Here is a 57,671-nt window from a genome sequence, read left to right as displayed (position 1 = left end):
CAGTGTGTCGGGTTTAGGAAATTTTTCCTGTATATATGGAATGGTATAATCGAGCGGGCCCTTGTATTGATGGCTCATTTCATAAATGTGTCCTTTAATATATTTCATATTTTTCGATAAAGAAAAAATATACATTCCTGCAAAAAGTATAATGAGTATCATCATTTTAGTATTAATAAGTTTTGTACTGTTTACCGAATATTCTTTTAAAATCATAAAAAAATCAAGAATAATTATAATAGCCAGGATTGGCTGCAGGTATATGATATAGCGGGTATAAATGAAATTAGGGATTCGTCCGATAGCAAATATAAAAACAATAAAAAACAATGTCAGAAAATTGGAAATATAAAATAGTGCCGATTTTTTATTTAATATTTTTTTAATATGGAACACTAAAAATATTTTCAATATTATTGCAAAAAACAGCAACTCGAATTTTTTAAAATAATCAAAAACAATTTTAAAATTATCCCAATACATAAGATTGTTATAACCACAAAATTCATTCATGGCCTTTGATATTTCAAATGTTTTAAAATAGGAAAGAAACGGATAAACACCAATCAATGCAATGGCTAAAGAACAAATTACTGGCAGCGCTTTTTTTGCCGAAGAAATAAATCCCGAAATAAAACTTTGATAAACAAAAATTATCAATTCTGAAATTGCAACAGTTAAAATAATAATAAAATAAACCGGCGAGAATGTAAAGAAAAGCATCCACAACGCAATTGATTCAATACAAATAAAAACTATTTTATTAAATGGTTTGTAAAAACGAAAACTTGAATACATGCCAATAATCAAGCACGAAAGAAACATTACCAGCGAATAATACCTTGCTTCCCTTAATAACATTGCTAATGAAACCGACATCAATTCAAGTAATAAGAAAAGCGTTATAAAAGCAAATCGTGAAAAATTATCAGGAAAAATTTTTGAAATAAAAAAACCAATTAACAATAATCCCAGTATTCCTATAATAGCAAAGGTTGTCCGGTAAAGTGCAGTTTTTAAATAAATGTCATCTGTTTCCTCGGCAAGTAAATACCCTATTGTTCCAAAATAATATTGCCCCCAGCCGGTGCCTCCTACATAAGCATCATCTTTTTCGCTGATGCCTAATTTGGGATTACTGTGTTTAAGATCGTAGAAAACATTTTTCCCGTCGTGAACTTTTGGGTATCCATATTCAAGAACTCTTTCAGAACCTATTGCAGTCATGCCTTCATCAGCCCAAAATAACGGATAAGAAATATTTTTGAAAACACTTAAAAGAAAAATACAAAATAATAAAATAGCTATAATCAAAAATTTATTGGCATTCGCTGCTTTATATTTATCGTAATTAAAATCTATTATTTTAGAAGATGAAGATTTTGTTTTAACTTGAGCTTTATTTTGATTTGATTTCTTTACCATAAAATATTTATATCATCAGGTAAATATTTTTTTAATTTTTACCGGGCAGTAAATATAAAATATAATCCAATATGCTGTAAAAGTTTTTGGTCAAAGAAGTAATTCTGAATTAAGAATGCAGCGTTCGTAATTTGAAATTATTTTACTGTTTACTTTCCTTAACAAATTTTATTTGCCCTACGGATTTGTTGTTGTTGAAAAGTTGCAGAAAATAAAAACCTTCGGAAAGCATTGAAATATCTATTTGTGTGGCTTGTTCATTTATTTTTCCGTTAAGGATTTCAGCGCCTGTAAAATCATATATTTTAAATTTTAATTCGTAAGAAAAGTTTTGCTCAATTATAATTTTAGTTGTTGCAGGATTAGGATAAATATTCCATTTAAATTTTCTTTCCCCTGATTTTGAATACCTGAGTTATTAACATTTATGGTTTGAGTAATGTTATCGCTATACTTACATTTAGTTGCGATAAGAGTTACAGAGTATAATCCTGCGGTTGCATATTGATGTGTTGGATTTGCTGCTGATGTGGTATCGCCATCGCCAAAGTTCCAGTTGTATGTAGTTGTATTTACAGAACTATTTGTAAACGTAATTTGATTTACACCTGAAATAAAGTAATTAAATGCGGCCAATGGGTCATACTCGCCAATGTACCATTTCGCAAAGCTGTCGTACACCATTAACCTGGCGGCATTTTTGATTTTTACCGCATCAGAATCGGGTAATGATGAATTATACGTAATAAGCGTCGGATCTTTTCTGAACAGTGTAACATAAAAACTACAGGCAGCAGCATAAGTGCCAGCAACCGATGGATGACTTTCATCTGTTTGATATAATTCCATTAATGGAAAATTCTGTCTCAGGTAATGCCACACTGCGCCTACAGGAGAAAGTATGGCATTATTGCTGTCGGCCATCATACGGTATCGCGAATTTAAAAGACTGTCCATTCCTGTATATGTGCATACGGGCAGCCACGAGGCATAATTGGAAGCATCGCCATTCTTTCTTCCCCATGTCATATAAAATACGGTTTCGCTACAGGGGTTGTAAATATTAATGATACTGTCTAATTTATGAGCAAAAGGAAAAACTTCTGTATCAACCTGCTCTATCGGAAATGAAGGTAGCTGGCTTTGTTCCTGTAATACTACATAATCCCAGCTGCCTGTTGCAATTTTACTTAATGAATTTGTATTTGTTGAATGGTCCTGTAATGTATAACCACCGGGGTATTGCTATCAAAATTAATGTATCGGAATTTGAAAGCGCTGCATCGGCAATCACCTGGGGAAGGTTATTTACGTAGGTATAACTGTTACCAAGAAATAAAACTCGTTTTGTTTGATGCTGCCCGAATGATATTGTGAAATTTAATACTAAAGTCAGAATGATAATAATGTTTTTCATACCTAATAAATTATTTCCATAAATAACCGATTACATAGACGAGAAATAAAATACAAGGTTGCTTATCCATTTATTTGAAAACAATACACCACTTGAAATGCAATAATACATATGTTGTTTTATATTATTCTTTATTTTAACAAAGAAATTTTAACGTTATTTTATTTTTGAAGTTTCTTTATTTGCTAGTCCTGAATATTTTATTAGCTCCAGCTTAACTTTTCCAACCAATATTTCCGACTCAGCCAACAAAGGAACATGATTTTCATCATCAGTAACCCACATGGTCATAGGATAAGGATCATCAAATACATTGCCTGTTGCAACACTGGGTTTAAATTTAATTGCTTTGTATTTTCCCAAACCAATGGTAATATTTTCCTTTCCCTGGTAAATAATTTTTGAAGTATATATGCTATCGTCAATAAAGAAAGGCAGAGGGAATTCCTGTCCTATTTTAGCGCTATTAAAATCGATTGTCCTTGCATAATAAAATAACGAAATAATATCATGAATATTTTCGGGAACTATTGAATTTGTTGTTGTATTGTTTTTATTATTTACCGTTGTTGCTGTTTTTTTGAATTGATTAAAAGTAACATCCTGGCTTATTTTATAACCTCCTTCATTCACCCTGCGAATAAATATCCAAGGTATTAATGCTTCTTCATCAAGATACGTTTCGTAACGGTCAACAACTTTGTAAAAGAAATTAAAAGTCCCTTTAGTTAAACCCAAACCAACAATATGATAAGTATTACGATTGGCAACAACTTTGTTTTCATTTTTCACTTCAAGGTCGGCTTCACCTGCTACAACTTTTCCTGTTAGTATTGCATCATAATATGCTTTATAGCGAAGAGCTTCACCTCTTTTAAAAGCTTTATTTGTAACCGTTCGCAATGTTTGCGAAGAAACATTAAGTGCCGAAAATCCAATAAGAACAACAAGAATGAAAGCAATCTTTTTCATAATTCAATTTATTTTGATATATCTGTATAAAAGACAAAAATTATTCCAAAAGCAAATTACTTATGAATTCGTTTTAATTTTTAATTGAATTTCAAGTTCATCTAACTGTTGCTGTGAGATTACCGAAGGAGAATCAATCATCACATCGCGCCCTGAATTATTTTTCGGGAATGCAATAAAATCGCGAATAGAATCAGAACCACCGAAAACAGCACACCAGCGGTCGAAACCAAAAGCAATACCACCATGAGGCGGCGCACCATATTCAAAAGCATTCATTAAAAATCCAAATTGGTTCTGCGCTTCTTCATCAGTAAATCCAAGTACCTTGAACATTCTTTTCTGTAAATCCTTATTATGAATTCTTATAGAACCTCCGCCAATTTCAACACCATTAATTACCATATCATATGCATTGGCGCGCACTTCCGCAGGGTTTGTGTCAAGCAGTAAAATATCTTCCGGTTTAGGCGAAGTAAAAGGATGATGCTTTGCATAAAAACGATTGGTTTCTTCATCCCATTCCAGTAAAGGAAAATCGGTAACCCATAGCGGAGCAAAAATTTCAGGATTACGCAAACCAAGTCTGTTGCCCATTTCAAGACGAAGCTCGCTAAGCGCTTTTTGTGTTTTTTCGGTTTTACCAGCAAGCACCAACAATAAATCGCCAGGCTTTGCATCAAATGCGGCCATCCATTTTTTTAATTCTTCTTCATTATAAAATTTATCAACGCTCGATTTTACAGTTCCGTCGTTATTGCATTTTACATATACCATTCCATTTGCGCCTACCTGCGGACGTTTTACAAATTCGGTAAGTTCGTCTAATTGCTTACGTGTATATTCCCCGCAACCATTTGCACAAATACCTACCACAAGTTCGGCATCATCAAAAACTTTAAATCCTTTTCCTTTAACAACATCATTCAGTTCAACAAATTTCATTTCGAAACGAATATCGGGTTTATCATTGCCATAATATTTCATGGCATCGGCATAGCTTATACGAGGAAATTTATTCACCTCAAGATTCTTTACCTTTTTGAAAAGATATTTTGCCAATCCTTCAAACGTGTTCAATATATCTTCCTGGGTTATAAAAGCCATCTCACAATCAATCTGCGTAAATTCCGGTTGACGGTCGGCACGCAAATCTTCATCACGAAAACATCGTACAATCTGGTAATAGCGGTCGTAACCCGCAACCATCAGTAATTGTTTAAACTGTTGCGGCGACTGCGGCAAAGCATAGAACTGTCCGGGATTCATACGCGAAGGCACTACAAAATCGCGGGCACCTTCGGGTGTGGATTTAATCATATAAGGTGTTTCTATTTCCATGAAGCCTTGCGAATTCAGGTAGTTCCTGGTTTCTATTGCCATTTTATGACGCAGTTCCATGTTTTTCTTTATCACATTTCTGCGTAAGTCAAGGTAACGGTATTTCATTCGCAACTCATCACCACCATCCGAATTATCTTCAATAGTAAAAGGAGGTGTTTTCGATTCATTCAAAACTTCCAGTTCATCAACAAGTATCTCTATTTCGCCAGTAGGAATTTTTAAATTTTTACTGCTTCTTTCTATTACAGTTCCATTTGCTTTAATCACAAATTCACGCCCCATAGCTCTAGCTTTTTCGCATAATGCAGCATGGGTATCCATATTAAAAGCAAGTTGTGTAATTCCGTAACGGTCGCGCAAATCAATAAAAGTCATACCTCCTAAATCTCTCGATTTTTGTATCCATCCGCAAAGCGTAACTTTTGTCCCGACATTTTTTATTGTCAATTCCCCGCAAGTGTGTGTACGTAACATAAAGTAAAATTTATTTTTTGCGAAGTTATAAAAAAGTAATGAGTTTTATTTATCCTGAACCAAATCCAATTTTTGAAAGAAAATATTTCTTATTAAAAATTACCAGTTACAAACCCAAACCTGTCAGCTATTGATAAAACAAACCAATTATAAATTCACTATTGTTCAATGAGAATATTATGAATTATTTTACCTGCATCTTAAATTTTTTTATGAAAAAAATATTTTTCTTTCTTCTGCTTGTTCCGTCATTTGGATTCAGTCAGTTTTCTGATGATTTTTCAGATGGTAATTTTTCTGCGAATCCTTTATGGGTTGGTGATATTGCAAAATTTGAAATCAACAGTTCCAAACAACTTCACTTGAATGCTACAGGAGCAGATACTTCAATATTATATACAAACAATCATTTGGTAAATAATAATGAATGGCAGTTTTGGGTAAAACTTTCGTTTGCCACATCATCCAATAATAATGCAAGAGTATACCTTATTTCTGACCAGCAAAATATTGCCGGTTCATTAAATGGATATTTTGTACAGATAGGGGAAGCGAACGACAGCATCGGGTTATACAAACAAAGCGGAACAACAATAAAAATTATCATTCACGGTAAATTTACTTATACCAACAATTCAACAAATACTTTTCGAATTAAAGTTACCCGTGATGATACGGGAACCTGGAAATTATATTCTGCTTCTGATGGTGGCACTGTATTTCAACTAGAAGGAAGTGGCTTTGATAATACATTTACAACAACATCATGGTTTGGAGTTTTTTGTAAATACACAACCAGTAATGCAACAAAATTTTATTTTGATGATTTTTATGTAGGACCTATAATAGTTGATACTTTCCCTCCTGAAATTAATTCAATAAATATCATTTCTCAAACACAATTAAATGTATATTTTTCTGAAAATATTGATACTTCTACAGCGTTAACAATTACAAATTATAACGTAGATAATGGAATAGGAAACCCTGTATCCGTTGAATTTGATGTAAATAACGGTGCTTTAATGCATTTGAATTTTTCAACAGTATTCACTGAAGGAATATTTTATAATTTAATGGTAAATAATATAAAGGATCTGAATGGTAATTTTATGTTGTCTTCGAGCACAGAATTTATTTTATATACCCCAAAAGAACATGATATTGTTATCAATGAAATAATGGCCGACCCCGACCCTATTGTTGGTTTAGCCAATTATGAATATGTTGAATTGTATAACCGAACTGAATATCCTATTAAAATGCAAAACTGGAAATTCGCGATGGGCAGCACCATTAAACAAATTCCGGATGCAACACTTGATCCTCATTCTTATATTTTATTTTCATCAGCAAGCGGACAGGAATCAATCTCAACATACGGAATGGCCCTGGCAATACCAAGTTTTTCAATTACAAATAACGGTGAAACTTTAACACTTTATGATTCGCTTTACCATGTTATTTCTACTGTTTCTTACACCGACGATTGGTATAAAGATGCTAATAAAAAAGATGGCGGCTGGTCACTTGAACAGATTGACCCGAACAACCCATGCGGAGGAAAAGATAACTGGAAAGCATCAACGGGAATATTAGGCGGAACGCCCGGTGCAGCGAATTCGGTAAATGAGCTTAATCCTGATAATACAATTCCAGAATTTTTACTAGTAACCATAATTGATAATTTTCATATTCAACTTTTCTTCTCAGAGCCGATGGATAGTGTGTTTCTTAAAAGTATATCAAAATATTTTATTGATAATGGAATTGGAAATCCAGCAAATGCAAATCCTGTTGCACCTCAATATTCTTCGGTAATTTTGGAGCTTTCATCTGAAATTCAAAATGGAATTATTTATACAATTACCATTAATGATACTTTACGTGATTGCACCGGAAATCCGCTACCGGTAAGTAGTTCAAAACGTTTTGCCATTCCGCAAACACCAACAAATAATGATATTGTAATTAATGAAATATTGTCAAATCCAAAAGATGATGGTGTTGATTATGTTGAATTATATAATCGTTCATCGAAAGTAATTGATCTGAAAAATTTTATTTTATCTTCTTACGACACTATTGCATCATCTCTCGAAAATATCGAAAACATTAGCGATGAAGGTTATTTACTTTTTCCTTCGGAATATGTTGTGTTAACAAGCAACCCGGCAAAAGTTAAAGAACAATATTACACTCCGAATCCAAATAATTTTATTTCCATGCTATCATTTCCTACATACAACAATGATGACGGGACGGTTGTGCTTGCTTTGAAAAATCAATCGGAAATTATTGATATGGTTAAGTATTCAACTGATATGATATACCCGCTTTTAAATTCATCAGAAGGTGTTTCGCTTGAAAGAATAAATTTTGAAAGACCAAGCAATGATAAAACAAATTGGCATTCAGCCTCAGAAACAGTAGGTTTTGGAACACCTGCATATAAAAATTCACAATCATCAGAGAATATTTTTTCAGATGAACAAATAACTATTTCTCCCGAAATTTTTTCACCGGACAATGATGGATATAATGACATTTTAAATATCAATTACAATTTTGATAAACCCGGATACATGGCAAACATCAGTATTTACGATACAAACGGAAGGTTGATTCGCAATCTAATAAATAATGTTTTGCTTGGAACTTCAGGAAGTTTTTCATGGGATGGCATTACCGATGAAAATGAAAAAGCAAGAATAGGAATGTATATAATTTACTTTGAAGTTTTCGATCTTAATGGAAATGTAAAACATTACAAGAGGTCAGCAGTACTGGCAAGTAAGCTTTGAAATTTTACTTCTTAATATATATCCACGATTTTTGCGTTTAATTATAAGTCTTAATAGCAAATAGATAATAGAAAATGGAAAATATTAAATTGAATTTATGTAGTATGTTTATAGTTTATTGCCGCTTGTTTGGTTGATAGCAGTAGGTTGATGGAGAAATATATTTTACTATTAACTATTGACCTTTAGCTTAACCAGCCGCTCAACCTAACAACCATTGACTATTTACCATTACTCCATTTTTCGATGAACTCAGAATGATCTGATAATCTCGGCAAATTTGCAGTACTGGCGGAAAAGTTGTAAAAAATAATTTATTAGTAATTCCTTTCCCACATTATTCCAAATTGATTCCCCAGCATATCATAATAACCTACACCTATAACAATTCTTTGATAACCAGAAATATCGACAGGTTGTAAAGGCGTATGATCATATATTCCCCTTTGTTCATAAAAATATCCGTTAGCAATGTTGTCTGTCCAGCCTTCGGGTTTGTATGCATACATAACAGGACCTGTATATATTTGTTTACCATTTCCCAAACTATCAAAACCTGTAATTTGAGCTTGAATCTGTGTTATAATGTTCTCCGGATCAATTATTGATTTATCGGGCAATCTGTAATCAAATGAAAAAGATGCTATTTTACCTTCACTATTCAAGTGAACCGTAGGGACTGCAAGAACCATCTTTTCTTTTTTCATAGTACAGGCTACGTTGAAAGTATAAAGCTTTCCATCTAAATCAAGAGTATAAATTCCTTGTTTAAAAGGATGACGGCTTGATCCATGAGGAATGGTATCAAAAAATTCTCTAATAAAAGTTAATCCAAATAATCTCGAATCTCCCCAATGATGGAGTATTGAAATGTCAGAATAGGTGCTATCCAAGGGTCCTGTTAAAACTGCATTTTGAGGATAAGGCAATCCACCCACTCCATGAAAATTCATAAAATAATTAATGTAATAATCCAGGCTATCCGTTATTTCAAATGAAGTATTATCAATTCCATATTTGCCGGCATAAGTATCATACGAAGAAAATACAAATAAATATTGGTCATCTGCAATATCAATGGCGCCATCATTATCAGCATCAAGGTTTTTGGCAAGTGCTTCAAAAAAACTGTCAAATTCTTTCAAGCTTTCAATCTGGTCTGGTGTAATAATAATTTCATTGCCAAAAGGGTCGTGTGCCGGAAGTATGCTGCCGCCAACCATTTGCAGATCTTTCAAATCAATAGTAGTGGTTTCGCCTTCTGTTAGTTTACCTAAAGGAAGCAGGTCTAACCCCTGATTACTTAAGTTCCCAATATATTTATTATTAGCATCCAGAAAAACCAATGCTGTTGCTGCACCAATATTTGATTCGGCAACAAAAGAGCTGTCAATAATATCAATCATCTCATAATTAAACCCTCCATGGCCATCTCCGCTAATCCCTGCAATGACAAGTATTTTCTTGGCATCGGCAAGTGATAATGAGCCTTTCGAATCCTGACCGAGTATATTATGTGAAATTCGTCCTTTGATAGTAACCTGTTGTACTTCTTCCTGTGGCTTGCAACCAAAGATGAAAAGTATCACAACAAAAAAAAGAAAATATTTTTTCATAGAACAGTCATTAAAATTTTTACTAATCATGTTTACCAAAATTATATGATAAGCCAATTAAAATATTTGTATTATTCGTTTTTATGGTCCCATCGTTATATACATGTACTTTACTAACGTTATATATTCCCAGATTATCATGCAATTCAACAGATAAAACCAATCTATTACTAATTGGTTTTGACAAACCCAGACCAAATGAAAAACCATAATCCATGCGCTTATCATTATCAGTATTATCAGCGGTGTTTACAGTCAAAACAGGATCATCAACCACAAATTTTTGTTGAAGCAAATATGCTGCAAAGCCACCTGCTTCAAAAAAGAAATTAACTTTCTTTTGAATATTGTATCTGAAAAGCAATGGTATTGTTATATAATCAAAGTTTGAGAATGTTTTTATTTCCGATATAATATTTCCACTGGTATCTGTTTGTTGTGATTTTCCTACTGCACCTTTACGTTCATATGCTATGGCTGTACATACAGTATATTTCTCAGAAATATTAAACTGAAACGAAAAACCACCACAATAACCAAATGCAGAAGTATTTTTTTCTTTAATAATTTCATTACCTCTTAAATTACGTAAACCAAAACCTCCATAAAAACCAATCCCGGTTTTAGATTGTTGTGCAAATCCCGAAAAAGAAAATATCGTAAAAACGAAAAACAGAATTCCATATTTTTTTTTCATAATTCTAAATAAAAGGCTTAATTTTTCTTATCTATCTATATATTTATTTAACAAAGATATGAAAAAAGAATTTTATATCCCACAAAAGATAGAACTACAAAAGCTTTTAGTAAATGATTGTAATAAGAAAGAAATTTTCTTACTTAATAATTGAATATGATTCTATAAAAAAATTATTCTTTAACAAATTTCTTTATAATAAAACTATTGCCATTACTGATTTTTAGAAAATAAATTCCTTTACTCAAATCTTCAATATTTATTTCCTGCTTATCGGAATTACCGTTAAGTGTTTTTATCAAACGCCCGGTAATATCAGTGATTACAAATGTTTTGTTCCTTTTCTCCGGAATGGAAAAATTAATATTCAATTTATCAGTACAGGGATTGGGTGATATTTCAAAATCAATGTTATTCTCAAATTCATTAATATTTGTAATCGTACCAACTTTATTTAAAACCCAATTATTCGGGTCAACCACAATACCGGTAATAGTTTTATGAATTGGGATTTTATAATTGTTCACATTATCGGTTTGGTAAACCCTGATAAGCGTATCGCCGGAAGCCGATTTCAATTTATATTCCATCAACATTTTGAAAAGAGGCGTTACTGTTGACGAAGTCGTTTGTGTTGAAGTAAAATAAAGTGTATCATTTGCCTGAGTCCATGTTACTTTGTATGTGGGATAACCTTCGCCATAATACCATTGATTGAAGAAATCGGTGAAATCCTTGCCTGATAAGGTTTCTGCCACTGATTTAAAATCATCTCCTGTTGAAACACTTTTATTATACTGTGTTTGAAAAGTTTTTAAAATATTGAAAAATAAAGTGTCGTCCTGCAATTCAAAACGAAGCATGTGAATAATTGCCGATCCTTTATCGTATGACAAACGCGAATCGAAAATCCTGTTTTCATCAGTAATATCAGCAAGCGGAACATAAACACTACCGCCGGTTTGCGACATTACATTGTTATAAACGCTAAGCATATTTGAATTAGCAGCAGCCAATGAATGCAAATATTCCAGGCTCAGGTATTCTCCGTATGAAGCGAAACCTTCATTAATCCATATATCGCTCCATGTTTTGCAAGTCACATTATCGCCAAACCACATATGTGCCAGCTCATGACAGGTAAGCATAAAATCAAAATATCCAAGCGTAGTCATAGTTTGATGCTCCATTCCACCACTAAGCGGAGCCATGCTGTGTCCGTATTTTTCATTGCTGAAAGGATATGGACCAAAAAGATGGGAATATAATTCTATCATCTGCGCTGTACTGTCAATAATATTTTTAAAATTATTAAGAGTAGCCGGATTATCGTAAACATAATTCTGAACCATTAGTGAATCAACGCCAACAGGATGACAGTAAAAAGTATAATCAACATATTTTGCAACTGCTACAGAAATCAGGTAGCAATCAATTGGGTTACGTGACTTCCACTCATAGCGCGCTTTTCCATTTCCCAAATTAACAACATTTGTAAGTATTCCATTCGAGCCTACTTTGTTGGTACTATCTGTTGTAACGAATACCCAGCTTGAATCGGCTTTATCTGATAATTCTTGTTTACAGGGCCACCACTGATTTCCATTGAATGGTTCCGATAAAGTCCACACCACTTCATTGCCCCACTACTGGCTGGTTCCATGCGATATTCCCGAAAAGAATCCACCTGAAGGAGGTGCACCATGATAAAATATTTGTGCTGAAATATCAGAATTGGCAGGCAATGCAGAAGAAGGAATAATGTCAACAAAATCAGTAGTATGATTTACCGTACACAAACTTCCGTTTATTTTTGCAGAATCAACTGTTAATTCCGAAACCAGTTCCAATTCAAATGTATCCAGTACAGTGTTCTGAATTTTTGCATTTATTGTTACTTTTCCCGAAATGTAAGTTGATGTTCGCTCAAGATTAATATCAAGCCAATAGAATTTCACATCATATTTATTCATCAAAGCCACTGATTTGGCCGGACGGTTTTTCAATACCATTCCTTTTTTATAAGAATCGTATGTATTCTGAAAAGCAGAGTTTACAGGCATTTGTGAGTATGTAACAAATGTAAACTCAAGTAAAACAATTAATGTTAAAATTTTTTTCATTTTGTGTGGGGTGTTTGTGTTTAAAAAGTTTATTGTTTCATATGATTGTTTTTTAAAAACTTCCATTTAAAGATACTTAAATTATATGTTTGGTTGGTATTTATTTTATTTAATATCTTTGAAAAAAAATTATCATGAACCGATTTCTTCATTTAGCTATATTCTTATTGTTGGTTGTTATAGTAACACCTTCATGTAAGACACAGAAAAATGCAAATACCAGCGAAGATCCCAAATTAGTTACTTCACAGGATTATTTAAAAAAGGGAAATATTCAGTTAGATCTTAAAAAATATAAAGAAGCGCTAAAACTTTTAGATAAAGCCGTTGAACTGGATGTTGATAATGGCGAAGCTTATGCTTACAGGGGAATGGCAAAATATAATCTTAAAGATTTAAAAGGTGCTTTGGTTGATTATAATAAAGCTCTTGAAATTATTCCTGATTATGGAGAAGTTTATGATTTAAGAGGAATAGTTAAAGCGGAGCTTGGCGATAAAACAGGTGCCTGCGAAGATTGGAACCAGGCATTTAATTTTGGTTTTAATAAAGCTGCTGAACTTATTGAGAGATATTGTTCAGAAGAAAATAATTAAATCAATATTAATTTTCTTTTCCGATTATTGTTATCCATCCTTTGATTTCTTTTCTATCTGAACTTTCGGACAACTTTAAAATATAGTAATATACTCCATCGGGGCAGGAATTTCCATTCCAATCATTTTGATAATCTGAATTTTCATAAATTATTCTTCCCCATCTGTTAAAAATTACCAACTGCGAATTCGGAAATTTATCCAAGCCTTTAAAAACAAAGTTATCATTAATATTATCGTTATTGGGTGTAATTACATTCGTTTCTTCAACTTCACATTGCTCCAATGTAATTAATATTGAATCGGAAACTGAAATACAATTTGGAACAGTAACCAAAACCGACACCCAGAAAGGATTTAAACCACTGGTATTATTATCGGCAACTATTGTATTTTGTGGAAGTGTACTACCATCGCTCCACAGGTAAATAAAGTTATTTCCGTTATCTGCATTCAACTTTAATGACTGATGATAACAAATATTTGTATCATTACCGATATTAACAACAGGTAATTGTTTTAATAAAATCTGTAATGTATCTTTAAGAATACATGAATCGGAATTCAAAATTGTAAGATAATAATTACCTTCATTTATTTGTTGAAAAGCAGTAATTACGGGCGAAGAAAAACTTGAAGAAAAACTATCAGGACCAGTCCAGTTATAAGTTATTCCGCTTATGTTTGAATTAAGAGTTACATCATCACCGGGACAAACAGGGTTATCGCACAAGATAGATAAATCGGGAGGAGTAGGATTATTTAAAATTGTATCTGCAATATATTCGCAACCCCACTTATCAGTTACTGTAACACGATATAATCCGGCAGTAAGTCCTGAAATAGTTTGACCTGTATCATTATTCGACCATTTGTATGTAAATGGTGTTTGCAAAGTTGTTGTTGTACCCATGTTAACTGAAACCGAACCATTATTACCACCAACACAAGTTGGAGGGTTTAAAGTAAATCCAATAGATACTGAATTACAAGATCCGCCATTACAATTATTAGGAGTTCCGTCTACAGGTCCAAACCCCCACACAGGATTTCCATCGGTAATACGGGCAAATGTAATTGAACTGTTAGGAATAACATTTCCCGCATACTCAGCAACAGCAAAAGTTCCGGGATTTTCAAAATAAGATGAAGTACAGCATGAACAATAAGGCATCGGAGTTTCTATATCCGACGTATACTGTGGCCAGGTATATAAATCAGCAGCTGTTCCGCCAATATTCCAGTAAACAGCATCAATTGGAAAACTATTGATATCATAAAATCCTATCCAACCGGCGCTGTCATTTAAACACCATTTTTTACTGGAACAATGTAACGCATTTATTAAAGATGTGTTTATATCTGCATTTGGAACATTGCTTCCTCCAATCAGAAAATGTCCATTAGGTGGTATAACACCAAATAATTTAAAAGAACCATAATTTTGCCCCGTTCCGCTTGATGTTTCAAAAGCTATCATATAACAGGATATATCAAATGAATCGCAGGGATTTGCGTTGTATAATTCAATCCACTCTAAACCTAAATTAGGATTGCCACCATTGAGTGTATCAGCATTATAAAAACAATTTTCATTAATGCCCCCGGTTGGCGAGACCATTACTTCGTTAATAACAACAGGACATTGAGAATGTACTTTTAGAAATCCTGATAATAGAAATGAAATAACAAATAATATTTTACCAATATAAGTTTTCATGCATGTTTGGGAACAACAAATATAGCTAATGCAATTATCAGCATCAAGATTTGAAATGCTTTTTTTAAAACTATTTTGTTAAAAATGTTAATATTAATTTTTTAATAGTTTGTCTATTTCGATTGGCTGAAGCAAAGTATCCTCAACCCAGGGCTGAGTGTAATCGTATTTTCTAACTTCGTTTATTCCAAATTTTTCATCCATGATTTCTATCACAGGTTTATATTTTAAAGGTATACTATCGAGTTTAACGATATTATAATATGAAGTAATAAGGTTTCCATTATTTTGTAATTCCGGGTATTCGATAAGGATATTTTCCAATTTTCTTTTTAGCTGCATATGCCCCGGATCCCATGTTATTCCCCAGAAATAACCTTTATCAATAATATACTTACCTAAAATCTGATAGGGTACTATGCTACTAAAAAGTCCTCTTGAATTTTTCTTCGGATCAATTAATCTTCCATTAAAAAATATTTTAAAATCGGCTGCAGCTCCTATCAGATGTGTTGATAATAAAGTTTTACTTGCGCCTTTTCTGAAATATTTTTTTTGTTCATCAAGCATTCTGGGTGTTGATGAAACATCTATTTTTATTTTGTATTTTGGAAAAGCTTTATTTAATGCATTTAAAGCGCTATCACGAATTTCTAATAATGAGATGTCAAACAAATCTTTATCAAATTCTTTTATTTTTATCTCCTGCTTTTTCCCAGATGGTAAATATATATCTATTCTTGAAGTAGAATCGCAACGACAGCGGTTAAAAAATTCTTTGTAATAAATATTGCATTTATCAATTTCTTTAGGAAAGAGGATATTGCTTAACACGGGGTTTGTAAATATAAAATTCAAAAATGAATTGCATTCCTGTGATAATATTCCGTAGCGAGAACTTATATCATATAACTGCGAAAAGCCTTCGGTAATTTCAAAAGAATAGTTTGAAAAATTTAAATAAATTTTACAATCCGGTTTCGATGTATTCTGCGCAGTACAAAAATTTAAGGATAATGTAATGAATAAAATAAAAAATAATATTATATGTTTTTTTGTATAATTCATTTTACAAATTTATATTTTTTTATCCTTACCAACTTAATAAATACCCAAGAATACCTCATGTTTACTTTATTACAATAAAATATTTTTTTATCTTTGCACTGCTGACCCTGTAGTTCAATGGATACCCGCCCGACTGAACACGTCAGTCGTTCGGGCGGGGAACGGAAGTTTCCTAAAATTCTATCAATGTTTTATTCTTACGTCTTATATAGTAAAAAATTTCACAGATTTTATAAAGGACACTGCCAAGATTTAGAGCAAAGACTTAAAGAGCATAATTCAGGAAAAATATTTTCTACAAAACCTTTCATTCCTTGGGAAATTATTTATTATGAATCTTTTGAAACACTTGAAAATGCTGTTAAAAGGGAAAAATATTTTAAAACAGCTACAGGAAGAAGATATTTGAAAAAAGTAATTTCAATATAAATTTAATTTTGTGTAATTTTGTAAAATAATTTTGGCCCTGTAGTTCAATGGATAGAACGGAAGTTTCCTAAACTTTAAATCCAGGTTCGATTCCTGGTGGGGCTACAAAACGAGGGCGGCTCTGCATTTGCAGAGCCGCCCTCGTTGTTTTTCCAAATTATTTTATACAACTCCCATTTTCAAAATCCTTTTCCTGATGTACAAAACACAATTCTCCTTTTGCGTTTTCGGCCATAAGTATCATTCCCTGCGATTTAATTCCGCGAAGCATTTTGGGCTCTAGGTTTACCAATATTGTTACTTTCTGCCCGATAATTTTTTCGGGTTCGTAATTCGCTGCAATACCCGAAACTACTGTACGTTTATCAATTCCGGTATCAACAACAAGTTTTAAAAGTTTATCCGTCTTCGGAACTTTTTCTGCTGCAAGGATAGTTCCTGTGCGAATGTCGAGCTTTGCAAAATCTTCATATGAAATATCGGGTTTTGCAGGAGCTACAGGTTTTTCTTTCGATTCATTTGCAATCTTCGTATCCTGAAGTTTCTTTACCTGTAATGCAATTGCTTCATCTTCTATTTTTTCATAAAGCAATTCTGCCTTGCCAATTCTGAAGCCTGCTTTAAGTAAATCGGGTTTACCGGCATCGTTCCATTTCAGTTTTGGGAAATTAAGCATGCTGCCTAATTTATCGGCCGAGAAAGGAAGGAAAGGTTCCATTACTATCGAAAGGTTTGCACAGATCTGTAATGAAATATTCAGAATTGTTTTCACCCTTTCCGGGTCTGTTGCAAATATTTTCCATGGCTCGCTGTCGGCGAGATATTTATTTCCCAAACGTGCAAGATTCATCATTTCATTCAGCGCTTCACGGAAACGATAACTTTCAAGACTTGCAGAAATACGTTCCGGAAATTTTGAAAGTTCATTTAATGTTTCTTTGTCAACATCTGTGATTGTTGATATTGCCGGAATTTCACCATTAAAATATTTATGTGTAAGAACCATGGTGCGGTTTACAAAATTCCCCAGAATAGCAACCAATTCGCTGTTATTCTTTAACTGAAAATCGCGCCAGGTAAAATCATTGTCTTTTGTTTCGGGAGCATTTGAACAAAGTACATAACGCAATACATCCTGCTTGCCCTGGAACTCCTGTAAATACTCATGAAGCCACACTGCCCAGTTGCGTGATGTAGAAATTTTATCTCCTTCAAGATTTAAAAATTCATTAGCCGGAACATTATCAGGAACAAGATAAGTCCCTTCTGCATGAAGCATTGAAGGGAAAACGATACAATGAAAAACAATATTATCTTTTCCGATAAAATGAATCAATCTTGTTTCTTTATCTTTCCAGTATATTTCCCAGTTTTTCTTTTTCTCTGTAGCCCATTCTTTGGTTGCGCTGATATATCCTATTGGCGCGTCGAACCAGACATATAAAACTTTTCCTTCGGCTTCTTTCAATGGAACTTTTACACCCCAGTCGAGGTCGCGGGTAACAGCACGTGGCTGCAATCCCTGGTCAATCCACGATTTACACTGACCGTAAACATTTGTTTTCCATTCCTTATGTTCTTCCAGAATCCATTGCCTCAGCCAGGGTTCGTACTTATCGAGTTGCAAATACCAATGCTTGGTTTCCTTTAGTACAGGCACGTTCCCGCTTAATACCGATTTTGGGTTTATCAAATCTGTTGCATTCAACGATGTTCCGCATTTTTCGCACTGGTCGCCGTAAGCCCTGTCGTTATTACAATGTGGGCAAGTTCCCGTAACATAACGGTCGGCAAGAAATTGTTTGTGCTCTTCATCATAAAGCTGTTCCGATGTCTTCTCAATAAATTCGCCTTTTTCGTAAAGAGTTGTGAAAAATTCAGAAGCCGTTTCATGATGAACTTTATTTGAAGTACGCGAATAAATATCGAATGAGATTCCTAATTCTTCAAACGATTTTTTTATGATGTTATGATATTTGTCAACTATCTGTTGCGGAGTAACACCTTCCTGCTTTGCTTTAATGGTAATGGGTACACCATGTTCATCAGAACCACCGATGAATAAAACATCTTCACCTTTTGAACGCAGGTAACGCACATAAATATCGGCAGGCACATATACTCCGGCCAAGTGACCTATATGTACCGGGCCATTGGCATAAGGCAAAGCAGAAGTAACTGTGTATCGTTTGTATTTTTTTTCTGAACTCATTTTAAAAACTTTGTTATTATTAAATAATGCGCAAAATTAATAAAATGATTGATTTATCGCGCAGGAAACCCTCAAAAGTCTTTACATGCTTCTGGGTTGCGACTTTTGAAGTTTCAATTTCCAGCGAGGACTGCCTGCCATCAGTCTGAACATTTCGAAGAAAAGGCAGAGGATATAAAAAAGAAAAATATTTTCTTTTTCCTTTATTGAAAAAAACTACATTTGAAAACTTTGAATTATTAAAAATTTCAATAATAAAAAATCAATGATGACTAAAAAAATACAACTATCAGTAATATTTGTTTTCCTTTTAAACATAAGCAATACAAAGGTTTTTGCTCAAATTAATAAAGTTCACGCTGACAGTTTGATTAAAAATATCAGCTTCTATGAAAATAAAAAAGTTGAAACTGAAGGTTTAATTATCCATATATGCGGTGTTGACGGAAAGAAAATGAAATTAAAAACCGAAAGTGGTGCAATCATTAAAATTGTTCCACAGGATTCATCAACTAGTTTCAACGACTCTCTTTATAATAAAAGAGTAAGAATTTTCGGCATTGTTAAAGAATTCCGTATTGAACAACCCGAAATGGATAAAATGGAAAATGATAAAAATTTATTATGCCATATCGACCATACTCCCTGTAAAGACAGTGCATGGGTTAACGGTAAGAAGAAAGCTGGGATTGCCGATAGTTTATCAAAAAAAGATATTCAAAAATTAAAAACTAAAATGGAGCAAACTCATAAAAATTATATTTCGGTTATTACCATCTTCGCTGAAAAATATGATATCATTGAAGAAGAAAAAAAATAAAAATTTACCATCAATATGAAAACAAAATATTTCTTTCTGATAAGTTTTGTATTTATCATGTACTCTGCGCAGGCACAAGTTAAGCTTCAAACAATTGCTGAAAAAACAAACTTCGAATCTACATCGAAGAATGAAGATGTGATTTCATTCATCGAACAACTGAAAACAATTTCGAAAAATATTTCTGTAGAAAAATTCATCACATCAACCGAAGATTATGAAGTGCCTTTGCTTGTAATTGCAAACCCATTGCCTGTTGTAAAAGATAACAAGTTTGTGAAGGACGGGCGAACCGTGGTTTATATCCAGGCGAATATTCATGCCGGCGAAGTGGAAGGAAAAGAAGCAACATTAATGCTGGCGCGTGATTTACTTGAAAAGAAAAACGAAGAAATTTTTAAAAATATTGTTTTGCTTATCTGTCCGAATTTTAATCCCGATGGAAATCAAAAAATAAGTACTAAAAACCGAAAGAGTCAGAACGGACCGAAGAATGGTGTTGGAATAAGATATAACGGACAAATGCTCGACATTAACCGCGATGCATTAAAAGCTGAATCGCCAGAAATGCAGGCATTACTGACAACTGTTTTAAATAAATGGGACCCCGCTGTATTTGTTGACTGTCACACTACCAACGGTTCGTACCACGAAGAGCCTGTAACTTTCACATGGATGATGAATGCCAATACCGACAGGACTCTTATTAATTTCATGCGCGATAAAATGATGCCCGCTGTTTCGAAAACTCTGAATAAAAAATACGCAACTGAAAATTGTTTCTATGGCGAATTTGTAGATTTGATGCGCCTCGAAAAAGGATGGGTATCGTACGCTTTTGAACCAAGATACCTGACAAACTATGTTGGCTTGCGAAACCGTCTTTCGATATTAAATGAAAATTATGTTTATGCCGATTTCAAAACAAGAGTGTATGGTTGTTATAATTTGTTGTGGTCGATACTTGATTATGTTGCGGCAAACAGCAAAGCCATCAACATGCTTATCGATTCTTCGGATGCAAAAATAATTCAGCGCGGATTGAATCCATTGAAAACCGATTCGTTTGCTGTTACCTTCAACTGCCTGCCTACTCCCGAAAAAATTACCATCAAAGCATTTGAAGTTGATTCGGGTTATAACGAAAATAGCTATATGCCTTACATAAAAACCGACCGCAAGCGAACTGTTACTGTTCCTTATCTTGCAGAATATTTCCCGAAGACAAGTGTAAAATTTCCGTATGCATATATCATTAACACGTTTGACAGGGATTGCATCGATTTGCTTTTGTTGCATGGAATTAAGATTGAAAAGCTGAAAGACACATGTACATTAAATGTTGAATCGTTTGTGATAAGCGACTTAAAACCCTCGCCACGACTGAACCAGGGACATTACACCAACACCATGACCGGCAACACAAAAATGGAAAATATATTTTTTAATGCCGGAACTTATGTTGTACGTACCGCGCAGCCACTAGCAAATATTGCAGCCTACCTATTAGAGCCACAGGTGGAAGATGGCATGGTGTATTGGAATTATTTTGATAAATACTTGGTTCCGCAATGGGGCGACAGCTACAACCCTTATCCTGTTTATAAATTGCTTGATAAAATAGATTTGAAAGTAATTGACGTGGGAAAAAATAAATAGTGTTTAAAAAAATTATACATTTATATATCAACTGTTTCCACTTAATTATAATATTTTTTGTAAATTTGATTTCTTAATTACTCATTTCAAATGAACGATATACAAAACACAAGTGGTAATTTATTATCATTCGAAGACTTTAAAAACGAGAATGGAACTACATATTGGTGGGCATCAGACTTAATGATGATGCTCGGCTATAAAGATATGAAGTCTTTTCAAAATGTATTGGATAGAGCAACAAAAGCTTTTGTTTCATTAAATATTCCTCATTACGAAAATATAATTGCTTTTCAGAGAGAAATTGATGGACAAAAAAAGCAAGATTTTAAATTAACAAGATTTGCTTGTTATATTGCAGTAATGAATGGCGATCCTAAAAAAGTTGAGGTCGCTCAAGCACAAGTATATTTTGCTCAGCAAACAAGAAAATTTGAGCTCTATATTCAAAATAATGACCAAATTGAAAGATTATTAATTAGAGAGGAATTAACTGAAGGCAATAAATCTTTAGCTTCGGTAGTAAAAGAATTTGGTATAGAAAATTTTGCCAAATTTCAAAATGCAGGATATGTAGGAATGTATAATATGCCTTCTTGGCAACTAGAAAAAAAACGTGGAGTTAAAAAAGGAAAATTAATGGATTATATGGGACGAACTGAATTAGCCGCGAACTTATTTAGAGTTACACAAGCAGAAGAAAGAATTAAAAATAAAGGAATTACTGGTCAATCGAATTTAGAACAAACACATTTTCAAGTTGGAAGAGAGGTTAGAGAAATTATTCAAAAAAATGTTGGGAAAAATCCTGAAAATTTGCCTATAGAAAAACGCCTTTCTGACGTAAAAAAAGAATTGAAAGAAGGACATAGAAAAATGCTTAAAGAAGATAAAAAAGATAAAGAATAAATTAGTCAATTTTATAAACGATCTCTATTAATTTCTCAAATGGTTCATAGCAGCGAACGCTAAGCCGCAAAAATTCTCTTACGATTTAAGACTTGAATCTTACGACTTACTACTTGTGTCTTGCTACTAATCCCCCTTTCCGGGACTATCCTCATCCCATTCAATAACGAAATTTCCGTTCTCTTGCTTTTCAAGGTTGCTTTCATTTTTATTTTTCTTGGGTTTTAGTTCGGGCTTGTTTTTATTTTCTTCTTTGTTTTTTATAACGGCAGAATCTTTTTTAAACCAGCCGAATTCCTCATTCAGTATGGATTTTAGGTTTTCTTTTTCTTTAACATAATTTACAACAATCTTTGCTTTCACACCCTTGCCATCGTATTTATACACGGGATTATCAACCGTTCCGGTAACTAAAATAAATAAAGAAGTTTTTCCCAGCCCATCATCTTCAACAACTCCAAATTCTTCGTTTTCGGGTTTTGCTTTTTTGGCTTTCTGCGCCATTATATCAGAGAGTTTTACCTGAATGTGATAATTAATCACATTATCAAAAGTATGTTCGCCCGAAGCGATAATATCAATAGCGCTCGATTTTATTTCCATTGCGGGAATATGAATGGTCCTGTTTTTAATTTCAATCTGGTTATGAAGCGTTGAAAATTTTACATCATTCAGATCGCTCATTTTTAAGAATCGCGACAAACCCTGCATTGGCGCATAATTCAGCAATCGTCCTTTTTCAATCACAATATCCGATTTGGCATACATCTTATCCATTACCGGTTTCAGGTAATCGCTCCATACACCTGCAAAGCGAACATCGGCAGTGGCAGTTCCTTCAAGGTTTTCATCCTTCATACTGTTCTGCCCGAAATTTCCAAACTCATAAAAAAGTTTTTTAATGTTCATATCTTTCAGTTCAGCTTCGCAACTGATAAGTAATTGCCCTTTCTGCGAACCGTCAACCAGTACTTCCCCGTCAACACTGCCATCCACCGAATTGAATTCAAGCGGGTCGGCATGCAATTGTTTGTTTTTCAACTTTACTTTTCCTGAAATATTTGTGGCGGTAAATTTTCTGAATGTAAGTTTGTTGATATCTATATCCAGCTTGCATTCTATTTTTTCGGGGAATACAAGGCGATAGCTTGTATCACTCGAAGTGCCGTATTGAAGCAAATCGTCGAGTTCCGTTTTTTCGGAAACTAAATTTGCATCAATCAAAAGTTTTTGATCATCGAGAAAAATAAACGATAATAAATTTTTAAAATATCCTTTCAGTTTGAAATCACTTTGATTGATGAGCATGTTGAGCTCGTTAACAATAATATCATTATTACTGAACTCAAATTTTCCTTCAATATTCTTATAATTACGCGGGTCATTTTTTATTGAAAGTTCGCCACCGGTTACAGTAAGCTTTCCTTCGGCGTTGCTGGCAATAAAGTCTTTTACTTCAAAACCTTTTTCTGAATTTACTTTTCCTTTGAACGATGCGCTCATATTAACTTTTCCTTTTAATGAAGTGATAGTATCAACCTTCAGGAATTCCTGCATTTCCTGCAAATCCATATTGGCATCAACCAGCATTTCGATCTCGGGTTTTAAAAAGTTTTTGATTTTGATATTGCCTTTTATATTTCCCGATTTCAATGTTGAAGAGAAATTATTGATATTCAATTCCGAATTTACAAGGCTTGATGAGGCTCCGCTAGAATAAGTCCCCGACATATTAACATTCTTAAGCGCAATATCTGATTCTTTTAAAATGATATTCCCATTTTTTATTCCAAACGAAACTTTAACTCCCGGAAAACTTTCGCCTAAGTACGAACCTTTAATGTTAGTGTTAAAATAAAAATCACCTTCAACTTTATACTTCTCAAAATATTTGCGGTATTCATAAGGCAGCTCTTTTATGAACGATTGCAGTTCTGTTTTGGCTCCTGTTACTGATAAATTCACAAAGCCTTTATTTTCGCTGTTTATCACATTACCGTTTACATCAAAACTCATGTTGCCCATCAATAGTTTACTATCCGTAAATTTGTAAACATCGGTACTTTGGTCAACATCAAGCTTCAGACTGATATTTATGTTTTTCCCCGGGATGAACTTAATTCCCGAAATGTTTACATAATTCATCAGCATGTTACCATTGGCAAACATGGTAAATTTATCGCTGCTGAATTTTCCGCTCAAAACCAGGTTGTTGGTAGCACCCATATAATTCTGGTTCAGTTTGAAATCGCAGTAGCGGATAGCCATGTTTTTCAAAATTACTTTTTGTAAATCGAACGAGAATGATTCGCTTTTTGCCGTAGTATCGTTTTTCCAGAAATGATAGTTTACAGAACCATCTTTATAAGTAACAATGTTTATAATTCCATTTTCGGCTTCTATCTTTTTTATCTTATAATTTTTATACCATAAGTCCCAGAAACTGAATTGCAAATAAACATTTTTAGCTTTCAGGAGATTGCCTTTATTAGTAGATTTTATGGCATCTTTAGCTATTACATCTGTAAACACCAATGAAACATTAGGGAATTTTTTAAACAACGTAAGATCAATTTCTTTTACCTGGATTTCGGTATTTAATTGTTTGTTGATATTGTCGACAATAATTTTTTTGATCGAATCTTCATAGAAATAAAGTATCGTTACCGCTGTGCCAATTAAAAGTAAAAATAAGATAACTATTGTGAGAAGGATTTTTTTAATTATTCTCCATGCTTTATTTTTCTTTTCAGGTTTTTGTATTTCGGGTGTAGTTTCCATTAAATGCTATAACGGATTTATAAAGGGAAAAATTATATTTTAAGAAATCATTTTCAACATATTTATTTCCATTTGCGAAAGAAAACGCCATTTACCGCGTGGCAAATCTTTTTTTGTCAAGCCTGCATAATATACCCTGTCGAGCTTTACAACCCTATAACCCAGGCTTTCAAAAATTCTTCTTACGATCCTGTTTTTTCCGATGTGCAATTCAACACCTAAGCTTTTTTTGTCAGAACCATCGCCATCATAGGCAATCTCATCAACGTAGGCAATGCCGTCTTCCAGTTCAATTCCTTTACTGATTTTTTCAAAATCGGCCGGTTGGAAATTTTTATCCACTTCTACGTGATATATTTTTTTGACACCATGTTTGGGATGCATCAGTTTTTTCGCCATTTCGCCGTCATTGGTCAAAAGCAACAAACCTGTTGTAGCCCTGTCGAGACGGCCTACAGGATATATACGCTCTTTACATGCTCTTTGCACCAAAGCCATTACTGTTTTTCTTCCTTCGGGGTCATCAAGTGTTGTGATATAATCTTTAGGCTTATTCAATAAAACATAAACCATTCTTTCACGTTTCAAAGTCTCTCCGCCAAACTGCACAACATCATCTTTTGAGACTTTTGTCCCTAGTTGTGTTACAATTTTCCCATTCACTGAAACAGCGCCACTTTCGATAAGTGTATCGGCTTCACGCCTTGAGCAAATACCTGCATTGGCAATATATTTATTCAAACGAACCAAATCTGAGTCTTCTGATTTTTTAACGCTACCTGAAGATTTTTTTTCTTTTCTTCTGAAAGGCTTTTTAAAATCTCTTTCTCCCGAAGGTTTGAATTTATTTCCTGTTTCTCTTTCTTTCTTCATAAACACCATTTTTATTTCTGACAACATTATCGTTTAAAAATAATTTCCCCTGCATAGCTATATAAACCCCGTTTGGCGCATTATTCAGCGCACCTAATGCAAAACCAATATTAAAATCGGCATCCGATATTTTTAATTTTTCCGGACGAAATGCCCCGGTAAGAATTATAGTTTTATTTTTTATAACAGACAAAAACTTCGCTGTTTCAATAATAGTGTCGGTTCCGTGAGTTATAATTATTTTTTCGAAAGTTGTTTTTTTACAAAAGTCTGATAATTTTTTTCTGTCGTTATCGGTAATATCGTTGCTATCCTTGCGAAACATCGATATTATTTTGTATTCAAATGTGGGATTTATTTTTTCCAAAATATTTTTTACAGCCGGTTCAAGTATTTGAAAAGCATAAGCCCCGGGGCCTTGAGGATAATCTTTATCAATTGTCCCGCCGGTTTGTATAAACAATATTTTCATAGAAAAATATAAAATTATTTATGGCTTCGTTGTTCTTTCCAAAGCCTGTTAAATGATTTCGGACTTATTGCAGGTAGTGTCCTTCTTGGTCCCCACGATTTTGCGAAAAAGTTTTTCAGTAATAAATTTTTCATTCCCGGTGTAGCCATCTCAACTAACTTACGACTCATCATGGCTTTCTTCCAAAAATACATAACTGTTTTTTCAGAACTGGTAACATATTTTTCTTTCACAAAATCTCTCCTGTTATACAATAAAAGTTTGTGAAGATTAATCATAACCGGGCATATTTCGCTGCATTTTCCACAAAGTGATGAAGCATAACTCAGATGCTTGAATTCTTCTTTCCCTCGCATATGCGGAGTAATAACCGAACCTATAGGACCACTATAAGTGGTGTTATACGTGTAACCTCCAATATTCTTATATACAGGACAAGCATTCAGGCAAGCTCCGCATTTGATACAGGACATAGCCCGGCGTTGTTCGTCAAGCGCTAGAACATTATCGCGTCCGTTGTTCAATATTACAAGATACATTTCATCGGGCCCATCGCTTTCGCCTTCCTGCTTAGGTCCGAAAATTATTGAGTTGTATGCTGTAACGTTTTGTCCTGTTCCATGCGTTGCAAGCAACGGCCAGAATAAATCCAGATCTTTTAAAGAAGGAATAATTTTTTCAACTCCGCAAATTGCAATATGAACTTTTGGGAATGATACCGTCATCAAAGCATTGCCTTCATTCTCGGTAACGGCAATTGCGCCCATATCGGCAATAAGAAAGTTAGCACCTGTTATTCCAACATCGGCTCCAACAAATTTTTCACGCAATAATTTTCTTACAAACTCTGTAAGCTCTTCTGCTGAATGTTCTTTCCCGAATCCGAATTTCTGAAAAAATAATTCCGAAATATCTTCTTTCGATTTATGCATTGCCGGAGTAATAATATGATAAGGCTTTTCACCGGCTAATTGTACTATGTATTCACCTAAATCTGTTTCAAGCGATTCAATGTGCTGCGATTGCAAATGGTTGTTTAGCTCAATCTCTTCGGTAATCATCGATTTCGATTTTACTACATGTCTTGCATCGTATTTTTTTAAAACTTTGATAATCTCAGTTATTGCTTCTTCCTGTGTGTCTGCCCAAATTATCTTCCCTCCGCGCAATATAAAATTTGCTTCAAATTCAACAAGGTATTCATCCAAACTATTTATAGCTTTATGCTTAATGTGTGCTGCTCTTTTTTTTGCTAATTCAATATCATGATATTGGAGTTTCCCTTTTGCTACTGCGGTATCGTATTTGGAAATATTGAAATTAATAATGTTTCGGTGCTTTTTATCAAAAGCCTTCTCTTCACTATCTTTTAAAAATTTCAAATATTTATCTGACATTTTTTTTATTCTTTCTATATGTATGCAAAATTACTCAATTAATAATAGGTATCTATTTAACAAGGTATTTTTTTCACCCTGTTAAAATGTCTTCCTCCTTCAAAATCAGTAGTAAGAAAAATATTAATCATCTTTAATGCTAAATCTAAATCAATGAACCGGGCAGGAATACATATTATATTAGCATCATTATGCAACCTTGAAAGCTTTGCTAATTCTTCGTTCCAGCATAATGCTGCTCGTATGCTCTGATGTTTATTGGCTGTCATACATACACCATTACCGCTGCCACAAATAAGTATTCCTTTTGTATTAACATTCTCTTCAACTATTATTGCTACAGGATGTACAAAATCAGGATAATCAACACTTGCTTCTGAATAACATCCCAAATCATTTACCAGATATCCTTGTCCTTTTAAGAATTCAATTATTTTTTCTTTATAAATAAATCCTGCATGATCGCTGCCTATTGCAATCTCTTTTATTTTTTCCATATTTGTTAATAATTAAAAATCAAAACAAAAATACCAATATTCTGTACTCACTATATTTGTTTCTTTTACAATTTATTAAACATTCTTTATTAATATCTGTTTTATCCGTATATATTACATAATCGGTTTATTTTACAGTATTTAATACTTTTTCACATTATATTTGTTAATAACATTATAACTTTGTTATTAATTAAAAAATTAAAAAGGTTTGAAATCTGTTTTTTTATTCTCTTATTTTTTTTCATGAATAAATCAAATTTAGTTTTAAAATCTTTTTATATAAATCAAACAAAATTCTAACAGCTATTTTTAATTTTTTTTCTGTTATTTATTAAACTTATTAATTTTTACATCATTGTTAATAAAATATCAAAATATTAAAAATGAATTATTTAAATAATTCTATTTTTATTAAATTTGTTAATATGTTTTAATAAAATATTCTATCAATTTTTTAAAAATATTTTTTCAACATAACTAACAGGTATATTAATATAACATAAAATATATAAAACTTAATTATAATACTTTTTATGAATTCAATAAATAAAATAGGATACTTGAATATTGACATTGATAAAAATTTAGATATTCGCAACGAAATTAAAAAAATCAAAAAAGAAAAAAATGCGATTATACTCGCTCACTATTACCAGGTTCCGGAAATTCAGGATATAGCTGATTTTATTGGCGACAGCTATGCTTTGTCAAAAAAAGCCCAGGAAAATGATGCTGAGTTGATTGTTTTTGCCGGCGTGCATTTTATGGCCGAAACTGCAAAAATTTTAAACCCGGATAAAAAAGTTGTTTTACCCGATTTAACTGCAGGATGTTCTTTAGCCGATTCATGTAAGCCGGAAGATTTAAAAGAGTTTTTAAAATCTTATCCTAATCATTTAGTGATTTCTTACATAAATTGTTCTGCTGAAGTTAAAGCAATGTCGGATATTATTTGTACTTCTGGAAATGCAGTTAAGATAATTGAAAAAATTCCAAAAGATCAAAAAATTGTTTTTTGTCCTGATAAAAATTTAGGTTCATATATAAATAATATTACAGGAAGAAATATGGTTCTGTGGAATGGAACATGCGAAGTACACGATATTCTTACTGTTGAAAGAGTATTGAATTTAAAGAAAGAAAATCCTGGTGCAAAAATTATTGCACATCCAGAATGTAAAGCAACAATACTTGAAATAGCTGATTTTATTGGTTCTACAACTGCATTATTAAATTATACAAAAACAAATGAATCAAATAAATTTATAGTTGCAACAGAAACCGGAATAATTCATCAGATGAAAAAAGAATCACCGGAAAAAGAATTTATAATTGTTTCAAATGATGAAACCTGTTCATGTAATGATTGTCCGCACATGAAAAAAAATACTTTGGAAAAACTTTATATCTGCATGAAATATGAACAACCTGAAATTATTTTACCGGAAGAATTAATGGATAAAGCAAGAATACCGGTTTTAAAAATGCTTGAACTTTCAAAATAAAATATACATTTGTGATAATGAAAAATAAATTATTACTCATATTATTTTTATTTCCTTTATTAAGTTTCTCACAAAAAGATACTACAGGTAAAGGTACGTTTACTGTATTTCGTTATGATAATGGAAAAATATCAAGCGAAGGATATATGGTTAACGGAAAACCTAATGGATACTGGAAAACTTATTATGAAAACGGGTTGATGAAAAGTGAAGGTAACAGGAAAAAATTTGAACTCGACAGCACTTGGAAATTTTATAATGATAGCGGAAAAATTGTTCTTGAAATAAATTATAAACTTGGTAAAAAGAATGGGATTAAAACCACCTATTCTTCGAGTGAAATTATTGCAGAAAATTTTGTGAATGATATTAAACAAGGCTTTACCACTTACTATTATCCTAATGGTAAAATTCGTTTATCAGTGAATTTTGTAAAAGGAAGAGAGCAGGGATTAGCGATTGAATATTCTAAAGACAGTACTATTATTGCTCTTTACGAATACAAGAATGGTTATATGATAAGTAAAGAAAAAGTAAACCGTTATGTAAATGATTCTTTAAAACATGGAAAATGGGTGGATTTTTATCCTAATGGTTTTATAAAATCAGAAGGATATTATAAATATGGAGTAAAAGATGGATATTTTAAAGATTATTTTTCAGATGGAAATTTAAAAAATATTTCAAAATATATAAATGGAGAAATACAGGTTGACGCTTCTGAAGTAAGCAGGCTCGATATTAAAACGGAATACTATCCCGATGGAAAAATAAAGAAAAAAGGCAGTTATAAAAATAATATTCCTGAAGGAATAACCAGGATATTTACACCTGAAGGTAATGTGGAATCTTCAAAAATTTATAAAAGTGGCGCTGTTGTTGGCGATGGGATTGTTGATAATAATGGGTATAAACAAGGTGATTGGAAAGAATATTTTGAAACAGGCGAACTTAAAGGCGTTGGGAAATACCTGAATGATCAAAGAATAGGTCCGTGGAAATATTATTATAAAAATGGAAAACTTGAACAAGAAGGAACATTTTTAAAAAATGAAAAATCCGATGGGGAATGGAAATGGTTTTATGATAACGGAAATGTTCTTCGCGAAGAAAATTATATTGATGGGTTAAGAAATGGCGTGTCTGTTGAATATACCGATTCCGGGACAATTGTTGCAAAAGGAGAATACGTTGATGATTTGGAAGAAGGTCCCTGGTATTATCATGAAGGCGATATTGTAATGGAAGGTTCTTACAAAAGCGGTGTACGTGATGGAGAATGGAAATATACTTATGATAATGGAAATCCATTTTTTATAGGTAGTTTCCTTGACGATAATCCTAATGGTAAGCAGGTATATTATTGGGAGAACGGTAATATTAAAGAAGAAGGTTATTATATTATGGGAAAACGGGAAGGCGATTGGTTTAAGTATGATAATACAGGTACCTTATTTCTTACAACAACTTATAAAAATGGTATTGAGATAAAATATGATGGCGTTAAAATTAAACCACCAACAGAAGAAAATACCGAAGAATAAAAAATATTATACATGAATATTTTAATCCAATGATACAACATAACGATATTAAAGGAAAAATATTAACTTTGTAAAATAATATTTAAGCTATTAATTTTTTTTATAAATTGCCTATTATTTAAAATTTATTATTAATTTTAAACTTTAATCTTAAAAAATATACAAGTTATGGCAAAACTTAAAATCTTAGTCGTAGAAGATGAGAGCATAGTCGCAAAGGATATACAGAATAGTTTAAAGAAACTGGGTTATATCGTTCCAACCGTTGTTGCTTCTGGCGAAAAAGCAATTGAGGAAGTGGAGCAATCACGTCCTGACCTTATTTTAATGGACATCATGCTTAAGGGGGATATGAATGGAGTTGAAGCTGCAAATGCAATTCGCGAAAATTACGACATCCCCGTTATCTTTTTAACTGCCTATGCTGATGATAACACTTTAAGCAAAGCAAAAGTTGCCGAACCTTATGGTTATATAATCAAACCTTTTAAAGAAAAAGAATTACAAACCACGATTGAAATCGCAATGTATAAGCATGAAAAGGATTCGCAGGTTAAACGCGAAAGAGACCTTTTCCATTCCATTGTTGAAAATAAAGAATCAAAAGACAGCATTTTTGTTCGCGCCGATTATAGGCTCAATAAAATCAAATTTGAAGATGTTTTCTTTGTTGAAGCTTTAAAAGATTATGTGGTTATAAATACATCTGATAATATTTATACAACACATACAACTATGAAAGAAATGATGCGCATTCTTCCTGCAAAAGAATTTGTAAGGGTGCATCGTTCCTTTATTGTTCGTCTCGACAAAATATTTTCAATAAAATATCCTGATTTGGTTATTGAAGGAAAAATGAAAGTTATCCCTATTGGCGGGCTCTATCGCAAAGAACTTTTCAGCAGACTGAATTTAATTTAATATTGTTTTCATAAAATTGAGAAAGGGTATTTTTTAAAATGCCCTTTTTTTATTTTTTTTCAACTAGTTGCTAACAATGTTATTCCCATCGTTTCATTTAATAAATATCCAGTAAAATCAATAGTTTTAGATGATTTTGTTTTTAGTAATTTCTCCTTTTTTGCGATGAATGGCTCTAAACGGAGAGATTTTTTTATAATTTTTTTTTATTTTTTTTTGGTACTTTATTTTTTTTTACTAATTTTATTCAACTTTTAAAACAAGTTTAAATAACTAAAATTAAAAAAAATGAACAAAGCTGAATTAATTGATGCAATTGCTAAAGAAGCAAAATTAAGTAAAGTAGACAGTGGTAAAGCATTAGATGCAACTATCACAGCTATCAGCAAATCACTTAAAAAAGGTGAAGGCGTTATTCTGGTAGGTTTCGGATCTTTCTCAATAGCTAAAAGAGCTGCAAGAACCGGACGCAATCCTCAAACCGGAAAACCAATTAAAATTGCTGCTAAAAAAGTAGCTAAATTTAAAGCTGGTGCTGCTTTAGCAAAATCAGTTAAGTAAGAATTTTTTACTTTAAAAAAACCCGATTGATCGCTATTTGCGAACATCGGGTTTTTTATTTCCATTAATGAATAATTTTTACAATTGACATAATTCAAAATCCAATTGTTTTCTTGAAAGGTTGGCTCTTTTAACTTTTATCTTCACATCATCACCAAGCTTATATCTGGTGCCGTTGCGTTGTCCTATCACGCAGTAATTATCTCCATCTAAATAATAAAAATCATCTTCCATATCGCGTAACGAAACCATGCCTTCGCATTTATTGTCTTTAATTTCAACAAATATTCCCCATTTACTCACACCCGAAATAACACCATCAAACACTTGTCCTACTTTGTCAACAAGGAATTCCACCTGTTTATATTTTACCGAGGCGCGTTCTGCATCGGCTGCAAGTTTTTCCATGTCCGATGAATGCTTGCATTTTTCTTCGTATTCATCTTTTTTTGCAGAAGCGCCATCATTCAAATATTCAAACAATAAACGGTGAACCATAAGATCAGGATAACGACGAATAGGTGAAGTGAAATGAGAATAATATTCGAATGATAAACCATAATGCCCGATATTATCAGTACTGTAATATGCTTTGGCCATAGTGCGTATTGCAAGGTTCTCGATCATATTTTGCTCGCCTTTTCCTTCAACGTTTTCAAGAAGTTTATTAAATGAATCAATGGTGCTTTTCCTTGAAGTGGTTTTCATTTTGTAACCGAGCTTAGAAACAAATTCTGAGAATGTGTTTAATTTTTCAGGATTAGGTTCGTCGTGTACCCTGTAAACAAAGGTTTTTGCCGATTCTTTATTTTTTTTCTTTCCTATAATTTCAGCAACTTTACGATTGGCAAGTAACATAAAATCTTCGATCAGTTTGTTGGAATCCTTATACTCCTTTATATACACGCTTAAAGGTTTTCCTTTTTCATCCAATTTAAATTTTACTTCAGTAGTTTCAAATTCTATTGAACCATTTTTAAAACGTTCTTTCCTTAGTAAACCGGCTAATTGATGAAGCTTTAAAATTTCTTTTGAAAACAATCCCTCCCCTTTTTCAATGATTTCCTGTACTTCATTATAATTAAAACGATGATTTGAGTTAATAATGGTTTTACCAAACCATAGATTAATTATTTCTGCATCATCATTCATTTCAAATACTGCCGAAAAACTAAGTTTATCAACATGTGGCTGCAATGAACAAAGCTGATTGGATAATTTTTCGGGTAACATGGGAATGGTTCTGTCGACCAGGTATATTGACGTGCCGCGTTCATAACCTTCCTTATCAACACTACTTCCGGGTTTTACATAATGCGATACATCTGCTATGTGAACACCTACTTCATAATTTCCGTTAGGTAGCCAGGTTATGGATAACGCGTCATCAAAGTCTTTTGCGTCTTCGGGATCAATGGTTATAGTAACAGCTTTTCTGAAATCCCTTCGTTTCTTTATTTCACTTTCCGTTATTTCTGAAGGGATTTTTTCGGCATCGTTAAGAACATTCTTTGGAAATTCAAGCGGGAAGCCAAATTCAGCAAGAATAGAATTCATTTCCACGTTATTTTCTCCCGGTACTCCGAGTACATGAAGAATTTTACCAAAAGGATTTTTTGCCTGTCTTGGCCAATCGGTAATTTCAACAACTACTTTCTGTCCGTTTTTTGCACCTTCCAGGTTTTCATGTGGAATAAAAATATCAACAGGCATATTCGTATTATCAGGCACTACAAAGGCGAATTTATTGGATACTTCAAGTATTCCAACAAATTTTGTTTTTGCCCTTTTGATGATTTCAATTACTTCACCTTCCGTTTTATGTCCTTTTCGTTTTGGGAATATATGCACTTTAACGGTATCGCCATGTAGCGCCCTATTGGTATTGTTCGGGAAAATCAGAACATCTTCTGCCTCCCCTTCTGAAATAATAAATGCTTTACCTGTCGATTTCATATCAACAATGCCGATAATGGATGTTTTAGCAGTACTATAAAACTTAACCATTTCAGGGTTGATGCTGAACTTTCCTCTTTCTTCTTGTATTAGCGAATTTTTTCGTAATAAATCTTCCAGTAAAACATTTAATAATTGTTTATTGCTTTTATCATTAATTGATAACAGCTTTGCCAGTTGTTTATAATTGTATGATTTATCAGGATTGTTGGCGAAAATTTTAAGAATATCGTTTACTAAAGGATTCTGATTGTTTTTGGTTTTCTTTTTATGCCCCATAATTCGTTGTTAATTTTTGTAAAAGTACTAATAAAGAGCCATCTTATTCGTTATATTTGTGGAACTTTTGAATTAAAAAACTTTTGACCGGTAATTATCAAATATTAATTAGTAAACTCGATGAATTTATCAGGAAATATTATAAGAATTTTCTGATAAAGGGAACTATTTATTCTATAGCAACTATTCTTATTTTTTACATTGTTATAACAATGCTTGAGTATTTCGGGCATTTTGGGATAGTAATGCGAACAATTATGTTTTATTCTTTCATTTTTATTAACCTTGGAATTTTATATTACTATTTTTTTACTCCTTTATTGAAATTATATCATATCGGTAAAATAATTTCGCATGAACAGGCAGCCGAAATTATTGGAAAACATTTTTCTGATATCAAGGATAAATTGCTGAATACTCTGCAACTTAAGCACCTTGCTGATTCAAATCCCGATAATACTTTACTTATTGAAGCAAGTATAAACCAAAGAATAGAGCAATTAAGTCCTGTTCCATTTCCTATTGCTATCGATTTGAAAAAAAACAGGAAGTATATAAAGTATGCCGGAATTCCTTTGTTATTGCTGCTTTTCATGATTATTGCCGCTCCCGGACTGATTACTGCGCCTACTAACAGGATCATACACCATGGAACTTACTTTGAACGTGAAGCGCCTTTTCAGTTTGCGATACAGAATAAATCAATGCAGGCAATTCAGCAGGAAGATTTTCTTCTGAGCGTAAAAATTACCGGTGACGAAATTCCCGAAAATGTTTTTGTTGAAATTAATGGAAACGAGTACCAGCTTACAAAAGATAATACGGTTAACTTTCATTATAATTTCAAGAATCTTCAGAAAGATCAAAAATTTCAGCTATTTGCTGATAAATATTATTCCAAAGAATATGAAATAGTAGTAATCCCCAAGCCTATCATATTAAATTTTGATGTAACGCTTGTTTATCCTTCTTATTTGGATAAACAGGATGAATCCCTTATAAATACAGGTGATCTGATTATTCCCGAAGGAACTCAGATTAAATGGCATTTTTTAACCAGAGATACCAAAGAAATGAAGCTTCGGTTCAAGGATAAAACTATAAATACTCAAAATAAATCAGAAAATAGTTTTTCTTATACTGAAGTTTTTAAAAACAGTCAGAATTATTCAATTATTCCGGCTAATAATTTCCTGAAGAATAACGATTCATTAACTTATTCAATAAATGTAATTGCTGACGCTTATCCTACTGTAAAAGTTGTTGAATACAGCGATTCTATTAATAAGAATCAGCGTTATTATAAAGGAATGATCAAAGATGATTATGGTTTCCGTGGGCTTACATTTAATTACAGGAAGCTAAATTGTGCAGATTCTCTTATAACAAAAAGATCGGAAATAAAATCAGTAAAGATTAACAATTCTATTACTCAGCAGGAGTTCTATTTTTATTACGATTTCAGTGATATTGCAACCGAACCCGGTGATGAATTTGAATATTATTTTGAAGTATGGGATAACGATGGAGTTAATGGTAGCAAATCAACACGCTCGCAAAAATTGATATATAAGCTTCCATCAAAGGAAGAACTTGAAAAAAAGACAGAGGAATCGAACGAACAAATTAAAAACGAACTTACCGAATCAATTACCGAAGCAAAAAAACTTCAGAAACAAATTGAAAAATTCAGCAAGGACCTGGTCGATAAAAAAACGCTTACCTGGCAGGAAAAGAAGCAACTTCAGGATATTCTTGATCTGCAGAAAAACCTTCAGAACAAAGTTGACCTTATTCAAAAGGAGAATCTTAAAAAAAGTAGTCTCGAAGAACAATATCAAAAGGACAATACAGATCTTTTAAAAAAGCAGGAAGAACTCAATAAGCTTTTTAATGAATTGATGACCGATGAGATGAAAGAGCTTTTCAAGAAAATTCAGGATATGCTTGATAAACTGGATAAAGATAAGGTAAGCGATATGCTTGATAAAATGAAGCTTTCGAGTAAAGACCTTGAAAAACAACTCGACCGTAACCTGGAGCTTTTCAAGCAACTTGAATTTGAAAAGCAATTAAATGAAACCATTGAAAAACTTAATGAGCTTTCTGAAAAGCAAAAAGATTTATCGCAGAAAACAGAAAAAGCAAATTCGGATAAGAATGAACAATTAAAAAACGAGCAAAGTGAATTAAATAAAGAGTTTCAGGATGTCAGAAAAGATATGGATAGTTTGCAAAAAAAGAATGAGAACCTCGAAAATCCAAACAATCTTGAAAAAACAGATACTGAAGAAAACAGTATTCAGCAGGAAATGCAAAACAGCATGAATAACCTGAATAATAATAAAAATAAGAAAGCTTCAGAATCGCAAAAAAATGCAGCTGAGCAAATGCAGGAACTTGCCGATAAAATGGAGCAAATGCAGGAAGAAATGCAGGAAGAAAAAGAAGGCGAAGATATTAATACATTACGCGATATTCTTGAAAATTTAATAAAAGCATCTTTTGATCAGGAAGATTTGATTAATCAGCTTGGCGAAGTAAAAACTTCTGATCCCCAATACAATACTTTAATTCAACAGCAAAAAAACCTGAAAGATGATATACAAATGATTGAAGATTCGCTTTTCGCATTAAGTAAACGTCAGAGCCAGATTGAATCATTTGTAAACCAGGAAATATCGGAAATAAATGATAATGTTAAAAATGCCATAACTCAACTAAATCTACGAAATACAAGTACAGCAAAATCAAAGCAACAATCGGCAATGACATCTATAAATAATTTAGCCTTAATGCTTTCTGAAACATTAAGCGCTATGCAGAAACAAATGATGGAGCAAAAATCAGGAAGTTGTTCAAAACCGGGTAGTTGTAAAAAACCAGGAAATGGGAAACCATCATTTAAATCAATAAGGCAACTCCAGGAACAATTAAATAAATCCATGGAAAATTTAAAAAATGGAACGAATCCAAATGGTAAAGATGGGAATAAATCAATGAGTGAACAATTGGCTAAATTAGCCGCCCAACAGGAAGCATTACGCCGCCAGTTGCAAGAGTTAGCCGAACAGTTAAAAGAAGAAGGAAATACGAATACCGGTAACCTTAATAAGCTTATGGATAAAATGGAAGAAACGGAGACCGATTTAGTAAATAAAATACTTTCCGGGGAAACAATTGAGCGTCAAAAAGAAATTTTAACACGTCTTCTTGAGTCGGAAAAGGCTGAAAAAGAAAGAGAATTGGACGAAAAAAGAGAATCAAACGAAGCAAAAAATCAAAATTATAGTAACCCTACCGACTTTTTTAAGTATAACAGTATAAAGTTGAAAGAAGTTGAGTTATTAAAAACCATACCTCCTTCATTAAAAAGTTTTTATAAAAACAAAGTGAATGAATATTTTTATAACTTTGTGAAATAGGATTTAAATATGATCAACGAACGTTTAGAACTTATATTAACCTCATTACCTGAAAATATTCACAAAGTTGAAAAATTTGTGGAGGATATTTGTGATGAGTTTAATATAAATAATACATATTTTGGAAATATTCTTGTTGCCTTAACCGAAGCGGTTGAAAATGCGATGAATCATGGCAATGCAAAAGATTCTTCCAAAACAGTACAAATAATATTTACATCAAAACCCGATGGATTATCATTTGTAATAAAAGATGAAGGTAAAGGTTTTGACATTAACACTATCCCCGACCCTACCGACCTTAATATAGATGCAAACGAATTAAAAGGACGAGGTATTTTCCTTATCAGGAATCTTGCTGATGAAGTTCATTTTACAGATAATGGTTCCCGTGTTGAAATAATTTTTAAAATTTCCAGCATTAACCATGAATTAGCTGTTGAAAGGATGAATCTATTGAAAAAATATTGTGGTATTAAAGAAACTTCCTCTTCTCATAATAATACCATAAATTAAAATTTTCTTTAATCCGGATTCATGCGAGTATCCGTAAATTATTTTTTCGAAGACACTGCTTTCAGATTAAAAAATAAAAGTATTATTTCTGCTTGGGTAAAATCTATTATCAAAAGTGAGAATAAAAAAGCAGGAATGCTTTGTTTCATCTTTTGTAGTGATTCATATTTACATGAAATTAATATAAAATATTTAAATAGAGACACTTATACAGATGTAATTGCTTTTGATTATTCTGAAAATGAAATTGTTTCCGGTGATATTTATATAAGTATTGAAAGAATTGAAGAGAATGCGGTAAAAATGAAAACAACATTTTTAAATGAGCTGTATAGAGTGATGGCTCATGGAACGCTTCATTTATCAGGATATTCAGATAAAACAAAGTCTAAGAAGCTGATAATGACTAAGAAAGAAGATATTCACTTAAAAACAATATATCAATTAATGAAATAATTGTTTCACGTGAAACAATTTTAAACTTATGCTTCAGGAATATGATGTTATAGTAGTGGGCGCCGGTCATGCCGGTTGTGAAGCAGCAAGTGCAGCAGCAAGAATGAATGCTACAGTTTTGCTGGTTACTATGAATATGACCAATATGGCTCAGATGTCGTGTAACCCGGCAATGGGGGGTGTTGCAAAAGGACAAATAGTTAGAGAAATTGATGCACTTGGAGGTTTATCGGCTATCGTTACCGATAGAACGATGATTCAATTCCGAATGCTGAACCGTTCAAAAGGACCTGCTATGTGGAGTCCACGTGCACAAAGTGACAGAACATTATTTTCCATTGAATGGAGAAATGAATTAGAAAAAATCCCTAATCTTGATTTCTGGCAAGATACAATTACCGATATTATAGTCAAGAATGAGAAAATTGTTGGAGTAAAAACAAGCTTAGGAATTACAATAAAATCTAAAACTGTTATTCTAACAAACGGAACTTTTTTAAACGGTATTATTCATATTGGTGAAAAGCAGTTTAAAGGTGGTCGTTACGGGGAGGTAAATTCAAAAGGGCTAACAGAATGTCTGGTGAAATTAGGAATCAAAAGCGACCGTATGAAAACCGGAACACCGGTAAGAGTAGACGGCCGTTCGCTGGATTTTACAAAAATGACCGAACAAAAAGGTGATGATGAACCCGGAAAATTTTCTTTCACAAATACTCCTTTTTTAAAAAAGCAACGTTCATGTTATTTGGTTTATACAAGCACTGAAGTTCATGATATTTTGAGAAAAGGATTTGATCGTTCTCCATTGTTTGTGGGAAGAATAAAAGGAATAGGTCCACGTTATTGCCCTTCAATTGAAGATAAAGTTGAGCGATTTTCTGATAAAAATCGACATCAGCTTTTTATTGAACCCGAAGGTTGGAATACAGTTGAATATTATATTAATGGTTTTTCCTCTTCGTTGCCCGAAGAAATTCAGTACGAAGCTTTGAAAAAAATAAGTGGATTTGAAAATGTTAAAATTTTCAGACCGGGTTATGCTATTGAATACGATTTCTTCCCTCCTACTCAATTATACCAGAATTTAGAAAGTAAAGTAATCGAAAATTTATTTTTTGCCGGGCAAATTAATGGAACTACCGGATATGAAGAAGCAGCTTGCCAAGGGTTGATGGCAGGTATAAATGCGGTCAGAAAAATAAATAATCAAAATAAATTTATATTAAAAAGATCAGAAGCATATATTGGAGTTCTTATTGATGATTTGGTTACTAAAGGAACTTCAGAACCATACCGGATGTTTACTTCCAGGGCGGAATACAGAATTTTATTACGTCAGGATAATGCTGATTTAAGGTTGACTCCTAAAGGATTTGAGTTAGGATTAAATGAGAAAAAGCGTTTAGATAAACTTATTGATAAAAGAAATAATATTGATAATATAATATCATTTCTAAAAAAAGAAAGTACCAGCCCTGATGAAATAAATACATTATTAAAAGAAAAAGAAACCAATAATATCTCTCATAAGACTAAAATTGGAAATATTTTATTGAGACCTCAGATAAATATCAATGAAATTGAAAAACATGTTTTTTCTTTTAGAATTTTTGTTGAAGATTTAGATTTAGGAAAAGAGAAGAATGAAATTCTGGAAGAAGCTGAAATTCTTATAAAATACGAAGGTTATATTGAGAAAGAAAAAGATATTGCGGAAAAAATAACAAGACTTGAAAACATAGAATTACCTAAGGATTTTGATTATCATAAACTAAAATCGCTTTCAAGTGAGGCCAGGGAAAAACTTTCAAAAATTAAACCTTCTACAATAGGTCAGGCATCAAGAATTAGTGGAGTGTCTCCTTCAGATATTTCTGTTTTATTAGTTCATTTTAAAAGATAATTCTGAAAAATGTTTCACGTGAAACAAAATTAAAAATGGAAAAAATAAATAATTGTCCGGTTTGTGAAAACACTGAATTTTTAGATTATATGATTTGTACGGATTTTTTCCTTACAAAAGAAAAATTTAATCTTGTAAAATGTAATAAATGTGACTTTATTTTTATAAACCCTCGCCCTGAAAATTACAAACTCGGACAATATTATAATTCGCCCGATTATATATCGCATTCAGGAACCGAAAAAGGAATTATAAATAAAATATATAAAATAGTCAGACAGCATACTCATAATAAAAAATATAAACTTATAAATTCTTTTTCCAAGAAAAAGAATGTGTTGGATATTGGTTGTGCAAGCGGAGAATTACTTTCATTATTTAAAAAAAATAACTGGAAAACACTAGGGTTAGAGCCTAATGAAGAAGCTCGAAATTTTGCAAAAAACCAATATAATATTGATGTAATTGATGAAGTTCAAATAAGTACATTACACAATGATTCATTTGATAATATTACACTTTGGCATGTTTTAGAACATGTTCCGGATTTAAATACACGAATCAAAGAATTAAAAAGAATACTAACACCTGAAGGTTTTTTATTTGTTGCTGTCCCGCATTGCGATTCATTCGATGCAGGTTATTATAAAGAATATTGGGCAGCTTATGATGTTCCAAGGCATTTATATCACTTTACTCCAATAACTTTAGAGAAAATTTTTAATAAACACGGATTCTCTATTGTTAAAAAATTACCTATGAAATTTGATTCTTATTATGTTAGTATGCTTAGTGAAAAATATAAGACCGGGAAACAAAGCATAATAAAAGGTTTTATAACAGGTTACTTATCTAATAAAAAAGCAAAAAGTAAAAAGTATTCTTACTCTAGCCAAATTTATGTTTTAAAAAAAGATAATGCATTTTAATTGAGAAGGTTTTTGTAATTTTATATTTAATACAGAGATATTCTAAACTCTGAAAAATGAAAAATTTCCGAATATATTTCTTCTTGTTTCTGTTTGTAATTTCATTTGCTTTGGTATTGACAATCAATTCAAGTAAGGGAAAGGAAATTAATTATAAAGTTAAAGCTGATGAATTTTCGGAAATTTTAAATAAAAAAGAAAAATTATTAAATACATTATTTGATAAGTCATTGCAGCAGTTGAAAGACAGCAATAAACAACAGGCTTTTGATTATAATTATTACAGGAGTTTTTACGAAGAGAATGATATCGCTTTAGTTATTTCAAAAAAGGATTCTGTTATTTTTTGGTCAACTAATTCGGTTCCTGTTGAAGATTTAAGAGCAGATTCATTACCTGTTTCCCAGATTGTGAAATTAAGCAACGGATGGTATGAAGTAAAAGAAAAAAGATACAAGGATTATGTTATAAGAGGAGCGATAGTTATTAAAAATGATTATCGTTACAGGAATGAATATTTAGTAAATGGTTTCCTGGAAGATTATAATATGCCCGAATGTGAGATAGATTTAGTAGAGGGGGAGTATAATATTTTTTCTGTTGATGGAAACCTGCTATGTTCATTGGTTTTTGCTAAGACAAAAGATTTTCCAAAAGGATTGGAATTCATAATGTTCTTAAGTTATATCCTTGCTTATATTTCATTTATTTCTTTTTTAATACTTTTTTTACAAAAATTTTTTACAAAATTTTACAAAAAGAATATTGTATTATGGACGGTATTAGTTTCTTTGGCAATTTGTTTTATCCGCTATTTATCGTTTGTTTATAAAATACCATCTATAATTTATAATCTTGATTCCTTTGGACCAAAATATTACGCCGATTCATTATTTTTCCCTTCATTAGGCGATTTGTTTCTTCATATTTCAACTTTTTCTATTGTTATTATATTTATATTCAATAATTTAAGAAATATTAAAATAAATAAAAGCAATAATTTTTATAGAGGCATTATTTCTTTTATTATGTTAAGCTTTGTATTATTCGTATTTTTTATAATTTTTAACATATTTAAAGGTTTGATTATCAATTCAAATCTATCATTTGATTTAAATAATATTTTTGGGCTTGATTATTATAGCATTTCAGGCTTTTTAATAATAGCTATTTTATTGTTATCATTCTTTTTAATTGCATATTTATTTTCCGAATTATCATATCAGCTATTTAATAATAATATTTATAAACATTTTCTGTGCTTATTTATATCTGTAATTGTATCAGGAATAATTAATTTTTATTCATTTAATATAGGCTGGATATATTTTATTCTTGTTATAGCATTACTGGTATCAATTGGATATTACATAAAAAAAGATAATTTTAAATTTACAATTCAGGCTGTAGCAATATATATCATGTTGCTTTCTTTTCTTTCTACTTATTGTTATTACGAATATTCAACATATAAAGAAAAAGAAAAACGAAAATTACTGGCATCGCAATTATCAATAGAGCAAGACCCAATAGCAGAATTCTTATTTAAAAATCTTGAAGAAAATATTAAATCGGATACGGATATCGTAAAGATTTTAAATACCCCGGAACCTGATGAGTCTAAGATTACAGAAATAATTAATCAAAATTATTTTAAAGGATATTGGTCGAAATATGATTTCCAGGTAACTGTATGTAAACCCAAGCAGGTATTGTTGATAAAGCCTGATAACATTAGTGTTGGGTGTGATTCGTTTTTTAATGAAATGATAAATAATTCGGGTCAGCCTACAGTTAACGACAATTTATTTTTATTAAGTACAGGTACCGGACGTAACAGCTATATAGCGAAAATTTTCTTTAAAGATCCCCAAAACGATAGTATTGTCAAACCGGTTTGCTATATTGAATTATATTCAAAATTTGTTCCTAAGGAATTAGGTTACCCCGAATTGCTTATAGATAAAGACATAAAAATAAACAGGGATTTGTTTAATTATTCATATGCAAAATATAAAAATAACGAACTGGTATTACAATATGGAAAGTACTATTATAGCCTGACCTCATATAATTATAAGCTTTCCGAAAATGAATATCTTTTTGTTGAAAGAGATGGGTATGACCATCTTTTCTATAAATCGGATGCCACAACAATTATTATCATCAGTAAAAAAAGTGAATCGCTTTTGTATATCATTGCACCCTTTTCCTATATTTTTATTTTCTATTGCATTTGTATTTTGGTCTTTCTTTTTCTGCTTCATTTTCCATTGAAGAAAAAAGAAATCAATTTAAATTTTAAAGCCAGGGTACAGATATCGATGGTTTCTATTTTGGTGTTTTCCTTTGCAGTAATAGGTATTACAACATTATATTATATTATAAATATTTATAACAAGAAAAATTTCGATAGTTTAAGCGAGAAAGCACATTCTATATTAATTGAGACAGAAAACAAGCTTGGCTCTTTACCTGAAGTTACGAATGATTCAAAAGAATTCACAGCGGATTTGCTTACCAAATTTTCAAATATATTTTTTACAGATATAAATTTCTATACTCCCGATGGCATACTATTAGCCTCATCGCGTCCCCAGGTTTTTGATGAAGGAATGCTATCGAAACGTATGGATTCAAAAGCTTTTATTGAATTATCAAAAAATAAAAATACATTTTATATTCATAATGAAAATATAGGGAATTTAAAATATTTATCAGCATATGTTCCATTCCGAAATAATGATAATAAATTAACAGGTTATATCAATCTGCCTTATTTTGCTAAGCAAAGCGAGATGAAAAAAGAAATTTCGGCTTTCTTTACAACATTCATCAATATTAATGTAATGCTTACAGCGCTTGCTGTTATTATTGCCCTGCTTGTAGCGAATTACATTACACGGCCAATGAAATTTATCATGGAAAAACTTAGCCAGATCAAATTAGGCAAAAGAAATGAGAAAATTGATATTGAACGAAATGATGAGATAGGTAGTCTTATAAATGAATATAACAGGATGGTTGATGAGTTGGCAGAGAGCGCTGAAATGCTGGCAAAATCGGAGCGTGAAAGCGCCTGGCGCGAAATGGCAAAACAAATTGCGCATGAAATAAAAAATCCGCTAACACCTATGAAACTTAATGTTCAGCAATTACAAAAATCATGGAATGATAAATCACCTGATTGGAACGAACGGCTGAATCGCTTTACACAATCAATGATCGAGCAGATAGAATCATTAAACAAAATTGCTACGGAATTTTCAGACTTTGCAAAAATGCCCAAGGCTGTAAAGGAAATCATTGATTTATCAAAGCTTATTGAAAATTCGGTTTCACTTTATAGCGATTATAAAGTAACAATAAATTTTATCAAACCCGGAAAGCCTTATTTGGTGAATGTTGATAAATCACAAATTATTAGGGTTTTGAATAACCTGATAAAAAATTCAGTACAAGCAGTTGAAGGGAAAAATGGTATTATTGATATCCGGCTTTCGGATAATAAGAATTTTTATTTGATAGAAATTACCGATAATGGTAAAGGGATTTCTGATGCTGAAAAAAATAAAATCTTTTCTCCAAATTTTACAACAAAAACAGGTGGCACCGGACTTGGATTGGCCATGGTTAAAAGCATCATAGAAAGTTATAACGGGAAAATATGGTTTGAATCGAAGAAAAATACTGGGACTACTTTTTATATTGAGCTGCCGGGTATCGAAGATTAAATTATTCATTCCTTCTTAATAAATTAAAATATTATATTTCAGATTTCGTTATTATCAACATTCTTCAGAAAAATGTACTTTTGCAGAATAATATAATATTTTGAATCCGTTAAAACAGTTAGCAGGACAAACTGCGGTATATGGTTTAAGCAGCATTATAGGCCGCGTTATATCGTATTTACTGGTTCCTTTTTATACAAGAGTATTTCAAACTTCGGAATATGGTACGGTAAACGAAATGTATGCTTATGTTTCATTACTGATAGTTATACTCACGTATGGTTTTGAAACAGGTTTCTTCCGGTTTTTCGGGACCGAGCAGGATAAAAATAAAGTTTACAGTACATCACTCATTTCGTTATTAGCCACTTCTTCATTTTTTTTATTATTGGCAATAATATTTGCGCATCCGGTTGCAAACGTTTTGCGTTATCCTGACCATAGTGAATATGTGATTTGGTTTGCACTAATCATAGTACTTGATGCTGTTTCAACCATTCCTTTTGCAAGACTAAGGGCACAGAATAAAGCTAAGCGTTTTGCCACCATAAAAATCATAGGGATCATTTCAAATGTTCTGCTGAATTTATTTTTTATTTTACTATGTCCTTATATGTTGAAGCATTCAATAATGCCTGGTTTCATTGATATTATTTATAGTGGAAGAATAGGGGTAGGGTATGTATTTATCTCCAACCTTATATCAAGTTCAATTGTTATGTTTCTTTTGTTACCCGAAATGATCAGAATAAATTATTATTTCGATTATGAATTATGGAGAAAAATGATAAAATATTCGATGCCATTGCTGGTAGTAGGGTTAGCCGGTATTGTGAATGAAACAATGGACAGGATATTTTTGAAATATATGCTTCCCGAAAGCATTGCATTAAGCCAGGTAGGGATATACGGAGCTTGTTATAAGATCTCTATTATCATGACATTATTCATACAATCATTTCGTTTTGCTGCCGATCCATTTTTCTTCTCGCAGGCTAAAAAGGAAAATGCAAAACAGGTATATGCCGATGTGATGAAATATTTTGTAATTGTATGCACCTTTATTTTTCTGGGTGTTATGATGTATATTGATATAGTAAAATATTTTGTAGGGAAAGAATATTATGAAGGGCTTCCTGTAGTTCCTATTTTACTTATGGCTAATATGTGCCTTGGTATTTATTATAATCTGTCGATATGGTACAAGCTTACCGATCAAACAAGGTTTGGTGCATATATTTCTATATTCGGTGCAATAGTTACCATCGTATTAAATGTCTGGTGGATTCCCATAATAGGCTATATGGGTTCAGCATGGGCAACATTTATATGCTATGCTTTAATGATGATATTATCTTTCGTTTACGGGCAAAAAAATTATCATATCAATTATAATATTACACGTATACTTACTTATATTGGGCTATCGCTTGGATTGTACTTCCTGGGTATATATTTTAAACCAGATAATAACATTTTATTGTTTGTATTTAATACATTCCTGCTAATGATATTTTTGGGTATAATAGTATATTTGGAAAAACCTTCACTAATATTCAGACAGAAAAAAGCATCGGTATAAAATATGATTCTGAATTAGTATTTTTGTTAAGAAAAAATAAAAAACATGCAGCTTAAAATAGTTAATAAATCAAAACATCCTTTACCTGCTTACGAAACAGAACATTCTGCCGGTATGGACATTCGTGCAAACCTGGATAATCCGGTAATATTAATGCCAATGGAAAGATCGCTGATTTCTACAGGTTTATTTATTGAATTGCCGGCAGGATTTGAGGCGCAAATAAGACCACGCAGCGGACTGGCCATTAAAAAAGGCATTACCGTTCTGAATACTCCCGGAACTATAGATGCTGATTACAGAGGCGAGGTAAAAGTAATACTTGTGAATCTTTCGGCAGAAAAATATATTGTTGAAGATGGAGAAAGAATAGCACAAATGATCATTTCCCGTCATGAAAAAGCAGAAATTATTGAAGCAGAAATATTACAGGAAACAGCCAGAGGGGCCGGAGGGTTTGGACACACAGGAACGAAATAAAAAATAAATGGTTGATGGGTTGGAGCAACTAGTGTAGTGTTAAGTCTAATATGACATATTGTGTTTATCGAAATGTGAACATTTTGTAAGCGATTCATTCTTCAATGAATTTAGAATGACCGCCATTTCAAAAATTAACTTAACACTAGTTTGGTAAGAAGTTTATAGTTGTAAGTTGAGAATTTACGGTTGACCAATAAAAATATTGAAGTAAAAAATTAATAAAAATGAAGATAATAATTCCAATGGCAGGTATGGGCAAACGAATGCGCCCACACACGCTCACAATTCCAAAACCATTGATTCGCATTGCAGGTAAACCTATTGTTCAAAGACTGGTTGAAGGTATCGCTTCGATGTGCAAGGAAAAAATTGACGAGATCGCTTTTATTATTGGTGATTTTGGAAAAGAAGTGGAAACCCAGTTATTGGATATTGCCGGGCAAATAGGAACGAAGGGAAAAATCTATTACCAGGAAAATCCTTTGGGAACAGCTCATGCTATTCTATGTGCAGCGGATTCGCTGAATGATAAAGTAGTGGTTGCTTTTGCCGATACGTTGTTTTTTGCTGATTTCATTCTTGATGATACCAAGGATAGTATAGTTTGGGTTCATAAAGTACAGAACCCGGCTGCGTTTGGTGTTGTAAAGACCAATAACGAAGGCATAATTACCAGTATTGTTGAAAAGCCTAAAACATTTGTTTCTGATCTGGCAATCATAGGGATTTATTATTTCAAAGATGGTGCATATCTGAAAAGCGAATTGCAATACCTGGTTGATAATAATATCCAGAAAGGTGGGGAATTCCAGCTTACCGATGCTCTTGACAATATGATGAAAAAAGGCTCACAATTGTATATCGGAAAAGTAAATGAGTGGCTCGACTGCGGAAATAAAGACGCCACCGTTTTCACCAACCAGCGTATATTAGAATTCAGTAAGCAACAAAAATTAGTTTCCGAATCAGTAGTTATTGAAAACTCTATTATTATTCAGCCCTGCTATTTAGGTGAAAATGTAAGAATAACCGATTCTATTATTGGTCCCCATGTTTCAGTTGGCGAAAACACGGTGATTAATTATTCAGTAATTACGAACAGTATCATCCAGTCGAACACAAAAATTTCCTGTGTAAACCTTGATAATTCAATGATCGGTAACTATGTTGAATATTTTGGAGGCAAAAAAGAAGTAAGCATTGGCGATTATACAGTGCTCAGTTAAATTAAATTTATTTTATTTACTGACAAGATTATTAAATAAATGCAGCAATTAAAAAATACGCTTTTCATTCTTTTTGTATTTATATCTTTTGCCTCATGCGGAATATTTAAACACAACAAACAACCTGTACTTACAGAAACTCAAATTCTTGATAATACCTCCGAATATATTGATGGTTTGAAGGATAAAGAGGAAGGGGATTATGAAAAAGCATTAACACATTTTCTTTCCTGTGCCAGGACGGATAAATCCAACCCTGCACCATTATATGAAATTGCCCGGATATATTATAACCAGGAAAAAACAGAGCTTGCCATTCCATATATTACAAAAGCATGTGAACTCGACCCCAAAAATACATGGTACAAACAATTACATGCCGAGCTTTTAATTGTTCAAAAAAAATATAAAGAAGCTGCTGCTGTTTTTGAGTCGCTGGCGTTGTCGAACCCTGAAAATGTTGATTTTTTTCTTAATTGGGCAATGGCAAATCTTTATGCATCAAAATATAGCGAAGCTATTGAAGTATACAATAAACTTGAAGAAAGAATTGGGATAACAGAAGAAATTTCACTTCAAAAAGAAAAAATATTACTTCTTCAAAATAAGTTTTCAAAAGCAGTGGAAGAAATTCAAAAGCTGGTTGATGCCTTTCCGGCAGAAACGGAATACCTTAATTATCTTGCTGATTTATATGTTGCCAACAAAATGACTGACGAAGCTTTCACCGTGTATCAGAAAATTTTATCACTCGAGCCTGATAACGGGAATGTGCATTTGTCGCTTGCCGAATATTATCGAATGAAAGGTGATAACGAAAAGTCATTTGACGAATTAAAGCAAGCTTTTTCAAGTTCAAATGTTGGAATTGACACTAAAATTAAAATACTTCTTTCGTACTATACCATCACTGAAAAATACGATACACTTAAAGAGCAGGCTTTTTCTCTTTGTTCATTGCTTGTTGCAACTCATCCCAATGAAGCAAAGGCATATTCCATGTATGGCGATTTCCTTATCCGCGACCATAAACTAACGGAAGCTAAAGAACAATATCAGAAAGCTATTGCTATCGATAGCAGTAAATATGCTATATGGGAACAACTTTTATACATTGAATCCGAACAGAAGAATTATTCCTTATTACAAAATGATAGTAAAAGAGCTTTAGAACTTTTTCCCGAACAGGCCGGTTTGTATTTGATGAACGGAGCATCATTGCTGATGCTCAAGAAATATGACGAAGCTATTACAACGTTGAATAAAGGAGTGTTTATGGCAGCTTATGATAATAGTCTGCTTAAGAATTTCTACACGTATTTGGGCGATTCATATTATGCAAAGCAGAGCTACAAAGAAGCGTTTTCTTCGTATGATAAAGTTCTTGATATTGATTCACTTAATGTTTATGTATTGAATAACTATAGTTACTATTTGTCGCTCAGAAATGAGAATCTGGATAAAGCAGAGAAAATGGCCGGAAGAATGATCAAAGTTGTTTCAGATAATTCTTCATATTTAGATACATATGCCTGGGTTTTATTTAAAGAGAACCGTTTCAGCGATGCAGAGATCTTTCTTAAAAAAGCGCTTGATGCCGGAGGCGATAAAAATGCTGTGATACTTGAACATTACGGCGATGTGCTGTATAAATTGAATAAAGAAGATAAAGCATTGGAATATTGGCAGAAAGCAAAGGATACAGGTAAAGCATCCGATTTGCTTGATAAAAAAATTACCGACAGAAAATATTATGAATAGCGTTAAGAAAATTTTTTGGTACACGAGTTTAATAGGGCTTTTATATTTTGTTTTTACCGAATGCAATCCGGCTAAAAAAATAATCAAAGAACCTATAAAAGATAAAAAAGCGGATTATTTATTTGCGCAGTTAAAGAAAAATGAATTTAAGTTTAACTGGCTGAATATAAAATTTTCAGCTACGGTAAAAATGCATAAAACAGAAAACAGCTTTAATGGGAATATAAGGATAAAAAAAGACAGCATCATTTGGATTTCTGTTACTCCTGCGCTTGGAATAGAAGCGTTCAGGGCGCTTATCACCAATGATTCCGTAAAGATGCTAAACAGGCTGAATGATACTTATATTTCAAGCGATTTTGCTTATATAACCAACCTGATTCATACCGATATTGATTTTGACATGTTGCAATCATTGCTTGTAGGGAATGATTTTTCATATTATGAGAATAATGTTTTTAAAGCAACGGTTGATGGAATGCAGTATTTACTTAGCACTGTAGGTCGCGGAAAACTGAAAAAATATGTAAAGACCTCGGACGATAGCTTAAAACTGCTGGTACAGGATATCTGGCTTGACCCTGAAACATATAAGATATCAAGAGTACAACTTAAAGAGTTAAAAGAAAACCAGAAACTCGAAGCAGAATACTCCGATATTAAAACAGTCGATAGTCTTTTATTTCCTTTCACATTGAAGTATAATGCTTCAAACGAAAAAGAAAAAATCGAGATAAAATTGGAAAATACCAGGGTTACTACGTCCGGGCCACTCGAATTCCCGTTTAATATAAGCAGTAAATACCAGCGAATTTATAAATGAAAAAAAATATGACCATACCAGGATTGTTACATTGTGCCCATAAAGCATGTATTGTTGCCGTAATGCTGGTAATGTTCCCCGTTTTATTGCAAGCTCAGAACACGAAAGAAAAACTAAAACAGGACAAAGAGAAAATAGAAAAAGATATCACTTATACCAATAAACTTCTTGCTGAAACCAAGAAGAACAAACAGATTTCACTAAGCCAGCTGATCATTTTAAACAATAAGATAAATCAGCGCGAGGAACTTATTGATAATATAGGCTCTGAAATCGGAGCCCTCGACGGGAAAATTGTTGTTAATTATAAGGAATCGGCAAAACTTTTAACGGAGCTAAAAAAGATAAAAGAAGCATATGCCCGTATGATATATTTTGCTTATAAAAATCGTAATGCTTATACACGCTTAATGTTTTTATTTGCTTCATCGGATATCAACCAGGCGTTTTTGCGATTGAAATATTTAAAATTATATGCCGAATATCGTCGCAAACAGGCCGAGGCAATAACAAACACTTCAAAGCTTCTTAATGAAAAGATTTCGGAACTGAAAGGGATAAAATCCGATAAATCTTCTTTACTCAAAACAAAAGAAGATGAAAAAATACAACTTGCAAAAGAGAAAGAAGAAAAAAATTCCTCGGTGAAACAATTGCAGCAGAAAGAAAAAGATCTGCTGAAAACCATAAAGCAAAAAGAAAAAGAAGCCAAAAAGCTTCAACAGTCTATTGAAACAATAATTGCCGAGGAGATAAAAAAAGCTACAGAAAAAAGTACCAGCAGTCAGACAAAAACAAGTACCGGTACAAAAACCAATACCAGCACCGTTACCAAATCAACATCAACAATAAAAGAACTTGGATTATCGGAAGCCGAAATTACTCTTTCCACCAGTTTCAGCAGTAATAAAGGCAAACTTCCCTGGCCTACCGAGAAAGGCATAGTAACCAGCACTTTCGGTTTTCACTCTCACCCGGTTCTTGATATTAAAGTTAAAAATAATGGTATCGATATTTCAACAAATTCAGGAGCAAAAGCACGTGCGGTTTTCGAAGGTAAAGTTACCGGTGTGGTAAATATTCCCGGTGCTAATAAAGCAGTGATCATACGTCATGGTGAATATCTTACTGTTTATTCAAACCTTGCTGATGTTTCAGTAAAAACCGGAGATAAGGTTAAAGTAAAACAAGAAATAGGTACCATAGCTACCGATACTGAAGAATCAAAAACTGAACTCCATTTTGAAGTGTGGTATGGCAAAACCCTTACCGACCCTATTGGATGGCTGGCGCCTAAGTAGTAAAAGCCCTCAGTCATATTGAAAAAAACATTATCTTCATAATGGGACGCGGATTAACACTGATGTTACGGATTGTGGCGGATAATCATGTAAAGACGAATGGGAGAAATGGGGAATGGGGGATTGGGTGAAATTTATACTCGTTCTTATCAGGTTTGCAAAGGCATAACTGTTTAGAACGAGTTATACCGTACAGAAAACAAAAAATATTTTTGCAAAACTCTTTTCTGTCGGTATACTATGCTTCTTTGTGCCTTCGCAGCGACGAATTGCGTGAAAAAGAAATTAAGTTTGCAATTAGCAATTGAACAATCAAAAAAATCCAGTCATTCAGCTATTCAACCTGTTATAATTAGTGGTAATAATATTAATTTTAATGATAAGATAATTGATGACCAAACACATTATGTTTAAACTACTTAAATTACTACTTTTTGCCATATTTATATTGATAATTGGCGATTTACAATCTCAAAATTCAATTATAAAAGGAAATATAAAGAATTTAAATGGAGCCCCTGTTAAATTTGCTACTATTCAATTGTTAATTGATTCTACTCATCATCAATCCATGTTAAGTGACTCTTTGGGGAATTATTTTTTAAAAACGACAAAAAAGGGTAATTGTGAATTATTGATAAATATATTAGGATGTATTACGGCACAAAATAAATTCACTCTAAAAAATGATACGACTATCAATTTTATTTTACAACCCGATACAATTATTCTTAAAGGAACAACAATAAATGGTCAGAAAGATTTAATTCAGGCTAAACCGGACAGATTTGTTATAAATATTGATGGCAACATTGAAACTAAAGGTAAAGAAACCACTGATATTTTTAAACAATTGCCAACAATAAATATTTCTAATGAGTCTTTGAATATCTTTGGTAAATCATCAGTCATAGTATATATAAATGACCGGATCGTACGATTAGAAGGACAATCTTTATTAAGTTACCTTAATTCTTTGCCACCTGATATTATAAGCAGTATAGAAATAATATCTACACCTCCTGCCCAATATGATGCAGAAGGTAATTTGGGAATCATTAAAGTAGTAACAAAAAAAAATATTCTTCCCGGGTGGAAGGAATATATTAAATTAGGTTGTAAACAAAACAGTTATTCATCTTATATGATTTCTGCATTTGTAAATTATACCGGGGAAAAAATATTTTTTGAAGGAAGTATTAGCAATTATAATAATTCTTACTTAAATAGGAGTGTTTATTATGAATATTTTCCCAATGCTACAATATCTACTTACAATCCTAAAAAATGGAGTTTTATTGGGGATGATTTAAAGACAAGCATAGGGTATAATTTTAACAAACGCTCAAATATTATTGTTGATCTTCAAATACCATTATATAATAAAGAAATAATTGCGGATATTACAAATCAAACAAAATTTATTAATCCAATTAATAATCAAATAGACTCAACTTTAGTTACTAATGGTAAAACAATAAAGAATAATTACACATATAATTCCGAAGTATTTTTTAAGCATTTGTTTTCAAATAAAAAATCACACTTTACGGCAAGTGTAGCTTATCTTAATAATTATACAAAAAACAAAAGAGATTTTAATTCTATAATGCAAATTAATAATATTAATGTAACAAATGATAATTTTCACACAGAAGGAAGTCTCAAGTATAATATATTAACACCTAAGATAGATTTCTCATTTCCAATTTATAATTTCACGGTTAATACCGGTTTGAAAAAAACATTCATTAAAACATCTTCTAATAGTGAATTATTTAATATAATTTATGATAATACTTTTTTGGATTCATCTCAGTCTAATAGATATAGATATACCGAGAATATACTCTCCGTGTATGGTAGTTTAGAAAAAAATATTCAAAAATGGTCATTTAACGCTGGAATACGTTCTGAAATAACAAATACGGAAAGCTACTCATTAACTATAAATGAGAAACACAAAAACCAGTATTTAGATTTTTTCCCAACAATTTATATATCTAATAAATTAAACAACAATAGTAGTATTTCTATTAGTTATTCTGCTCGAATAGAGAGGCCACCTTACCAATACTTAGATCCCTTTAAATGGTATATCAGTAAATATGATTATGCTATGGGAAACCCATTTCTTAAGCCTTCATATATTAAGAATATTGAATTAACTTATTTACTTAATAGTACATTTAGTACTAAAATATATTATACTTATCAAGATAATAAAATTGGACAATACGTTATACTTGATTCTCTTAATATTTTAAACCAGATACAAGAAACAGATAATTTTTTAAATGTAAATACTTACGGGGTAAATATTTACAAATTATTAAAATTGAATAATTGGTTGGAAACTGTTTTACAGTTTGATTATTCATATTCTGAGTATATATCAAATAGAAAAGGCTTTTTAAATATATCTGGCAGAAGCGGTACAATAATTATGAATAATACTATTCGTATTAATAAAAATTTTGACATGGTATGCAATTTAGAAGAATATATTCCGGGTTTATATAACTATAGGTCTATGAAAAATTCTTTTATTTTAGACCTTGGTCTTAGTTATATAAATAGTAAGAAAGTTTTTGAGGCCCGGCTTTTAATTGGTGATATTTTTAAAACATCAAATCCTGAATATTCTTATATAAGTGATGGTATTAAGCAAACTTACCAAAATTATTATGATACACGAATGCTTCGGTTAGTATTTACTTGGAAGTTGGGTAATTGGTATAACAGAACATCAAAAATATCTTCGCCATCTAACATTGACGAAAAACAAAGATTGTAAAGTATAAACATTATCTTCATAATGGGAAGCGGATTAACACTGATGTTACGGATTGTGGCGGATAATCATGTAAAGACGAATAGGAGAAATGGAGAATGGGGGATTGGGTGAAATTTATACTCGTTCTTATCAGGTTTGCAAAGGCATAACTGTTTAGAACGAGTTATACCGTACAGAAAACAAAAAATATTTTTGCAAAACTCTTTTCTGTCGGTATACTATGCTTCTTTGTGCCTTCGCAGCGACGAATTGCGTGAAAAAGAAATTAAGTTTGCTGGCGTATAATGACCATGAATGACTACAAATGACCATTAACCAATTTTAAATTCTGCATTCTGATTTCCCTTGTTAACTTATCAACTTGTCATCTTGTCTACTTGTCACCTTGTCTACTAAAACTCTGTAATACTAAACTTCAAAGGGTATAATGGTATAGAGGAATAAAGGTATAGATATAGGGGAATTTTACTTGATTATTGATAATTGAGTGTTGGAAATTGAAAAAGTTTATCAGTCAGCAATTCAACTGTAAAACAGGTTAACAATAGTACAGTCGAACTAACAAACGTCAAGCGAAAAAAGAGGTATAAGAGTATAGGGAATAAAAAGGAAAGTTAATAACATTTTACATTGCATTTATTGTAAAAAATTATATTTGCCTTATCCCAAATTAATTTTGGATTAGTGGAAAAATTCAAGAGTCTGAAAAAGATAAATAAAGGTAAAATTAATTTACAGTCGAAAGATGAAATCAGAAGAAATACAACAACTTTTTAAACAATTTGAAGCAGCTGCTATAGAATTTGAAGGTGTTGAATGCTGGAGTGCAAGGGAGTTGCAATCACTTTTAGGTTATAGTAAATGGGAAAACTTTGAAAAAGTTATAGAAAAAGCTAAAAATGCCTGTGAGAATGCAGGAGAGCAAGTGGCGGATCATTTTCCTGACATCAGGAAAACGATACCTATGCCCAAGGGAGCCGAAAAAAATATAATGGATATATTACTGACACGCTATGCCTGTTATCTTATTGCGCAAAATGGCGATACTCGCAAAGTAGAAATAGCATTTGCTCAAAATTATTTTGCTGTTCAAACCCGCAGAGCTGAACTGGTTGAAATACGACTTTTAGAGTTTGAAAGAGTGAAAGCACGCGAAAAGCTTAGCCAGACAGAAAAACAGCTTTCAGGAATTCTTTATGACCGGGGTGTAGATAGTCAGGGTTTTGCAATTATTCGTTCAAAAGGAGATCAGGCATTATTTAAACTGAATACCCATATACTAAAAAGAAAAATGGGGATACCTGAAAATAGACCCGTTGCCGATTTTTTACCGACGATTAGCATTAAAGCAAAAGATTTGGCTGCAGAAATGACCGGACTCAATGTGCAAAATAAAGATTTGAAAGGTAGGAATTCAATTGAAAAAGAACATGTTGATAACAATCTAGCAGTACGCGAAATGCTTACTAAACGCGGTATTTATCCTGAGAACTTATTACCAGCCGAAGATGTAAAAAAGCTTCAACGAAAATTAGAAGCTGACGAAAAAAAGGTTTTAAAAGACATCAAAAAGAAAAGAAAATAAATTGATATTTTACTGTTTATTGGAGTTTCCTCAAAAATTTCAAACAGGGAACAAAGAAAGCTGAAAATCGTCA

General features: G+C 32.2%; 40 protein-coding genes, 1 tRNA gene and 2 pseudogenes (1 of these 43 running past the window's edge). 25 read left to right on the top strand and 18 right to left on the bottom strand.

Going from position 1 to position 57,671, the window contains the following annotated elements; translation table 11 throughout:
• The 5 genes from PKK00_04275 to aspS form a co-directional block, all read right to left on the bottom strand.
• Positions 1-1,425, bottom strand: the 5' portion of a protein-coding gene (locus PKK00_04275) for a hypothetical protein (GenBank protein ID HNW97613.1). Its footprint begins 339 nt before the window's first position; the window shows 1,425 of its 1,764 coding nt (coding positions 1-1,425); the start codon lies at positions 1,423-1,425; the stop codon falls past the left edge of the window.
• Between the two features lie 339 nt (positions 1,426-1,764).
• Complete coding sequence (locus tag PKK00_04270; protein ID HNW97612.1) at positions 1,765-2,454, bottom strand: PKD domain-containing protein; 690 nt, start codon at positions 2,452-2,454, stop codon at positions 1,765-1,767.
• 157 nt (positions 2,455-2,611) lie between these two features.
• Complete coding sequence (locus PKK00_04265) at positions 2,612-2,842, bottom strand: hypothetical protein (protein HNW97611.1); 231 nt, start codon at positions 2,840-2,842, stop codon at positions 2,612-2,614.
• 156 nt (positions 2,843-2,998) lie between these two features.
• On the bottom strand, positions 2,999-3,814 hold the full coding sequence (locus tag PKK00_04260) for a DUF3108 domain-containing protein (protein HNW97610.1): 816 nt from the start codon (positions 3,812-3,814) through the stop codon (positions 2,999-3,001).
• Between the two features lie 60 nt (positions 3,815-3,874).
• Entirely contained in the window at positions 3,875-5,632 is a 1,758-nt protein-coding gene (aspS, locus tag PKK00_04255; GenBank protein ID HNW97609.1) for an aspartate--tRNA ligase, read from the bottom strand.
• A gap of 212 nt (positions 5,633-5,844) precedes the next feature.
• On the opposite strand from aspS, the gene PKK00_04250 reads away from it, so the two are divergent.
• Positions 5,845-8,436 carry a lamin tail domain-containing protein gene (locus PKK00_04250; GenBank protein ID HNW97608.1) on the top strand — a complete coding sequence of 864 codons (2,592 nt, stop codon included), beginning with the start codon at positions 5,845-5,847 and terminating at the stop codon, positions 8,434-8,436.
• A 317-nt stretch (positions 8,437-8,753) separates the two neighbouring features.
• On the opposite strand, the gene PKK00_04245 is transcribed toward PKK00_04250, so the two are convergent.
• The 4 genes from PKK00_04245 to PKK00_04230 all read right to left on the bottom strand — a co-directional run bounded on the left by PKK00_04245 (position 8,754) and on the right by PKK00_04230 (position 12,872).
• Positions 8,754-10,052, bottom strand: coding sequence for a hypothetical protein (locus PKK00_04245; GenBank protein ID HNW97607.1), 1,299 nt, complete (start codon positions 10,050-10,052; stop codon positions 8,754-8,756).
• Between the two features lie 22 nt (positions 10,053-10,074).
• On the bottom strand, positions 10,075-10,749 hold the full coding sequence (locus tag PKK00_04240) for a porin family protein (protein HNW97606.1): 675 nt from the start codon (positions 10,747-10,749) through the stop codon (positions 10,075-10,077).
• Between the two features lie 173 nt (positions 10,750-10,922).
• Positions 10,923-12,380: a M1 family aminopeptidase gene (locus tag PKK00_04235; protein ID HNW97605.1), complete on the bottom strand. Its 1,458-nt coding sequence runs from the start codon at positions 12,378-12,380 to the stop codon at positions 10,923-10,925.
• Between the two features lie 15 nt (positions 12,381-12,395).
• Positions 12,396-12,872, bottom strand: coding sequence for a hypothetical protein (locus PKK00_04230; GenBank protein ID HNW97604.1), 477 nt, complete (start codon positions 12,870-12,872; stop codon positions 12,396-12,398).
• Positions 12,873-13,006: 134 nt separating this feature from the next.
• Between PKK00_04230 and PKK00_04225 the strand changes: the two genes are divergently transcribed.
• Complete coding sequence (locus tag PKK00_04225) at positions 13,007-13,468, top strand: tetratricopeptide repeat protein (protein HNW97603.1); 462 nt, start codon at positions 13,007-13,009, stop codon at positions 13,466-13,468.
• 7 nt (positions 13,469-13,475) lie between these two features.
• On the opposite strand, the gene PKK00_04220 is transcribed toward PKK00_04225, so the two are convergent.
• Together PKK00_04220 and PKK00_04215 are read right to left on the bottom strand one after the other, a co-directional pair.
• Positions 13,476-15,188, bottom strand: a complete 1,713-nt coding sequence (locus PKK00_04220) for a gliding motility-associated C-terminal domain-containing protein (protein HNW97602.1) — start codon at positions 15,186-15,188, stop codon at positions 13,476-13,478.
• 93 nt (positions 15,189-15,281) lie between these two features.
• Entirely contained in the window at positions 15,282-16,256 is a 975-nt protein-coding gene (locus PKK00_04215) for a hypothetical protein (protein HNW97601.1), read from the bottom strand.
• Between the two features lie 186 nt (positions 16,257-16,442).
• On the opposite strand from PKK00_04215, the gene PKK00_04210 reads away from it, so the two are divergent.
• Positions 16,443-16,685, top strand: coding sequence for a GIY-YIG nuclease family protein (locus tag PKK00_04210; GenBank protein HNW97600.1), 243 nt, complete (start codon positions 16,443-16,445; stop codon positions 16,683-16,685).
• 33 nt (positions 16,686-16,718) lie between these two features.
• Positions 16,719-16,790 (top strand) — tRNA-Arg (locus tag PKK00_04205).
• A gap of 52 nt (positions 16,791-16,842) precedes the next feature.
• Here PKK00_04205 and metG read toward each other — a convergent pair.
• Positions 16,843-18,903 (bottom strand): annotated as a pseudogene (metG, locus tag PKK00_04200) (methionine--tRNA ligase).
• Positions 18,904-19,162: 259 nt separating this feature from the next.
• Between metG and PKK00_04195 the strand changes: the two are divergent.
• The 3 genes from PKK00_04195 to PKK00_04185 all read left to right on the top strand — a co-directional run bounded on the left by PKK00_04195 (position 19,163) and on the right by PKK00_04185 (position 22,285).
• The gene (locus PKK00_04195; GenBank protein ID HNW97599.1) at positions 19,163-19,717 is read left to right on the top strand and encodes a hypothetical protein; all 555 of its coding nucleotides are present in this window, start codon (positions 19,163-19,165) and stop codon (positions 19,715-19,717) included.
• A gap of 15 nt (positions 19,718-19,732) precedes the next feature.
• The gene (locus PKK00_04190; GenBank protein HNW97598.1) at positions 19,733-21,376 is read left to right on the top strand and encodes a M14 family metallopeptidase; all 1,644 of its coding nucleotides are present in this window, start codon (positions 19,733-19,735) and stop codon (positions 21,374-21,376) included.
• 90 nt (positions 21,377-21,466) lie between these two features.
• Positions 21,467-22,285, top strand: a complete 819-nt coding sequence (locus PKK00_04185; GenBank protein HNW97597.1) for a BRO family protein — start codon at positions 21,467-21,469, stop codon at positions 22,283-22,285.
• 126 nt (positions 22,286-22,411) lie between these two features.
• Here PKK00_04185 and PKK00_04180 read toward each other — a convergent pair whose 3' ends face one another.
• From PKK00_04180 to rpiB, 5 genes and pseudogenes are all read right to left on the bottom strand, one after another.
• Positions 22,412-25,066, bottom strand: coding sequence for an AsmA-like C-terminal region-containing protein (locus PKK00_04180; protein HNW97596.1), 2,655 nt, complete (start codon positions 25,064-25,066; stop codon positions 22,412-22,414).
• Positions 25,067-25,105: 39 nt separating this feature from the next.
• Positions 25,106-25,828, bottom strand: a pseudogene (locus PKK00_04175) (pseudouridine synthase).
• 82 nt (positions 25,829-25,910) lie between these two features.
• Positions 25,911-26,411 (bottom strand): asparaginase domain-containing protein, encoded by a 501-nt coding sequence (locus tag PKK00_04170; GenBank protein HNW97595.1) that lies wholly within the window; start codon positions 26,409-26,411, stop codon positions 25,911-25,913.
• Between the two features lie 14 nt (positions 26,412-26,425).
• Positions 26,426-27,808 carry a lactate utilization protein B gene (locus tag PKK00_04165; GenBank protein ID HNW97594.1) on the bottom strand — a complete coding sequence of 461 codons (1,383 nt, stop codon included), beginning with the start codon at positions 27,806-27,808 and terminating at the stop codon, positions 26,426-26,428.
• A gap of 56 nt (positions 27,809-27,864) precedes the next feature.
• Entirely contained in the window at positions 27,865-28,305 is a 441-nt protein-coding gene (gene rpiB / locus PKK00_04160) for a ribose 5-phosphate isomerase B (protein ID HNW97593.1), read from the bottom strand.
• 536 nt (positions 28,306-28,841) lie between these two features.
• On the opposite strand from rpiB, the gene nadA reads away from it, so the two are divergent.
• From nadA to PKK00_04140, 4 genes are all read left to right on the top strand, one after another.
• Entirely contained in the window at positions 28,842-29,813 is a 972-nt protein-coding gene (nadA, locus tag PKK00_04155; GenBank protein HNW97592.1) for a quinolinate synthase NadA, read from the top strand.
• 17 nt (positions 29,814-29,830) lie between these two features.
• Positions 29,831-31,357: a hypothetical protein gene (locus tag PKK00_04150; GenBank protein ID HNW97591.1), complete on the top strand. Its 1,527-nt coding sequence runs from the start codon at positions 29,831-29,833 to the stop codon at positions 31,355-31,357.
• Positions 31,358-31,525: 168 nt separating this feature from the next.
• Positions 31,526-32,278, top strand: a complete 753-nt coding sequence (locus tag PKK00_04145) for a response regulator (protein HNW97590.1) — start codon at positions 31,526-31,528, stop codon at positions 32,276-32,278.
• A gap of 288 nt (positions 32,279-32,566) precedes the next feature.
• Positions 32,567-32,839 carry an HU family DNA-binding protein gene (locus PKK00_04140; protein ID HNW97589.1) on the top strand — a complete coding sequence of 91 codons (273 nt, stop codon included), beginning with the start codon at positions 32,567-32,569 and terminating at the stop codon, positions 32,837-32,839.
• Between the two features lie 78 nt (positions 32,840-32,917).
• Here PKK00_04140 and rnr read toward each other — a convergent pair whose 3' ends face one another.
• Positions 32,918-35,074, bottom strand: coding sequence for a ribonuclease R (gene rnr / locus PKK00_04135; GenBank protein HNW97588.1), 2,157 nt, complete (start codon positions 35,072-35,074; stop codon positions 32,918-32,920).
• An 83-nt stretch (positions 35,075-35,157) separates the two neighbouring features.
• Between rnr and PKK00_04130 the strand changes: the two genes are divergently transcribed.
• The 14 genes from PKK00_04130 to dinD all read left to right on the top strand — a co-directional run bounded on the left by PKK00_04130 (position 35,158) and on the right by dinD (position 57,598).
• A complete protein-coding gene (locus PKK00_04130; GenBank protein ID HNW97587.1) occupies positions 35,158-38,499 on the top strand; it encodes a hypothetical protein in 3,342 nt (1,113 codons plus the stop codon).
• A 9-nt stretch (positions 38,500-38,508) separates the two neighbouring features.
• On the top strand, positions 38,509-39,015 hold the full coding sequence (locus PKK00_04125) for an ATP-binding protein (protein HNW97586.1): 507 nt from the start codon (positions 38,509-38,511) through the stop codon (positions 39,013-39,015).
• Between the two features lie 21 nt (positions 39,016-39,036).
• Positions 39,037-39,471, top strand: coding sequence for an rRNA maturation RNase YbeY (gene ybeY / locus PKK00_04120; GenBank protein ID HNW97585.1), 435 nt, complete (start codon positions 39,037-39,039; stop codon positions 39,469-39,471).
• 28 nt (positions 39,472-39,499) lie between these two features.
• Positions 39,500-41,377: a tRNA uridine-5-carboxymethylaminomethyl(34) synthesis enzyme MnmG gene (gene mnmG, locus PKK00_04115; protein HNW97584.1), complete on the top strand. Its 1,878-nt coding sequence runs from the start codon at positions 39,500-39,502 to the stop codon at positions 41,375-41,377.
• Between the two features lie 35 nt (positions 41,378-41,412).
• Entirely contained in the window at positions 41,413-42,306 is an 894-nt protein-coding gene (locus PKK00_04110) for a class I SAM-dependent methyltransferase (protein ID HNW97583.1), read from the top strand.
• Positions 42,307-42,362: 56 nt separating this feature from the next.
• Positions 42,363-46,040: an ATP-binding protein gene (locus PKK00_04105; protein ID HNW97582.1), complete on the top strand. Its 3,678-nt coding sequence runs from the start codon at positions 42,363-42,365 to the stop codon at positions 46,038-46,040.
• A gap of 100 nt (positions 46,041-46,140) precedes the next feature.
• A complete protein-coding gene (locus tag PKK00_04100) occupies positions 46,141-47,622 on the top strand; it encodes an oligosaccharide flippase family protein (GenBank protein ID HNW97581.1) in 1,482 nt (493 codons plus the stop codon).
• Positions 47,623-47,667: 45 nt separating this feature from the next.
• Positions 47,668-48,102, top strand: coding sequence for a dUTP diphosphatase (gene dut, locus PKK00_04095; GenBank protein ID HNW97580.1), 435 nt, complete (start codon positions 47,668-47,670; stop codon positions 48,100-48,102).
• 227 nt (positions 48,103-48,329) lie between these two features.
• Complete coding sequence (locus tag PKK00_04090) at positions 48,330-49,331, top strand: sugar phosphate nucleotidyltransferase (protein HNW97579.1); 1,002 nt, start codon at positions 48,330-48,332, stop codon at positions 49,329-49,331.
• 39 nt (positions 49,332-49,370) lie between these two features.
• A complete protein-coding gene (locus tag PKK00_04085; GenBank protein HNW97578.1) occupies positions 49,371-51,092 on the top strand; it encodes a tetratricopeptide repeat protein in 1,722 nt (573 codons plus the stop codon).
• Positions 51,085-51,915, top strand: coding sequence for a DUF4292 domain-containing protein (locus PKK00_04080; GenBank protein ID HNW97577.1), 831 nt, complete (start codon positions 51,085-51,087; stop codon positions 51,913-51,915). The genes PKK00_04085 and PKK00_04080 overlap by 8 nt, the downstream gene beginning before the upstream one ends.
• Positions 51,912-53,216 carry a peptidoglycan DD-metalloendopeptidase family protein gene (locus PKK00_04075; protein ID HNW97576.1) on the top strand — a complete coding sequence of 435 codons (1,305 nt, stop codon included), beginning with the start codon at positions 51,912-51,914 and terminating at the stop codon, positions 53,214-53,216. The genes PKK00_04080 and PKK00_04075 overlap by 4 nt, the downstream gene beginning before the upstream one ends.
• A 406-nt stretch (positions 53,217-53,622) precedes the next feature.
• On the top strand, positions 53,623-56,013 hold the full coding sequence (locus tag PKK00_04070) for an outer membrane beta-barrel family protein (protein ID HNW97575.1): 2,391 nt from the start codon (positions 53,623-53,625) through the stop codon (positions 56,011-56,013).
• 745 nt (positions 56,014-56,758) lie between these two features.
• On the top strand, positions 56,759-57,598 hold the full coding sequence (gene dinD, locus PKK00_04065) for a DNA damage-inducible protein D (GenBank protein ID HNW97574.1): 840 nt from the start codon (positions 56,759-56,761) through the stop codon (positions 57,596-57,598).
• The last annotated feature ends 73 nt before the right edge of the window (positions 57,599-57,671 follow it).

It is taken from the genome of Bacteroidales bacterium, from assembly GCA_035353855.1.
Classification (GTDB): domain Bacteria; phylum Bacteroidota; class Bacteroidia; order Bacteroidales; family CG2-30-32-10; genus DAOQAK01.
The sequence above is the reverse complement of the archived record's forward strand: the minus strand, read 5'-3'. Positions and strand labels throughout refer to the sequence as shown.

What these genes read in the sequence shown, in the direction of transcription:
- PKK00_04145 (HNW97590.1), top strand. Translation starts at nt 31,526, where the DNA reads ATGGCAAAACTTAAAATCTTAGTCGTAGAAGATGAGAGCATAGTCGCA.
- PKK00_04240 (HNW97606.1), bottom strand. Translation starts at nt 10,749, where the DNA reads ATGAAAAAAAAATATGGAATTCTGTTTTTCGTTTTTACGATATTTTCT.
- PKK00_04125 (HNW97586.1), top strand. Translation starts at nt 38,509, where the DNA reads ATGATCAACGAACGTTTAGAACTTATATTAACCTCATTACCTGAAAAT.
- PKK00_04245 (HNW97607.1), bottom strand. Translation starts at nt 10,052, where the DNA reads ATGAAAAAATATTTTCTTTTTTTTGTTGTGATACTTTTCATCTTTGGT.
- PKK00_04260 (HNW97610.1), bottom strand. Translation starts at nt 3,814, where the DNA reads ATGAAAAAGATTGCTTTCATTCTTGTTGTTCTTATTGGATTTTCGGCA.
- nadA (HNW97592.1), top strand. Translation starts at nt 28,842, where the DNA reads ATGAATTCAATAAATAAAATAGGATACTTGAATATTGACATTGATAAA.
- PKK00_04110 (HNW97583.1), top strand. Translation starts at nt 41,413, where the DNA reads ATGGAAAAAATAAATAATTGTCCGGTTTGTGAAAACACTGAATTTTTA.
- PKK00_04220 (HNW97602.1), bottom strand. Translation starts at nt 15,188, where the DNA reads ATGAAAACTTATATTGGTAAAATATTATTTGTTATTTCATTTCTATTA.
- aspS (HNW97609.1), bottom strand. Translation starts at nt 5,632, where the DNA reads ATGTTACGTACACACACTTGCGGGGAATTGACAATAAAAAATGTCGGG.
- PKK00_04165 (HNW97594.1), bottom strand. Translation starts at nt 27,808, where the DNA reads ATGTCAGATAAATATTTGAAATTTTTAAAAGATAGTGAAGAGAAGGCT.
- PKK00_04270 (HNW97612.1), bottom strand. Translation starts at nt 2,454, where the DNA reads ATGACATGGGGAAGAAAGAATGGCGATGCTTCCAATTATGCCTCGTGG.
- mnmG (HNW97584.1), top strand. Translation starts at nt 39,500, where the DNA reads ATGCTTCAGGAATATGATGTTATAGTAGTGGGCGCCGGTCATGCCGGT.
- PKK00_04250 (HNW97608.1), top strand. Translation starts at nt 5,845, where the DNA reads ATGAAAAAAATATTTTTCTTTCTTCTGCTTGTTCCGTCATTTGGATTC.
- PKK00_04265 (HNW97611.1), bottom strand. Translation starts at nt 2,842, where the DNA reads ATGAAAAACATTATTATCATTCTGACTTTAGTATTAAATTTCACAATA.
- PKK00_04185 (HNW97597.1), top strand. Translation starts at nt 21,467, where the DNA reads ATGAACGATATACAAAACACAAGTGGTAATTTATTATCATTCGAAGAC.
- PKK00_04190 (HNW97598.1), top strand. Translation starts at nt 19,733, where the DNA reads ATGAAAACAAAATATTTCTTTCTGATAAGTTTTGTATTTATCATGTAC.
- PKK00_04070 (HNW97575.1), top strand. Translation starts at nt 53,623, where the DNA reads ATGTTTAAACTACTTAAATTACTACTTTTTGCCATATTTATATTGATA.
- PKK00_04210 (HNW97600.1), top strand. Translation starts at nt 16,443, where the DNA reads ATGTTTTATTCTTACGTCTTATATAGTAAAAAATTTCACAGATTTTAT.
- PKK00_04080 (HNW97577.1), top strand. Translation starts at nt 51,085, where the DNA reads ATGAATAGCGTTAAGAAAATTTTTTGGTACACGAGTTTAATAGGGCTT.
- ybeY (HNW97585.1), top strand. Translation starts at nt 39,037, where the DNA reads ATGCGAGTATCCGTAAATTATTTTTTCGAAGACACTGCTTTCAGATTA.
- PKK00_04195 (HNW97599.1), top strand. Translation starts at nt 19,163, where the DNA reads ATGATGACTAAAAAAATACAACTATCAGTAATATTTGTTTTCCTTTTA.
- rnr (HNW97588.1), bottom strand. Translation starts at nt 35,074, where the DNA reads ATGGGGCATAAAAAGAAAACCAAAAACAATCAGAATCCTTTAGTAAAC.
- PKK00_04075 (HNW97576.1), top strand. Translation starts at nt 51,912, where the DNA reads ATGAAAAAAAATATGACCATACCAGGATTGTTACATTGTGCCCATAAA.
- PKK00_04105 (HNW97582.1), top strand. Translation starts at nt 42,363, where the DNA reads ATGAAAAATTTCCGAATATATTTCTTCTTGTTTCTGTTTGTAATTTCA.
- PKK00_04215 (HNW97601.1), bottom strand. Translation starts at nt 16,256, where the DNA reads ATGAATTATACAAAAAAACATATAATATTATTTTTTATTTTATTCATT.
- PKK00_04140 (HNW97589.1), top strand. Translation starts at nt 32,567, where the DNA reads ATGAACAAAGCTGAATTAATTGATGCAATTGCTAAAGAAGCAAAATTA.
- PKK00_04150 (HNW97591.1), top strand. Translation starts at nt 29,831, where the DNA reads ATGAAAAATAAATTATTACTCATATTATTTTTATTTCCTTTATTAAGT.
- dut (HNW97580.1), top strand. Translation starts at nt 47,668, where the DNA reads ATGCAGCTTAAAATAGTTAATAAATCAAAACATCCTTTACCTGCTTAC.
- PKK00_04180 (HNW97596.1), bottom strand. Translation starts at nt 25,066, where the DNA reads ATGGAAACTACACCCGAAATACAAAAACCTGAAAAGAAAAATAAAGCA.
- rpiB (HNW97593.1), bottom strand. Translation starts at nt 28,305, where the DNA reads ATGGAAAAAATAAAAGAGATTGCAATAGGCAGCGATCATGCAGGATTT.
- PKK00_04090 (HNW97579.1), top strand. Translation starts at nt 48,330, where the DNA reads ATGAAGATAATAATTCCAATGGCAGGTATGGGCAAACGAATGCGCCCA.
- dinD (HNW97574.1), top strand. Translation starts at nt 56,759, where the DNA reads ATGAAATCAGAAGAAATACAACAACTTTTTAAACAATTTGAAGCAGCT.
- PKK00_04170 (HNW97595.1), bottom strand. Translation starts at nt 26,411, where the DNA reads ATGAAAATATTGTTTATACAAACCGGCGGGACAATTGATAAAGATTAT.
- PKK00_04230 (HNW97604.1), bottom strand. Translation starts at nt 12,872, where the DNA reads ATGAAAAAAATTTTAACATTAATTGTTTTACTTGAGTTTACATTTGTT.
- PKK00_04085 (HNW97578.1), top strand. Translation starts at nt 49,371, where the DNA reads ATGCAGCAATTAAAAAATACGCTTTTCATTCTTTTTGTATTTATATCT.
- PKK00_04225 (HNW97603.1), top strand. Translation starts at nt 13,007, where the DNA reads ATGAACCGATTTCTTCATTTAGCTATATTCTTATTGTTGGTTGTTATA.